The sequence below is a fragment of the Microbacterium sp. Ag1 genome, assembly GCF_001005635.1.
In the GTDB taxonomy this organism is placed as follows: Bacteria; Actinomycetota; Actinomycetes; order Actinomycetales; family Microbacteriaceae; genus Microbacterium; species Microbacterium oxydans.
This window is the reverse complement of sequence record NZ_LBCR01000029.1, coordinates 170234-226877: the sequence shown is the minus strand read 5'-3', so window position 1 is coordinate 226877 and position 56644 is coordinate 170234. Positions and strand designations below refer to the sequence as shown.

At 68.7% G+C, this 56644-nt stretch carries 52 protein-coding genes (2 of these 52 cut by a window edge); 26 read left to right on the top strand and 26 right to left on the bottom strand.

Annotated features, from left to right (window positions below; genetic code table 11):
* The 3 genes from AAY78_RS09925 to AAY78_RS09915 form a co-directional block, all read left to right on the top strand.
* On the top strand, positions 1-997 hold the 3' portion of the coding sequence (locus tag AAY78_RS09925) for an anaerobic C4-dicarboxylate transporter family protein (RefSeq protein WP_046748120.1). The gene continues 359 nt to the left of window position 1, outside the view; the window shows 997 of its 1356 coding nt (coding positions 360-1356); its start codon lies off the left edge, out of view; it ends in the stop codon at positions 995-997.
* Between the two features lie 20 nt (positions 998-1017).
* Entirely contained in the window at positions 1018-2346 is a 1329-nt protein-coding gene (locus AAY78_RS09920) for a threonine/serine ThrE exporter family protein (RefSeq protein WP_052748728.1), read from the top strand.
* Between the two features lie 127 nt (positions 2347-2473).
* The gene (locus AAY78_RS09915) at positions 2474-4987 is read left to right on the top strand and encodes a helix-turn-helix transcriptional regulator (protein WP_046748119.1); all 2514 of its coding nucleotides are present in this window, start codon (positions 2474-2476) and stop codon (positions 4985-4987) included.
* Between the two features lie 75 nt (positions 4988-5062).
* Here AAY78_RS09915 and AAY78_RS09910 read toward each other — a convergent pair whose 3' ends face one another.
* Positions 5063-10258 (bottom strand): beta strand repeat-containing protein, encoded by a 5196-nt coding sequence (locus AAY78_RS09910; protein ID WP_046748118.1) that lies wholly within the window; start codon positions 10256-10258, stop codon positions 5063-5065.
* Positions 10259-10683: 425 nt separating this feature from the next.
* Between AAY78_RS09910 and AAY78_RS09905 the strand changes: the two genes are divergently transcribed.
* The 4 genes from AAY78_RS09905 to AAY78_RS09890 are packed head-to-tail and all read left to right on the top strand — an operon-like array spanning position 10684 to position 12939.
* Positions 10684-11034, top strand: coding sequence for a PadR family transcriptional regulator (locus tag AAY78_RS09905; protein ID WP_046748117.1), 351 nt, complete (start codon positions 10684-10686; stop codon positions 11032-11034).
* A 2-nt stretch (positions 11035-11036) separates the two neighbouring features.
* The gene (locus AAY78_RS09900) at positions 11037-11405 is read left to right on the top strand and encodes a DUF1048 domain-containing protein (protein WP_046748116.1); all 369 of its coding nucleotides are present in this window, start codon (positions 11037-11039) and stop codon (positions 11403-11405) included.
* A complete protein-coding gene (locus AAY78_RS09895) occupies positions 11402-12175 on the top strand; it encodes an ABC transporter ATP-binding protein (RefSeq protein ID WP_046748115.1) in 774 nt (257 codons plus the stop codon). The genes AAY78_RS09900 and AAY78_RS09895 overlap by 4 nt, the downstream gene beginning before the upstream one ends.
* On the top strand, positions 12172-12939 hold the full coding sequence (locus AAY78_RS09890; protein WP_046748114.1) for an ABC transporter permease: 768 nt from the start codon (positions 12172-12174) through the stop codon (positions 12937-12939). Before AAY78_RS09895 ends, AAY78_RS09890 begins: the two co-directional genes overlap by 4 nt.
* Before the next feature lie 144 nt (positions 12940-13083).
* Here AAY78_RS09890 and AAY78_RS09885 read toward each other — a convergent pair whose 3' ends face one another.
* From AAY78_RS09885 to AAY78_RS09870, 4 genes are read right to left on the bottom strand one after another with little or no spacing between them, the layout of a single operon-like run.
* A complete protein-coding gene (locus AAY78_RS09885) occupies positions 13084-14271 on the bottom strand; it encodes an ABC transporter permease (RefSeq protein ID WP_046748113.1) in 1188 nt (395 codons plus the stop codon).
* Positions 14272-14288: 17 nt separating this feature from the next.
* Positions 14289-14999, bottom strand: a complete 711-nt coding sequence (locus tag AAY78_RS09880) for an ABC transporter ATP-binding protein (protein WP_046748112.1) — start codon at positions 14997-14999, stop codon at positions 14289-14291.
* The gene (locus AAY78_RS09875) at positions 14996-16051 is read right to left on the bottom strand and encodes a peptidoglycan-binding protein (RefSeq protein WP_046748111.1); all 1056 of its coding nucleotides are present in this window, start codon (positions 16049-16051) and stop codon (positions 14996-14998) included. Before AAY78_RS09875 ends, AAY78_RS09880 begins: the two co-directional genes overlap by 4 nt.
* The gene (locus AAY78_RS09870; RefSeq protein ID WP_046748110.1) at positions 16048-16806 is read right to left on the bottom strand and encodes a hypothetical protein; all 759 of its coding nucleotides are present in this window, start codon (positions 16804-16806) and stop codon (positions 16048-16050) included. The genes AAY78_RS09875 and AAY78_RS09870 overlap by 4 nt, the downstream gene beginning before the upstream one ends.
* 136 nt (positions 16807-16942) lie before the next feature.
* On the opposite strand from AAY78_RS09870, the gene AAY78_RS09865 reads away from it, so the two are divergent.
* Entirely contained in the window at positions 16943-17611 is a 669-nt protein-coding gene (locus AAY78_RS09865) for a response regulator transcription factor (protein WP_046748109.1), read from the top strand.
* Positions 17612-17616: 5 nt separating this feature from the next.
* Complete coding sequence (locus tag AAY78_RS09860) at positions 17617-18885, top strand: sensor histidine kinase (RefSeq protein WP_052748727.1); 1269 nt, start codon at positions 17617-17619, stop codon at positions 18883-18885.
* A 6-nt stretch (positions 18886-18891) separates the two neighbouring features.
* Here AAY78_RS09860 and AAY78_RS09855 read toward each other — a convergent pair whose 3' ends face one another.
* Genes AAY78_RS09855 through AAY78_RS09830 form a run of 6 tightly spaced genes read right to left on the bottom strand, consistent with a single transcriptional unit; the run spans position 18892 to position 25204 of the window.
* A complete protein-coding gene (locus AAY78_RS09855; RefSeq protein ID WP_046748107.1) occupies positions 18892-19746 on the bottom strand; it encodes an ABC transporter ATP-binding protein in 855 nt (284 codons plus the stop codon).
* Complete coding sequence (locus AAY78_RS09850) at positions 19743-20537, bottom strand: ABC transporter ATP-binding protein (protein ID WP_082108650.1); 795 nt, start codon at positions 20535-20537, stop codon at positions 19743-19745. Before AAY78_RS09850 ends, AAY78_RS09855 begins: the two co-directional genes overlap by 4 nt.
* A gap of 3 nt (positions 20538-20540) precedes the next feature.
* Positions 20541-21389 carry an ABC transporter permease gene (locus AAY78_RS09845; RefSeq protein WP_052748725.1) on the bottom strand — a complete coding sequence of 283 codons (849 nt, stop codon included), beginning with the start codon at positions 21387-21389 and terminating at the stop codon, positions 20541-20543.
* Entirely contained in the window at positions 21386-22336 is a 951-nt protein-coding gene (locus tag AAY78_RS09840; protein WP_046748106.1) for an ABC transporter permease, read from the bottom strand. Before AAY78_RS09840 ends, AAY78_RS09845 begins: the two co-directional genes overlap by 4 nt.
* 5 nt (positions 22337-22341) lie before the next feature.
* Entirely contained in the window at positions 22342-23985 is a 1644-nt protein-coding gene (locus AAY78_RS09835; RefSeq protein WP_046748105.1) for an ABC transporter substrate-binding protein, read from the bottom strand.
* Positions 23986-24019: 34 nt separating this feature from the next.
* Positions 24020-25204 carry an acyl-CoA--6-aminopenicillanic acid acyltransferase gene (locus AAY78_RS09830; RefSeq protein WP_046748104.1) on the bottom strand — a complete coding sequence of 395 codons (1185 nt, stop codon included), beginning with the start codon at positions 25202-25204 and terminating at the stop codon, positions 24020-24022.
* Positions 25205-25307: 103 nt separating this feature from the next.
* On the opposite strand from AAY78_RS09830, the gene AAY78_RS09825 reads away from it, so the two are divergent.
* On the top strand, positions 25308-26195 hold the full coding sequence (locus tag AAY78_RS09825) for a MurR/RpiR family transcriptional regulator (RefSeq protein WP_052748724.1): 888 nt from the start codon (positions 25308-25310) through the stop codon (positions 26193-26195).
* Between the two features lie 43 nt (positions 26196-26238).
* Here AAY78_RS09825 and bsh read toward each other — a convergent pair whose 3' ends face one another.
* From bsh to AAY78_RS09800, 5 genes are all read right to left on the bottom strand, one after another.
* Entirely contained in the window at positions 26239-27216 is a 978-nt protein-coding gene (gene bsh, locus AAY78_RS09820) for a choloylglycine hydrolase (RefSeq protein ID WP_046748103.1), read from the bottom strand.
* 143 nt (positions 27217-27359) lie between these two features.
* On the bottom strand, positions 27360-28268 hold the full coding sequence (locus AAY78_RS09815) for a glycine betaine ABC transporter substrate-binding protein (protein WP_046748102.1): 909 nt from the start codon (positions 28266-28268) through the stop codon (positions 27360-27362).
* 53 nt (positions 28269-28321) lie between these two features.
* Positions 28322-29281, bottom strand: a complete 960-nt coding sequence (locus tag AAY78_RS09810) for an ABC transporter permease (protein WP_046748101.1) — start codon at positions 29279-29281, stop codon at positions 28322-28324.
* Positions 29281-30600, bottom strand: coding sequence for a quaternary amine ABC transporter ATP-binding protein (locus AAY78_RS09805; protein WP_046748100.1), 1320 nt, complete (start codon positions 30598-30600; stop codon positions 29281-29283). Before AAY78_RS09805 ends, AAY78_RS09810 begins: the two co-directional genes overlap by 1 nt.
* Positions 30601-30938: 338 nt before the next feature.
* A complete protein-coding gene (locus AAY78_RS09800) occupies positions 30939-32249 on the bottom strand; it encodes a class I SAM-dependent methyltransferase (protein WP_052748723.1) in 1311 nt (436 codons plus the stop codon).
* Between the two features lie 90 nt (positions 32250-32339).
* Here AAY78_RS09800 and AAY78_RS09795 point away from each other — a divergent pair, with 90 nt between their 5' ends.
* From AAY78_RS09795 to AAY78_RS09765, 7 genes are all read left to right on the top strand, one after another.
* Positions 32340-33326 (top strand): ABC transporter ATP-binding protein, encoded by a 987-nt coding sequence (locus AAY78_RS09795; RefSeq protein WP_046748099.1) that lies wholly within the window; start codon positions 32340-32342, stop codon positions 33324-33326.
* Positions 33323-34945 carry an ABC transporter permease gene (locus AAY78_RS09790; RefSeq protein ID WP_046748098.1) on the top strand — a complete coding sequence of 541 codons (1623 nt, stop codon included), beginning with the start codon at positions 33323-33325 and terminating at the stop codon, positions 34943-34945. Before AAY78_RS09795 ends, AAY78_RS09790 begins: the two co-directional genes overlap by 4 nt.
* 10 nt (positions 34946-34955) lie before the next feature.
* Positions 34956-35444 carry a GbsR/MarR family transcriptional regulator gene (locus AAY78_RS09785; RefSeq protein ID WP_052748722.1) on the top strand — a complete coding sequence of 163 codons (489 nt, stop codon included), beginning with the start codon at positions 34956-34958 and terminating at the stop codon, positions 35442-35444.
* Positions 35445-35689: 245 nt separating this feature from the next.
* Complete coding sequence (locus AAY78_RS09780; protein WP_046748097.1) at positions 35690-36079, top strand: GntR family transcriptional regulator; 390 nt, start codon at positions 35690-35692, stop codon at positions 36077-36079.
* Positions 36076-36990: an ABC transporter ATP-binding protein gene (locus AAY78_RS09775; RefSeq protein ID WP_046748096.1), complete on the top strand. Its 915-nt coding sequence runs from the start codon at positions 36076-36078 to the stop codon at positions 36988-36990. Before AAY78_RS09780 ends, AAY78_RS09775 begins: the two co-directional genes overlap by 4 nt.
* Entirely contained in the window at positions 36990-37676 is a 687-nt protein-coding gene (locus tag AAY78_RS09770) for a hypothetical protein (protein ID WP_046748095.1), read from the top strand. Before AAY78_RS09775 ends, AAY78_RS09770 begins: the two co-directional genes overlap by 1 nt.
* A 147-nt stretch (positions 37677-37823) precedes the next feature.
* Positions 37824-38948: an FUSC family protein gene (locus AAY78_RS09765; protein ID WP_052748733.1), complete on the top strand. Its 1125-nt coding sequence runs from the start codon at positions 37824-37826 to the stop codon at positions 38946-38948.
* A gap of 5 nt (positions 38949-38953) precedes the next feature.
* Here the strand turns inward: AAY78_RS09765 and AAY78_RS09760 are convergent, their stop codons facing one another.
* Positions 38954-39544, bottom strand: coding sequence for a winged helix-turn-helix domain-containing protein (locus AAY78_RS09760; RefSeq protein ID WP_046748094.1), 591 nt, complete (start codon positions 39542-39544; stop codon positions 38954-38956).
* A gap of 74 nt (positions 39545-39618) precedes the next feature.
* Here AAY78_RS09760 and AAY78_RS09755 point away from each other — a divergent pair, with 74 nt between their 5' ends.
* Entirely contained in the window at positions 39619-40986 is a 1368-nt protein-coding gene (locus AAY78_RS09755) for an MFS transporter (protein ID WP_046748093.1), read from the top strand.
* Between the two features lie 24 nt (positions 40987-41010).
* Here AAY78_RS09755 and AAY78_RS09750 read toward each other — a convergent pair whose 3' ends face one another.
* Positions 41011-41229, bottom strand: coding sequence for an SCO4848 family membrane protein (locus AAY78_RS09750; protein ID WP_046748092.1), 219 nt, complete (start codon positions 41227-41229; stop codon positions 41011-41013).
* Between the two features lie 70 nt (positions 41230-41299).
* Between AAY78_RS09750 and AAY78_RS09745 the strand changes: the two genes are divergently transcribed.
* From AAY78_RS09745 to AAY78_RS09730, 4 genes are all read left to right on the top strand, one after another.
* A complete protein-coding gene (locus AAY78_RS09745; protein WP_231589697.1) occupies positions 41300-41980 on the top strand; it encodes an RNA polymerase sigma factor in 681 nt (226 codons plus the stop codon).
* Positions 41977-42432, top strand: coding sequence for a hypothetical protein (locus tag AAY78_RS09740; RefSeq protein WP_046748091.1), 456 nt, complete (start codon positions 41977-41979; stop codon positions 42430-42432). The genes AAY78_RS09745 and AAY78_RS09740 overlap by 4 nt, the downstream gene beginning before the upstream one ends.
* A 57-nt stretch (positions 42433-42489) precedes the next feature.
* Entirely contained in the window at positions 42490-44058 is a 1569-nt protein-coding gene (locus tag AAY78_RS09735) for a S8 family peptidase (protein ID WP_046748090.1), read from the top strand.
* Positions 44059-44271: 213 nt separating this feature from the next.
* Positions 44272-46722, top strand: coding sequence for a CHAT domain-containing protein (locus AAY78_RS09730; protein WP_046748089.1), 2451 nt, complete (start codon positions 44272-44274; stop codon positions 46720-46722).
* A gap of 257 nt (positions 46723-46979) precedes the next feature.
* Here the strand turns inward: AAY78_RS09730 and AAY78_RS09725 are convergent, their stop codons facing one another.
* Genes AAY78_RS09725 through AAY78_RS09695 form a run of 7 tightly spaced genes read right to left on the bottom strand, consistent with a single transcriptional unit; the run spans position 46980 to position 52074 of the window.
* Positions 46980-47327, bottom strand: coding sequence for a type II toxin-antitoxin system PemK/MazF family toxin (locus AAY78_RS09725; protein ID WP_231589696.1), 348 nt, complete (start codon positions 47325-47327; stop codon positions 46980-46982).
* Positions 47324-47560, bottom strand: a complete 237-nt coding sequence (locus AAY78_RS09720; RefSeq protein ID WP_046748087.1) for a hypothetical protein — start codon at positions 47558-47560, stop codon at positions 47324-47326. Before AAY78_RS09720 ends, AAY78_RS09725 begins: the two co-directional genes overlap by 4 nt.
* A 32-nt stretch (positions 47561-47592) precedes the next feature.
* Complete coding sequence (locus AAY78_RS09715; protein ID WP_046748086.1) at positions 47593-48369, bottom strand: DeoR/GlpR family DNA-binding transcription regulator; 777 nt, start codon at positions 48367-48369, stop codon at positions 47593-47595.
* On the bottom strand, positions 48369-49223 hold the full coding sequence (locus tag AAY78_RS09710) for a class II fructose-bisphosphate aldolase (RefSeq protein ID WP_046748085.1): 855 nt from the start codon (positions 49221-49223) through the stop codon (positions 48369-48371). The genes AAY78_RS09715 and AAY78_RS09710 overlap by 1 nt, the downstream gene beginning before the upstream one ends.
* Entirely contained in the window at positions 49220-50164 is a 945-nt protein-coding gene (locus tag AAY78_RS09705; RefSeq protein WP_046748084.1) for a 1-phosphofructokinase family hexose kinase, read from the bottom strand. Before AAY78_RS09705 ends, AAY78_RS09710 begins: the two co-directional genes overlap by 4 nt.
* Positions 50161-51153, bottom strand: a complete 993-nt coding sequence (locus AAY78_RS09700) for an ROK family protein (protein WP_197077687.1) — start codon at positions 51151-51153, stop codon at positions 50161-50163. The genes AAY78_RS09705 and AAY78_RS09700 overlap by 4 nt, the downstream gene beginning before the upstream one ends.
* Before the next feature lie 24 nt (positions 51154-51177).
* Complete coding sequence (locus tag AAY78_RS09695; RefSeq protein ID WP_046748083.1) at positions 51178-52074, bottom strand: SIS domain-containing protein; 897 nt, start codon at positions 52072-52074, stop codon at positions 51178-51180.
* A gap of 293 nt (positions 52075-52367) precedes the next feature.
* Here AAY78_RS09695 and AAY78_RS09690 point away from each other — a divergent pair, with 293 nt between their 5' ends.
* From AAY78_RS09690 to AAY78_RS20270, 4 genes are read left to right on the top strand one after another with little or no spacing between them, the layout of a single operon-like run.
* A complete protein-coding gene (locus AAY78_RS09690; RefSeq protein ID WP_046748082.1) occupies positions 52368-53612 on the top strand; it encodes an extracellular solute-binding protein in 1245 nt (414 codons plus the stop codon).
* A 31-nt stretch (positions 53613-53643) separates the two neighbouring features.
* Complete coding sequence (locus AAY78_RS09685) at positions 53644-54615, top strand: carbohydrate ABC transporter permease (protein ID WP_046748081.1); 972 nt, start codon at positions 53644-53646, stop codon at positions 54613-54615.
* A 2-nt stretch (positions 54616-54617) separates the two neighbouring features.
* Positions 54618-55547 carry a carbohydrate ABC transporter permease gene (locus AAY78_RS09680; RefSeq protein WP_171011063.1) on the top strand — a complete coding sequence of 310 codons (930 nt, stop codon included), beginning with the start codon at positions 54618-54620 and terminating at the stop codon, positions 55545-55547.
* A gap of 6 nt (positions 55548-55553) precedes the next feature.
* Positions 55554-55793 (top strand): DUF2283 domain-containing protein, encoded by a 240-nt coding sequence (locus tag AAY78_RS20270; RefSeq protein ID WP_082108642.1) that lies wholly within the window; start codon positions 55554-55556, stop codon positions 55791-55793.
* 95 nt (positions 55794-55888) lie between these two features.
* Here AAY78_RS20270 and AAY78_RS09670 read toward each other — a convergent pair whose 3' ends face one another.
* On the bottom strand, positions 55889-56644 hold the 3' portion of the coding sequence (locus AAY78_RS09670; protein WP_052748721.1) for an ROK family protein. 411 nt of this gene lie beyond the right edge of the window; only the last 756 of its 1167 coding nucleotides appear in the window; the start codon falls outside the window, past its right edge; it ends in the stop codon at positions 55889-55891.

Genomic DNA, 56644 nt, shown 5'->3' with positions numbered 1-56644 from the left:
GGTCATCTACGACGTCTCATACCAGCAGAAGATCCGCCCGGAGCGGGCGCTCTCGGTGTCGGCCGTGGCCTCGCAGGTCGGCATCCTGTGCTCTCCCGTGTCCGCCGCGACCGCCTCGATGGTGGTGCTGCTCGCCCCGCAGGGCGTCGACCTCGGCGGACTGCTGCTGATCATGTGGCCCGCCTCCATCGTCGGCCTCTTCGTGGCGGCACTCGTGATGATGCGCCACGGCAAAGACCTGGAAGACGACCCCGAGTTCCAGAAGCGCCTCGCCGATCACCAGATCAAGCCGCCGGAGACCGACGCGCACGAGAAAAAGCTGCCTCCCACCGCGGTGCTCTCGGCCTCGCTGTTCCTCGCCGGCGTCGCTGTGATCGTGCTCTTCGGCCTGTTCGAGAACCTGCGTCCGGTCATCGGGACCGATGACGCCGGCGATCCGGTGCGCCTCAGCGTCACGGTCATCATCGAGGTCGTGATGGGCATCATCGCCGCCCTGATCTTCGTCTTCTGCAAGGTCAAGGCAGCAGATGTGCCCAAGCAGCCGACGTTTCCCGCCGGTATCGTCGGAGCGATCGCCCTGTTCGGCATCGCCTGGCTGGCGAACACCTTCGTCGCCGCGAACCAGACCCTCATCGTCGACGGCCTCGGCTCCGTGGTCTCCGGCTCGTCGGCGTTCCTCGGTGCATTGCTGTTCGCACTCGCCCTCTTCGCGGTCGCCATGCTCACGACGAGCCAGTCGAGCGCGACGAACGCGATAGTGCCGATCGGCATCACGATCGGCCTCCCCGCCTCCCTCCTGGTGGGCCTGTGGCCGGCGGCGATGGGCATCTACACGCTGCCGGCCAACGGCAGCCAGGTGGCCACCGTCGCGTTCGACCAGACGGGCACGACCAAGATGGGTAAGTTCGTCTTCGACCACTCGTTCCAGTTGCCGAACCTCATCTATGTCGTTGTGGCGATCATCGTCGGTGTGCCGCTCTCGTTCCTGTTCACCTGAGTCGAGCGGCCGGCCACGACATGACCGACGGCCTCGACCGGGCGACACTGCGCCAGTTCCTGCTGGGGCTGGCGCAGGGCATGAACGCCTCCGCCGAGTCGGTCGATCGCATCCGCGACGTCATCGCAGAGGTGGCGAGGGCCTATGGCGGCGACGATGCCGACTTCGTTGTGCTGCCGACGATCATCCTGATCGAGAGCGGCGAGTCCGATGAGTCGCGCGTCGCGATCCGCTCGGCGACGAACGCCTCGTTCCGTTTCGATCAGATCGCCGCCCTGTACGAGCTGATCGCCCAGGCGAAGACCGGCTCGGTCACCCCGCTCGACGGCATCAGACGCCTGAACGAGATCGGCGCGATGCGCCCGCGGCTCGGCTGGATCACCCGCACGTTCGGACATGCGGTGCTGACGACGGGGCTCTCTCTCCTGCTCGCCCCCACGTGGCAGGGCGTGATCGTCGCGTTCGTGCTCGGAGCGGTGATCGGATTGCTGAAGCTGGTCCGCTCCCCGACGTTGCAGCTGATCATGCCCGTGGTCGCGGCGTTCGCGTGCGCCACCGCGGTCTTCCTCCTGGCCGAGGTGATCGAGATCGGGGACCCTATACATCTGCTCATCGCCCCGCTCGTCACCTTCCTGCCCGGCGGCGTGCTGACGAGCGCGACCGTGGAGCTGGCAGCGGGGCAAATGATCTCGGGCGCCTCACGACTGGTCTACGGCTTCGTGCAGCTGGCACTGCTGGCGTTCGGCATCCTCGCCGCCGGCACCGTCGTGGGAGTCGACTCGTCCTCGTACGAAGCTCTCGACGGGGGCTCGCCGCTCCCGTGGTGGGTGGCGCTCATCGGGATCCTCGTGTTCGCGCTCGGGAACTATCTGCATTTCTCCGCGCCGCCATCGACCTTCGGGTGGGTCCTTCTCGCGCTCGTCGTCGCCTACACGGGCCAGTGGGCCGGCACCGAGTTCGTGGGCGCGACGGTCGGCGGGTTCGTCGGCGCCGTCGCGATGACCCCCGTCGTGCTGTGGATCGCGACCCTCCGCCACGGAGCACCGTCGCAGCTCACCTTCCTCCCGGCCTTCTGGCTGCTGGTCCCCGGGGCTGCCGGGCTCGTCGGGCTCACGGAGGCGGTCGCGACCGACGGTGGACTCTCCGACTTCACCACGGCGCTGGTCTCGGTCATGTCGATCGCGCTCGGCGTGCTCATCGGCACCGCGCTGTACCGTGTCGTGCACCACGGCGCCGAGGAGATCGTGCAGTTCGCCGTCGCCCTTCCCTCCGCCTCGGACGAGAGCGCCCCTGCTCCGAACCTGTGGTCGCGGATCACGGCGCCCTGGCGCCGGAACGGTCACCGCTGACGGTCACGGACACGCTCCCCTCGCCCGGCATCGCTCGTCTCTGCGTTCGTCGCTGTCCCGGCGGGCGTCGCTTGTCCGTCCGGGATTTCGGCATATCGTAGAGGGGGGGGACCTGGGGAGGTACGGGGTGTCGGCATTTGTCGCGCAGGGGGACGGACATATACCGCGAGTATCGGCGCACGCCATCAGGCGTCCGCGACTGAGCGCCGCGTTCGAGACCGAGACGCCCCTCACACTCATCCGCTCGGCGTCCGGCTCCGGCAAGACCACGGCCCTGGTGGACTGGGCGGCCACCACATCCGCCCACGTCGTATGGCTGACCGTGACGCCGGCGATCACGAGGAGTCAGGCACTCGCCGGAGCGCTGCTGCGCGTCCTGCCCGGAGCCGACCGGCGGGACGACGGCGACGAGGGCTGGGCCGCCGTGACCGCGCGCCTGCACGAGGCGGAGGGCCACCTGGTCGTGGTGCTCGACGATGCTGCCGCCGTCGAGCGCGATGGCGCGTTCGCGCTGTGTCGCGCCGTGGGAGCCGCTCCCCGCACTCGCCTGATCGTCGCCACGAATCGGCCGAGCCCCTTCGACAACGAGGGCCTCGATCTCTTGATCGACACGAAGCTAGTCGCTCCCGAAGAGCTCATGTTCGACGACGAGGAGATCCGTCGCGCGCTCGACGTGGACGAGGACACCGCGGCTGCGACGCGAGAGGCGACGGGAGGATTCCCCGCGCTCATCCGCGCCCTGGCGCTGCGGGGGACCGGCATGGATGCCGCGTCCTTGCGAGCCGCCACCACGGTGATCGAGGACTACCTGCAGGACAGGCTCGCCGAGTGCGGCTTCGACCCGCAGGCGCTTCGAGGCATGCTCCGGATCAGCGTCACCGATTCCGTCGACGTTCCGCTCGCCACGGCGCTCACCGGCGATCCGGACATCGTGAGGGCGCTGGACCAGGCTGAGATGTTCGGTTTCGGCCGCTGGGCTGCCGACGGCCGCAGCTCGTTCGAGCTCACGCCCCTGACGCGCGGGATGCTGCGACGCGAGCTCCGCACAGCCCTCCGGGACGAAGTCCCCGGGCTGAGGCGCATCGCCGCAGAAGGCGCCGTGCGCCGCGACCTGCCCCTCGAAGGGCTGCGGCTCGCCGTGGAGGACGACGACCTGCGCCTCGCGACCCACGTCACGATGTCGGGGTGGAACCGACTGCTGCACCGAGATCGGAACGGTGTCGTCGAACTGCTGGGCGACGTACCGGTGGCACGGCTGAAGCAGGAGCCGCTGGTGGCCATGCTGCTCGGGATGTGCCTGAAGCCCAGCCGCCTGCGGCGCCAGCGCGGACTCCAGCTGCTGCGCATCGCGGTGGCGGCCGCGAACGCCCGACGGACCACGCTCTCGGCCACGGAGCGGATCTTCATCTGGGCGGCCGAGAGTGCGTCGCTGCGCGCCATCGGACGACCTGAGCGCGCCGCACAGGTGGCAGCCCGATCTCTGGCCCTGTTCAACGAGACCCCGGAATCGCAGTGGCAGCAGTACGCCCGCGACATGCCGCTGCTGTGCACGCACCTGGGCATCTCCCTCTACTACGGCGGGCAGCAGGAGGAGGCCATCCACCTCTGGGAGCAGGCCACCGCCCTCGCCGCCGCGCACGGGGGCAGCAACGGCTTCCACGGCATCTGCCTCCTCGCCGGCGTGCACGCCTTGAACGGAGACCTCCCCGAGGCCAGGCACTACGTCTCCCTGATCAGAGACGGCGGCTGGGACGCGGCGCTGCTCGACAGCTACCGCGGCACGTTCTACCGTGTGGCCGAGGCCATGCTGGCGGTGGAGGACGGCGATCTCGCTGCCGCGAAGCAGCACATCAGGTACTTCGAGCCGTACCGCGCGACCAGCGAGCACTGGACGACGATGGCCTCCGTCGAGGCATGGATCGCTCTGCACGAGGGCGATGCCGCCGCGGGATTGGAGCGCCTGGAGTCGTTCGCGCGTCTGCGGGGCAAGGAGGCCGGTGCACCGCACGTGCGCCAGGCACTGTCGCGCCCCCGGATCCTCCTCCATCTCGCCCTCGGCGACGTGAACGCGGCCAAGGCCGTGGTGCAACGGGATGCGATCCCCGACCGCTTCGCAACCGTCCTGAAGCGGGCACGCCTGGCCCTCATCGACGGCAAGGCGGCCGACGTGGTCCGGCTTCTGGGACAGACCCGCCTGCGCCCCACGAACGCCAGGGAACGCGCAGAGGCCTCGGCGGTGCAGAGCGCCGCCCTGCACCGGGTGTCGCCGGCGGCCGCGCAACCGTCGAGCGAGGCGCTGAACGCCCAACTCGCCGATCGGGGCCTCACCACTCCCCTCGTGCTGCTGAGCGCGGAGGACTTCGGCACGGTGCGAGCCGACCTCGACCCGACCGGCCGTGGGACGTTCCCACTGCGATCCGCGCTGCCGTCATTCGCGGCCCGACCCCGCCTGTCGTCACGCGAGCAGGTCGTGCTGCGCGCCCTCACCTCCGGCGCATCTCTTCCTGCGATCGCCCTGGAGCTGCGCGTCTCGCAGAACACCCTCAAGACACAGCTCCGCAGCATCTACCGCAAGCTCGGCGCGCACGACCGCACCGAAGCGGTGGAGCAGGCGGCGCGTCACGGTCTCCTGCCGGAGTAAGCGCAGACCCTTCCGGGGAAGACACGGAAGGCCCCGCCCGTCGAGTTCGACGGGCGGGGCCTTCTTTCATGACCGTCAGGCCTGGGAGCGGCGTCGACGCAGGATCAGCAGCACGGCACCGCCGAGCAGCAGAGCGATCGCAAGACCCAGCACCCAGGGCGCGAGGATTCCACCGGTGAGCGCGAGCGGCGTCAGCACCGGGTTCTCGGTCGTGCTGGGCGGCGGCGTGATCGTCCCACCGCCGGGAGGGGTGGCCGTGCCCACAGCCGCGTTACGGAGAGTCGCACCCGCCGCGTTCGCATGCACGGTCACGGAGTAGGTGATCGTCACGCTCTCACCCTCGGCGAGGCTGCCCGTCCAGCGCAGCTGCGTACCGTCGACCACGGGTGCTGCCACCGTCCGCTCGCCGACGACCGCGGTCGCACCGGGCTTCAGATCGGCGTGCGATAGCACTCCGGAGAGGTCGTCTGTGATGACGACGTCGTCCAGCCCCGTCTCGCCCGTGTTGGTGCCGACGAGCGTGTACGTGACGGTGCTTCCCGTGGCGACCGCCGTGCCCGATCCCGGGTTCGCGGTCTTGAGGAACGCGAAGCCGGGGGTGCCGACAGGGTTCTCGGTCGTCACGGGCGGAGGCGTGAGCTCGCCGCCGCCAGGCGGGGTGGCGGTACCTGCGACCTTGTTCGCGATCGTCGCACCGCCCGCGTCGCCGTTCACGGTCACCGAGTAGGTGATCGTGACGCGCTGCCCGATGGCGAGGGCACCCGTCCAGGTGAGCTCGTCGCCGTTCACGACAGGAGCGGGTGCGGATCCGTCGACCACGGTCGCCGTCGCGTCGCCGTTGTAGGCGGCGTGGTCGAGCACGCCGGACAGGTCGTCGCTGATGCGCACGGGATCCAGCGCCGTCTCACCGGTGTTCACGCCGGTCACCGTGTAGGTGATAACGCTGCCGGGGTCGACCCTGGTGCCCGAGCCGGGATCGGCCGACTTGCGCAGCTCGAAGCCGGGCTCGTTGACCGGGTGCTCCGTCGTCGCCGGGGGCGTCTCGATCGGCGGCACGCCGCCCGGCGGGGTCGCCGAGCCTGATGCCGAGTTCTCGATGATGGTGCCGCCGGCGTCCGCCTTCACTGTCACCGTGTAGGTGAGCGTGACGGTCTCGCCGATCTGGAGCGCGCCCGTCCAGGACAGACGCTCACCGGTGACGGCGGGTGCCGTCGCCTCCGTGTTCCCGATCCTGGCCGTCGCATCGCCGTTGTAGTCGGCGTGCGCGAGCACACCGGAGAGGTCGTCCGTGATGGCGACGGGGTCGAGCACGGTCTCGCCGGTGTTCACGCCCGTCACGGTGTACGTGATGACGCTGCCGGGGTCGACCGCCGTGCCCGCTGCCGGGTCGGCGCTCTTCGACACCGAGAATCCGGGCACGTTCACGGCGTTCGTCGTGGTGCCGGGCGGCGGGGTGATCTCCTCGCCTCCCGGCGGGGTCGCCGTCGCCGTCGCACTGTTCTCGATCACGGAGCCGACGCCTTCGGCCTTCACTGTCACGGAATAGGTGACGGTGACGGTCTGACCGACCGCGAGGGCGCCCGACCAGCTGAGCTTCGCGGCGTCGAACGCCACTGCTCCTGCCGGTGCTCCGGCGACGACCGCGGCGGCATCCTCGTTGTAGGACGCGTAGGGCAGCACCTTGGACAGGTCGTCCGCGATCGCGACCGGGTCGAGCACCGTCTGACCGGTGTTCACGCCGGTCAGCGTGTAGGTGATCACGTCGCCGGGGTCCACTGCCGTTCCCGCGACGGGGTCGGCCGTCTTGGCGAACGTGAATCCGGGCTGGTTGACCGGGTGCTCGGTGGTCGCCGGCGGGGGCGTGATCGGCGTGCCAGGGGTGGTCGGGCTCTCCGGCTCGCTCGGATCCGTGGGGATCAGCGGTGTCGCCGTGCCGGTCACGGTGTTGGCGATCGTCTCGCCACCCGCATTCGCGTCGACAGTCACCGAGTAGGTGATGACCACGTTCTGTCCGGGGCGCAGCGTGCCGCTCCAGGACAGCGCCCCGTCGGCCACGCGGGCGTCGCCACGGCTGGCCGAGACGTCGTCGTTGTAGGCCGCGTGAGCCAGCGCGGGGCGCAGGTCATCGGCGATCGAGACGGGATCGAGGACGGTGTCGCCCGTGTTCGTGCCCGTGACGGTGTAGGTGATCACGCTGCCAGGGTCGACACGCGTGCCCGTCGCCGGGTCGGCCGACTTCGACACCGTGAAACCGGGGGTGGCGACCGGGTGCTCCGTGGTGGAGGGCGGGGGCGTCACCGGGGTGCCCGGCGTGGTCGGGCTCTCGGGGTCGGTCGGGTCGGTCGGGATGAGAGGGGTGCCCTCACCCGTGACGGTGTTGCGCAGCAGCACGCCGGTCGCATCGGCGTCGACCGTCACCGTGTAGGTGATGTCGACGCGAGTGCCGGGTGCGAGCGCTCCGTTCCAGGTGAGCGTCGTGCCGACGACGGCGACCGCGCCGGCGGAGGCCGTCACATCGCCGTTGTACTGTGCGTGCGCCAGGACGGCGGACAGGTCGTCGACGATCGTCGCGGGGTCGAGTGCGGTGTTGCCCGTGTTGACACCGGAGATCGTGTAGGTGATGGTGTCACCCGCGCGCACGGCGGTGCCGGAGGCGGGATCGGCGGACTTCGTCACCTCGAAGCCGGTGTCCACCACCGGGTGGTTCGTCTCCACGGCGGGAGGGACGATCGGCGTGCCAGGAGTCGTGGGACCGTCGGGGTCGCTCGGGTCGACCGGGATGCGCGGCGTGGCCGTGCCGGTGGCGGTGTTGTGAAGCAGCGCCTTCTGGACATCGGCGTCGACCGTGACGGTGTAGCGGATGACGACGGACTCGCCGCGCGGAACGGCGCCGGTCCAGGTGAGCGTGGTGCCGGACACGGCGACGGAGCCGCGGTCGGCGGTGACGTCGTCGTTGTAGGCGGCGCTGTCGAGCACACCGGACAGGTCGTCGACGATCTTCGCCGGGTCGAGGTCGGTGTCACCCGTGTTGGTACCGGTGATGGTGTACGTGATGGTGTCGCCCGCGGACACGGCCGTGCCCGACGCGGGGTCGGCGGACTTGCTGATCGTGAAGCCCGAGCCGACGACCGGGTGCTCGGTGGTCGTCGTCGGCGGGACGATCGGCTCTCCCGGCACCTGCGGGCCCTCGGGGTCACCGGGCTTCGGGGTGGTCGGCGTCGCCGTGCCGCTGACGGTGTTCTTCAGGATCTTGCCGGAGGTCTCCGGTCCGACGGTCACGGAGTACGTGATGGTCACGGCCTGTCCCGGCTGCAGCGCGCCGGTCCAGGAGAGGGCGTTCCCGTTGATCGTCGCCGCCCCAGAGGTCACGGGGGCACCGCCGACGGTGGTCGCGATGTCGGAGTTGTAGGCGGCGTGAGCCAGCACACCCGACAGGTCGTCGGCGATCGATGCCGGGTTCAGGACGGTGGCGCCGGTGTTGGTTCCGGTAACCGTGTAGGTGATGACCTGACCGGGCTCAACGACGGTGCCCGATGCCGGGTCGGCCGTCTTGACCACCGTGTACCCCGCCACGGGGTGCTCGGTCGTGACGGTCGGCGGAGTGGGCGGGGGAAGCGTGCCCGGCGGGGTGCCGGAGGCGGTGACGCTGTTGGCGATCCGGTTGCCTTCGGCGCCCTCGTCGACGATCACCGAATAGGTGATGGTGACCACCTGTTCGGGCTCGAGCACGCCGGTCCAGGCGAGGTCGTCGCCGGTGACGGTCGCGGCGCCGGAGGTGACGGTCGTTCCGTCGATCTTCGTGGCGATGTCGCCCTGGTAGGTCGCAGACGTGAACACACCCGAGAGGTCGTCGGCCACCTGCACGGGGTCGAGACGCGTGTTGCCGGTGTTCTCCGCCTCGACCGTGTAGGTGATGCGCTGGCCGGCGTGCACGGCCGCCCCCGGGGCGGGGTCGGAGGTCTTGCGCAGTGCCAGATCCGGAGCGAGGCGCACGTTGGTGAACGTGCAGGTGACGTCGGTGCCGAGCGATCCGGCGGGCTGTGTCACCTGACCGTCGGCCGTCACGGCGACCGGCACCGTCGAGCCGTCGGGATTGACCTGCACGCAGTCGAGGGACTCGGCGTATCTCGTGCGATCCGTCGTGCCGGATGCCGCCTCGCTCAGTCGGAACACGTCGCCCTGGTTGGTGAACACGGGGCCCGCGTAGTCGGGCTGCAGTCCGGTGCGCTCACCGCGCGTGACGGCGTCGGTCTGGGGGACCTGGTACCCGGCGGGCGACTGCACGCGCAGGGCGAACTGATCCGTGGCGAGGTGGCGCCCCTCCGGGAGGTCCTTCTTCAGCGTGAGCGTGTTCGGGAACGTGCAGCTCGCCATGTCGGTGGGCTGGAACGTGCCGAGCGACGTCGTGTTGACCGTCTCGCCACGGGGCAGGTCGACCTCGATGATGCGGTTTCCGCCGCCCGAGACCGAGACGAAGATGTGGCCGAGGTTTCCGAACGCGATGCCGTTGCCCTGGACGCCGGCGCCCATGTCATGCACCTGCTTGGCGTCGATCGTGGCGGTGCTCGGGGTGAGCGAGGTGGGCAGGTCGGAGGAGTAGATGAAGTTGTCTGCCACGAGCACGAGCTGACCCGAGGCGCTGAACGCCATGTCCCCGTTCGCGCCGAAGGCACTGCTGCCCGCGGTCGGGCGGAGCGTTCCGACCTGGACGAAGGTCTGCGGGGTGACGTTCTCTTCCCACGCGTAGAGGTTGATGGCGCCGTTCACCGTGCCGCTGGCGAAGTAGTAGACACCCGTGACCGGGTGCACGGCGCCGCGGAGCACGGACGAGTTCAGCGAGAACGTGGTGCGGGTCGTGGTGTCGGTCACGCGATCGTGCTTGGCGAGGGTCTTGGTGCCGGCGGCGTTGGTGACGGTGTACGCGTAGCGGCCGTTCGAGGAGATGCCGAGGGCGTTGTTGGAGTGGTCGACGCCGAGCGTGCTGGCACCGAGCGTTCCACCGTTGCCGGGTGTGCCCTGCTCGTTCACGACGAACTCGCGCACCTCGGTGGCGCTCTGCACGTACACCGCTCCCGGCGTGCAGAGGAACGGGTCGGCCGCGGCCGCGGGAGCGGCGGTCAGCGTTCCACCGATGAAGACCATCGACGAGGCGACGAGCGCCGTGCTGACGGCGCCCCCGATCAGCTTCTTCGCGCGGCCCCGCCAGCGGCTGAGCCGCTCGGACGGAAGGCCATCGGATGTGTGGTCCTTGCGGGCAACACGGAATCCCATGACTGTCTCCCCATTCATCGCTTCGCCGCTGCGCGTTCGCGCACGGAAGCCCCCGCCCCCTCAGGCGACCGCCGAGCACCATTCGGGCATGGTGATCTCGGTCCGGGCCACCGCCAGCCTGGCGTGGGCGCGAGGTCCGTTCCGGGCGGGCGCAGGTTTTTCACCCCGCCTTTTCACCCCCCTCTCCCGTGCCCCCTCCCTCTCCCCTCCCCCCCTCTCCCCGCCCCGGCGCCGAGACCCACACTCGCCGTCGAGACCCACGGCTCTAGACGCATGCGGGCGTGGGTCTCGACGCAGGCGATGGGTCTCGGCGTCGAGCGTGGGAAGAAACTTGGTATTTAGTGTTGCTAAGTACCGGTACTCAGTGTTACTTTGTACTGGTACCCAGCAACACTGAGTACCAACCGAGAGGAAAGGAGAGACCGATGGGCAAGCAGATGACCGAGATGCTCAAGGGCACTCTGGAGGGCATCGTTCTGGCCCTCCTCGCCGAGCAGCCGGCATACGGGTACGAGATCACCACACGCATCCGCGACCACGGATTCACCGACATCGCCGAGGGCACGATCTACGCACTCCTCGTGCGCATCGAGCAGAAGAGCCTCGTCGACGTCGAGAAGGTGCCGAGCGAGAAGGGTCCGCCCCGCAAGGTGTACACCCTGAACGCGCAGGGCCGGCAGGAGCTCGAGGAGTTCTGGAAGACCTGGGATTTCCTCAAGACGCACATCGAACAGCTGAACAGCACGAACACCGACACCACGAACAAGGAGAACTGATCATGGCCGCAAAGTGGATCGAAGCACTCACCGGATCGCTCGAAGAGAAGAAGCTGTACAAGCAGGCACAGGCCCGCATCAACGCGCTGCCCGAGCCGTACCGGGAGATGGCGAAGGCGCAGCAGCGCTACAACATGTATTACGGCGGCGTCACCGACGGCGACACCATCGTGAAGATGTTCCTCGACATCGCCGACATGTGGGAGCGCGCCGCACTCGACGGCACCCCGGTCAGCGTCATCGTCGGAGACGACCCGGTCGAGTTCGCCGAGAACTACGCCGCGGCGTACGGCGGACGCCAGTGGATCGACAAGGAGCGCGCACGCCTCATCAAGGCGTTCGACGACGCGAAGAAGAAGGAGGAATCATGACGAACCCCGCCATCTCGGTGCGCGGCATCGAGAAGTCCTACAAAGATCTGCACGTGCTGCGCGGCGTCGACTTCGAGGTCGAGAAGGGCAGCATCTTCGCCCTCCTCGGCTCGAACGGTGCCGGCAAGACGACCATGGTGCGCATCCTCTCCACCCTGCTGAAGTCGGATGCCGGAACCGCGACGGTGCAGGGCGTGGATGTGGCCGCAGACCCGGTCGGAGTGCGCGAGCGCATCAGCCTCACCGGACAGTTCGCCGCGGTCGACGAGATCCTCACCGGACGCGAGAACCTCGTGCTCGTCGCGAAGCTGCGGCATCTGCCCGACGCCGGGAAGGTCGCCGACGACCTGCTCGCCACGTTCCGTCTGACGGATGCCGGCGGGCGCAAGGTCGGCACCTACTCGGGCGGCATGCGTCGCCGTCTCGACATCGCGATGAGTCTCGTCGGACACCCCGAGGTCATCTACCTCGACGAGCCGACCACCGGCCTCGACCCCGAAGCGCGCATCGAGGTGTGGGACGTGGTCAAGGAGCTCGCGAACACCGGCACGACCGTGCTGCTCACCACGCAGTATCTCGATGAGGCGGAGCAGCTGGCCGACCGCATCGCGATCCTCCATGAGGGCCGCATCATCGCGAACGACACCCTCGCCGGACTCAAGCGCCTGCTTCCGGCCGCGAAGGTCGAGTACGTCGAGAAGCAGCCCACCCTCGAGGAGATCTTCCTCACCCTCATCGGCCCCTCATCCGGAAAGGAGAAGGCAGCATGACCACGCACTTCGCCGCCGACACGGCGACACTCACCGGCCGCTCCATGCGGCACATCTTCCGCAGCCCCGACACGATCATCACCACGGCAGTCACCCCGATCGCCCTGATGCTCCTGTTCGTGTACGTCTTCGGCGGCGCCCTCCAGCAGAGCACCGGCGTCGACAACTACGTGAACTACCTGCTCCCCGGCATCCTGCTCATCGCGATCGCGTCGGGCATCGCCTACACGGCGTTCCGGCTGTTCACCGACATGCAGAGCGGCATCTTCGAGCGGTTCCACTCCATGCCGATCGCCCGATCGAGCGTGTTGTGGGCCCATGTGCTCACGTCCCTCACGGCGAACGCCATCACCCTGGCGATCATATTCGGCGTCGGATTCCTCATGGGCTTCCGCACCGGGGCGAGCTTCTGGGCCTGGCTCGGAGTCGTCGGCATCCTGATGCTGTTCACGCTGGCACTCACCTGGCTGGCGATCATCGCGGGCCTGAACGCCAAGACGGTCGACGGCGCGAGTGCCTTCTCGTACCCGCTGATCTTCCTGCCGTTCATCAGCTCGGCGTTCGTGCCCACCGACACCATGCCGGCACCGGTGCAGTGGTTCGCAGACAACCAGCCCGTCACCTCGATCGTCAACACCATCCAGGCGCTGTTCGCGCAGGAGCCGGTCGGGTCCGAGATCTGGGTCGCCCTCGCCTGGTGCGTCGGGATCCTCGTGGTCGCCTACGTGTTCGCGATCATCTCCTACCGGAAGAAGGTCAGCTGATCGACGCCAAGCGAGACGGAACGCTCCGACCGGGGAATTCTCCCCGGCCGGGGCGTTTCGCCGCGCTCGGCGGCCCGCAGGCCTTTCCTTCTGCTCCCGTCAGGAGCGGGTCCGAGGGGCCACTCGCGCGATCGAACCCAGGCCTCAGACCGTGCGGAGCGCGGCCGTGGGCGACAGGCGCGCGGCGCTGATCGCGGGATAGAGCCCGGCGATCACCCCGACCACCAGCGCCACGAGCGGGCCACCGAGGAGCACCAGGAAAGGTATCGTCGCCGCCTGCCCCTGGACCGAGGCGTAGACGAACACACCCGCTGCCCCGAGCAGCAGCCCGGCCAGGCCCCCCAGCCCGCCGAGCACGATCGCCTCCGCCACGAACTGGCCCGCGATCTGCCCCGAGCGCGCGCCGAGCGCACGTCGAAGACCGATCTCGCCGCGCCGCTCCAACACCGCCACCACCATGGTGTTCGCGATGCCGATCCCTCCGACCAGCAGAGCGATCGCCGCGAGTCCGACCGCGAGGCCGGACAGCGAGTCATCCGCGGTGTCCCGTGCCCCGGCGAGGTCGCCGAGTCCGGTCACCTGCACATACGGGGAGGACGGATTCGCCGCACGGGCGATCGCATCACGGACCTTCTCTCCCGTGCCCCCGTCGGTCATGCGCACGTAGATCGAGGCGATCGTGTCATCGCCCTTCGCCGACACGTGCTCGGCCGCCCAGTGATCGCCGAGGAATGCACTCGCATCGATCGATTCGGCGAGTCCCGCCGAGTCGAGGATGCCGATCACGGTGTACCACTGCTCGCCGATCCAGACCCGCACGCCCGGCTCGGTGATGCCCATCCGCGCAGCCGCCGCCGACCCGAGCACGGTCACCGGCAGCGAGCGGTCGGTCTCGTCGAACCACGACCCCTTCGCGACCGACCCCTCCACCGACGACAGGAAGTCAGGACTCGCCGCATACGCGGTCAGCCCGTTGCCCTGGCTCTTCGGCATGAGGTCGTTGCGGTACACGCCGGTGTCGTCCGGCACCTTCTCGAGCACCCCGACCTGCTCGACCCCGTTCACCCTCTCGATCATCCCGGCGGCCGTCTCGGGCAGCGCGACGGGCTTGTTGTCCGGCCCGTACCCGGGCTGCACCACGATCATGTTCGCCCCGAGGGCGTCGAGCTTGGCCAGCAACTCTGCCTGGTTCGATGCGGCGATGCCGGTGATGGCTGTGAGCGCCGCGATGCCGACCGCGACGCCGAGCGCCGACAGGGCCGTGCGCATCTTGCGACTGCGCGGTCCGATGAGTGCCGTGCGGATGCTGTCCACGACACTGAGTCGCGGCATCCGCTCCCCCCTGCGTCTCATGCGGCGACCTCTTGCTTCACGCGCGAGCCGGTGTCGCTCACGATCCGGCCATCGTGGATGCCGACCTGCCGCTGCGTGCGCTCGGCGATGTGCGGATCGTGCGTGATGATCACGACGGCCGTGCCGGAATCGGCGATCGAGGTGAGCAGTTCGAGGATGCGATCGCCCGTCGTCGAGTCGAGCGCACCTGTCGGCTCATCGGCGAACAGCACCGACGGAGCGCCGACGATCGCCCTGGCTATCGCCACGCGCTGCTGCTCACCGCCGGACAGCTGACCGGGTCTGTGCTTCATGCGCGCGCCGAGGCCCACCCGCTCCAGCGCTGCGGCCGCCCGGGTGGAACGCTCCGCCGACGGCACGCCGGAGTAGAGCAGACCGAGCGCGACGTTGTCGAGCGCGCTCAGTGCGGGCAGGAGGAAGAACTGCTGGAACACGAAGCCGATGCGGCGAGCGCGCAGCACGGCACGCTCGCGTTCGGGCAGAACCGCGGCGTCGGTCCCATCGATCAGCACGGTGCCGCTCGTGGGGTCGTCGAGGGTGCCCATGATCGAGAGCATCGTGCTCTTGCCCGATCCGGATGCTCCGACCACGGCCACCAGCTCACCGCTCTCGATCGCGAGGCTCATGCCATGCAGCACGCGCAGCGGCGGGTTGCCCGGGTACTCCTTGATCACGTCGACGAGCTCGACCACCGTGTCCGGGCTCATTGCGCCACCACCACGGCATCGCCGGCGGCGAGTTCTCCGCCCGTGACCTGCACCTTGGTGTCGGCGATCAGTCCGACCTCGACGGCGACGCGTTCGACCTTTCCGCCCTTGCGCAGCACGTCGACCGCGTATCCGCCGTCGGTCGTCGCCACCAGGGCTGTGACCGGCACGACCAGAGCATCCTTCACCTCCGACGTCGCGAACACGACCTTGACCGCGCGCAGCCCGATGCCCTCGGCGACGGCCGGGTCGTCGAATTCGACGTCTGCGGTGGGCGGAGTGGTCTCGCCCTCCTTCTCGGTCGGCTGCCCGCCGGGGTCGACGGCGGTCACGGTCGCCGGCGCCTCCGTCCCGTCCGGCAGGATCACGGTCACCTTCGTGGCGGGCAGGATCTCGCGCGCCTGTGCATCCGTCAGCTTGGCGACCACGCGCAGCGTCGTGCTCGTGTAACTGAGCGGACTCGACCCCGCCGGGTCTCCTAGCTTCGCCGTGACCGACTCCACCCGCACGGATGCGGCGCTGATCGCGACGACGTCACCCAGCTTCACGATGCCGTCCTGCGGCACCCCGAGCGACTTCTGCCACGCCTTCACGTTGGTCTCGGTGACCGCGGTGAACTCGTCGTCGATCGTCATGTTCTTGCCGAAGCCGAGATCGGCGAGAGCCTGTTCCAGCTGCCTGACATCCGGCCCCTTCTCCGCGCCGAGGCCCAGGTCGCGCCAGAACGGACGGTCCCCCCGCATCGCGATCACCGGCTTCCCGTCCACTTCGTAGATCGCCTGCCCGACACCGATCTGCTCCCCCGCCGCCGGCAGGCGGGTGATCGTGCCGGCACGGCCCGGCAGGGCGACCGACGCCCCGTAGCTCAGGGTTCCGTTGAGGCGCAGATCGGAGGTGAGCGTGGTGAGCTCCGCCTCGACCGTCACCGGCGCCTTCTCCTCGTCCGGTGACTCGGCCACCGAGCTCCAGGGCTGCAGCACAGCCACGGTCACGGCGGCCGCCACGAGCAGCACTCCGACCGGGACGAGCACCTTGGTCAGCCGGCGGCTCATTCGTCATCCTTCGACGGAAGGACGGTGGCGGCGGAGACCATGCCCTCGAAGTACTCGCTCATCACCGCGAACCAGTCGAAGTCGACGGCTTCGATGCTCTCCTGTGTGAACATCGGGGGCATGTCGCCCGTGGTGTCCGCGCAGGCTTCGAGAAGCGTGCGCGCCTCGTCTTCACTGATCCCCTTCGGCAGGGTGAGCATGCCGTCAGCATCGGGGTCGGCGAAGTCGGCGAAGCCGTTCTTTCTGGCGCAGGAGGCGAAGGCGAGACCGGACTCGATGATCTCCTCCGGCGAGATCATCTGCGTCTGCGCTCCGGCGTCCGAGATGTCGGGCTTCGGCTGCGTGAACTCGGGGACCTTCTCTTCACAGGTCTCCCACGCGACGCGCTGCCCGCCCTCCTCCGGGTAGCCCGATGCCGCAGTCGATGCGAGCCACGTACCGTCGTCGTCCGAGAAGACCATCGTCATGGCGAGGTCCTCGTCGTCGCCCGAGCCCGCTTCGACCGACATCATGCCGCCCGTCGAGGTGCCGCTCGCGGGACCGTCGGGCATCAGCATCCCCACCTGTCCCCCCTCGACGATCTTCGCGGTCTGCCCCTCCTCGGTGAGGCAGGTCACGAACCGAGCGGCCGCCGCATCGTTGGCCCCGTCCTTCGCCTTGTCGTCTCCCGATGGTGCGCTGCACGCGGCGAGCGTGAAGAGTGCGAAGACAGCGGGGATCGCCGCCCACGATCGGACTGCTCTCGAATCGAACATGAGGTTCCCTTTCTCGCGGTCGCAGCTCATCCGCGACGTGCAGTCAGTTCTACGGAGGCGGTGGTTTGCTGTCGGTATGACGGCGCCTAACCGGAAACTAACCGCGGCACACGCACCCTCGGATGAGGGAGGTGCCATGCGACTGCTGCTGGTGGAAGACGAGGCCGACCTGGCCGACACGCTCGCCGACGGCCTGCGACGCGAGGGCTACCTGGTGGAGGTCGCCCGTGACGGAGCCGCAGCCCTGACCTCCGCGGCCTCGAACGATATCGACGTGATCGTGCTCGACCGCGACCTGCCGGTGCTGAGCGGCGACGCGGTGTGCCGCACTCTGGTCGCGCAGGAGTATCCGGCGCGCATCCTGATGCTCACGGCCGCCGGGACCCTGAACGACCGTGTCGAAGGTCTCGACCTCGGCGCCGACGACTACCTCGCCAAGCCGTTCGCGTACGTGGAGCTGCTGGCCCGCATCCGAGCGCTCGGCCGTCGTGGCGGATCTGCGCGGACGAGTGCCGTGCAGGAGTTCGCCGGAGTGCGCCTCGACAGCGCTCGACGCATCGTGGAGCGCGACGGCAGCCCGATCCGGCTGACGCTCAAGGAATTCGGGGTGCTCGAGACGCTTCTCGCCGCGGAGGGCGGCTACGTCAGCGCGGACGATCTCCTCGACGAGGTGTGGGACGAACCGCAGGAGCGCACACGCGGTGTGGTCAAGATCGTGGTGCACACGCTCCGACGCAAACTCGGCTCGCCCGAGGTGATCCACTCCGCGGCAGGACACGGCTATCGAGTGGGGACGACCGCATGAGACGTATGAGCTTTCGCACCCGACTGGTGATCATCATCACCGCGGTCTTCATCGCGGCCGGTGCCGCCCTGCTCACCGTGCAGTACCTCGTGGTGCAACAACTGTTCTCCACGGCCATCACCACCACCGAGGCCAGTTGCCTCCCGATGGCGGCGGTCCTGCAGGTCGGCGAGGGGTCGAGCGCGACCGATGGACCCGACGTCAGCGAGGTGACTCCGCTCCCCGACAGCAGCAGCGTCCTCTGGGGCCAGGCCAGCACCGGCTGCGGGTACTACGCCGGATCCATCGACGCGCAGCTCGCGGTGCCGTCCCAGACCCTGACCTTCGACGCCGTGGAAGGCGCGGTGCTGCAGCAGTCGAGCTTCCTCGCCGACGAGGTGGGCAACGGGCTGCTGCTGTGGTCGGTGGTCGTGCTCGTGGCCTTCACCGGGGTGGCCGCCGCGATCGCGTTCTGGCTCGCGCGCCGTTCGCTGGACCGCATCGGAGAGGTCACGGCCGCCGCGCGCGACATCTCCGAACGCGACCTCGGCCGACGTCTCGCCCTGCCGGGGCCCGACGACGAGATCAAGGAGCTGGGCGACACGATAGACGGGATGCTCGACCGGCTGCAGTCGGCGTTCACCGCCCAGGACCGCTTCGTGGCGAACGCCTCGCACGAGCTGCGCACCCCGCTGACGACGACGCGCACCGCGCTGGAGATCCCCCTCGAACAGGGAGCGGTGCCGGCGGACCTGCAGGCCAACATGCAGCGGGCACTGCGGGCGACCGAGCAGAGTGAGCGGCTCATCACGGCGCTGCTCGCCCTCGCGCGTGCCCGCACCGGCCTGGAAGAGGTCGAACCGGTGGAGCTGCGCACGCTCATCGAAGACCAGGTCGACGACCTCGACGCCCAGGAGATCGAGGTGCACACGAACCTGCGCGACCTCACGGTCGAGGGCGATGCGGTGCTGCTGGCCAGGGCCGTGCGCAACCTGCTCGAGAACGGCATCCGCCACAACGTGCCCGGCGGTGAGCTGTGGGTGTGCTCCCGACGGGAACGCGGACGAGCCGTCATCGAGATCGAGAACACCGGGGCGCAGATCACGCCTGCCACCGTGCAGCTGCTCACCGAGCCGTTCTACCGCGGCGATGCGAGTCGCACCTCGGCCGGCCCGGACGGCACCGGGCTGGGACTCGCGATCGTGCAGAGCATCGCCAAGACCCATGGCGGCGAGGTGCGCCTGCGCGCCCGTAAAGGCGGCGGCCTGATCGCCGCGATCGTCCTCCCGCTCTGACCCGGCCTACTTCCGGTCGCCCCGACCGACGACCTCCATGCGCTGCGTAAACGTCATCCGGTCCTGCACGACCCGCTCCGGGTCCCACCCCGGACCGGGCGTCGAGGCGATGAGGAGCTGCGAGTACGGGTGTTGCGGGCTTCGCAGCACCTGGCCGGTCTCTCCGTGTTCGACGACCGTGCCGCGGAACAGCACGAGCACGCGGGAGCAGAGCTCGCCGATGACGGCGAGGTCGTGACTGACGAACAGATAGCTCACCCCCGACTCCCGCTGGATCTCGGCGAGGAGCTCGAGCACCTGCGCCTGCACGGAGACATCGAGTGCGGACACTGCCTCGTCGAGCACGACGAGACGGGGAGACACCGCCAGGGCGCGCGCGATCGCGACGCGCTGTCGCTGACCGCCCGACAGCTCATGGGGCTTCGCGTCAGCGTGCCGCTCGGTGAGCCGCACGCGATCCAGCAGTTCGCCGATCGTGCGGTCGGGGTGCGACCCCGTGCCCTGCTCCCGCAGCCTCAGGGTTCGCCGCAGCGCCTCGCGCACGGTCAGCCGTCGATCGAGCGACCCGTTCGGATCCTGGAACACCATCTGCACCGCACGAGCCCTCGCAAGACGCTCGGCTCTGCCGCGCGGTCGACTGAGGCGGTCGACGCCGTCGATCACCGCGGACCCCGCGTCGGCGCGTTCCAGACCGACGAGGATCCGAGCGATCGTCGACTTGCCCGAACCCGACTCACCGACGAGGCCGAGCGCCTCACCCGATTCGATGGCGAAGCTCACGTTGTTCACCGCGACGACGCGCTCGGATCCCGGACCCATCCGAAAGGCCCGATACAGCTCGGAGACCTCCACCAGACTCATGACGCCTCCTTCGTGTCGAGTACAGGGGCCGCGGCGATCAGCGAGAGCGTGTACGGATGAACCGCGTCCGCGAAGAGCCCCGGCTTCGTGAGCGTCTCGACGATCTCGCCCTGGCGCAGGACATGGATCCGATCGCAGATCGCCCCGGCCAGAGCCAGGTCGTGGGTGATGAAGAGCACGCCGAGACCACGTTCTCGGATCTGGCGTTGGAAGATGGCGATGATCTCGGCCTGCGTCGTCACGTCGAGCGCACTCGTCGCCTCATCGGCGAGCAGGAGCGCGGGATCGGTGCTCAATGCCGAAGCGATGACCACGCGCTGGAGCATGCCGCCCGAGAGCTCATGCGGGTACTGTCGCATTCGCCGCTCCGGGTGGGTGAGTCCCACCGCGGCGAGGAGCTGGACGATGTGCGCCTCGGCGCGGCCTCGTCGCCAGCCGTGCACACGGACGAGTCGTTCGGCGAGTGAATCCCCGATGCGACGCACGGGGTTGAGCGCGGAACGCGGATCCTGCTGCACCAGCGAGACGGATTCGGAGCGCACGCGCCGCCGGGTCTTCTCATCGGCCGCTACCATCTGGGTCCCGTCGACGCGGATGCTCCCCGCGATCGTCGCCTCATCGCCGTAGAGGGCGAGGGCCGCGCGCGCCGTCGTCGACTTGCCCGAGCCCGACTCTCCGACGAGCCCGACGAGCTCGCCGCGGTCCACCACGAGGCTGACGCCGGTGAGGATCCGAACCGCGTCGTCGCCTTCGCCGAACGCCAGATCAAGGTCCTGTATGTCGAGGAGCATCATTCATCCCTTCGCAAGCAGTCGGTCGGCCACGCGCACCCCGGCGACGTTCACCGCGATGACGACGATGGCGATGGCGGCACCGGGGACGAGCGTGGGAAGGAACTCCCCCTGGATGATTCCGGGTTGCCCCTCCTGGACCATCAGGCCCCACTCCGAGCTCGGAGGCTGCGCCCCGAACCCGAGAAAGCTGAGCGTCGCGAGACTCATGAGGGCTTCGCCGAAGAGGACGACGAGATACCCGACGAGCGGAGGGAGCAGATTCGGGATGACTCCGCGCACGCAGATCGTCAGGCCGCCGAGCCCCTGAACCCGGTACGCGTCGATGTAGGGCCGCGTCATCTCGCTCAGAGCCAGGCTGCGCGTGTACTTCGCGATGACCGGCGCGTATGCGAACGCGAGCGCCACGATCGCCGTGGCCGGTCCCTTGCCGAACACGGCGATGACGAGCACGACGAAGAGCAGTCCGGGGAAGGCGAACATGACGTCGGTCACGCGGGCCAGGACCGTATCGATCCATCCGCCTCGCCACGCCGCCAGGACACCGATCGCCACCCCGAGCACGGTGGCGAGCGCGAGCAGCACGACCGGTCCGACGAGTGTCTCACCCGCTCCGATGAGAAGCCGGGAGAAGAGGTCGCGCCCGAGCTGGTCCGTGCCGAGCAGGTGCTGTGCGCTCGGCCCTTCCCAGATCGCGGCGAAGTCGACGCTGTCGGGCTGGTAGGGGGCGAGGAGCGGGGCGAACGCGGCCGCCGCCGCGATGAGTGCGAGAAGGCCGCAGGAGATCCAGAAACGGAGATCGGATCCGGACCGCCGACGGCGGCGCAGCCGCGGGAGGATCACGGAGGTCATGCGGACACCGTCCTTCGTCGGATACGGGGGTCGAGCACGGGAAGGAGCAGATCGACGATCGTCGTGACGATCATGTAGGCGACGACCATGAACAGGAGCACTGCCTGAACCACCGGGAAGTCGTGCGTGTTGATCGCATCGACGAGGAGCGAACCCACGCCGGAGATGCCGAACACGGTCTCGACCGCAACGGTTCCGGCGATCATGCTTGCGATGACGAGAGCGACCATGGTGATGATCGGTCCCCAGGCTCCGCGCAGGACATGATCGCGCACGACGTACCTCTCCCGAAGCCCCGAGGCACGAGCGACCTCGACGTGATCGGAAGAGAACTGCTCGATCATGGATTGTCGCGTCACACGGCTCACGATGGCGAGGGCGGTGATGGCGAGGGTGAGCGCCGGAAGGGTGAGCGCCCACACGCGATCGAGCCCCGCGGATCCTGCCCCGGCGACGGGGAACCAGCGCAATTCGACGGCGAAGAGGGCGACGAAGGCGATCCCCAGCACGAACGAGGGGATGCTCGCGGCGAGCGTCGTGAAGCCTACGACGGCGGTGTCGGCTGCTTTCCCCCGCCGGACGGCCGCGACGATGCCGAGCCCGATCCCGACGGCCGTGAGCACGACGGCCGCGTAGGCGACGAGCGACAGGGTGATGGGCACCCTCGCCGCCAGGAGCGCGCTCACGGGCTGGTGGTACTGGAACGACTGTCCGAAGTCGCCGGTGAGGACTCCGGAGGCCCAGTGCCAGTACTGGACGAGCATCGGCTCGTCCAGGTGGTACTGGGCCCGGACGCTCGCGATCCGCTCCGGGGTCAGGTTCTCGGGGTTGCCGATGAGGAACGTGACCGGGTCACCCGGCGCTGCGTACATCGCAGCGAAGATGATGAAGGAGGCGATCACCAGCGTGAAGACCATGCCGGCGAGCTTGCGGAGCGCGAATGGCATCGTGACTACCCCTTCGCGCTGCCGAGATCGACGGCCCACGGGTAGTAGATGAACGCTGCAGAGGCGGGGACACCCGTGACCGCCTTCGACATGATGAGCGTCGACGGTGTCGCGACGACCGGGATCCACACCGCGTGCTCCACCCAGCGCTTCTGCAGCTCTGTCGTGATCTCGGCGCGCTCGACGTCATCCGTCGCGGCGTAGCCCTCGTCGACGAGCGCATCGTATTCCGGGTCGGAGAAGACGCCGAAGTTCACGCTCGCATCGGACGCGCCGTTCTTGTAGAAGCCGAGGGGGTCGTTCTTCGAGATGTAGTACTCGTCGGGCCACAGATCGGCCTGGCCTCGGAGGTCGGGGTCGGAGTAGAAGTCGCCGTACTGCACCTGCGGGATCACGGTGATCTCCGCCTCGAGCCCGATCGATTGCGCCGCGGCGACCAGCGCATTCGCGATCACGTTGTGCGTCGAGGAGCCGTTCGAGGCGACGACGATCGGGGCGGAAGGGGCGCCGGCCTCGGCGATCAGGTCCTCGGCCGCCGCGAGATCGGCCTCGCTCGGCTTCGCGGGCGCGCCCTCGAGAGCGTCGTAGGCCTGCTCGAAGGTGTCGGCCTCGTATCCCCAGGCTCCCGAACCGACGGGTGTCTTCCACGGCTGGGCGAGACCGCCGAAGGCAGCCGTGGCGACGCCGGTCCGGTCGAGGGCGAGCGAGAGGGCCTGCCGGATGCGCTCATCCGTCAGTGCGCCGCGATCGGTCGTCTCGAGCACCCACGCGTTCGTCGACGGGCCTTGATAGACGGACACGTCCGCGCTCCCGATGAAACTCCGCGCGGCGCCGGCGTTCTCGAGGAACGACCCCTGGGCCTCGCCCGTCGTGACCGAGTTGGCTATCGCGGTCTCGTCGGCCCATCGGAAGACGACCTCGTCCGTGAGGGCATCGACGTCGGAGTTCCAGTACTCGGGGAACCTGGTGATGGTGAGCTGCGACCCCGCGTCCCACGACGTCACCTGGTACGGACCGCTGCACGCGGAGGCGGAGCCGGGGCTGCCGAAGTCCTCCCCTTCGGCTTCGATGACGCGCGGGTTCCAGACGATACCGCCGTCGCCCGCCATCGCCTGGAGCAGAATCGCATCCGGCTGCGATGTCGTGACAGTGATCTGGTCGGTGCCGGTCTGCTCGATCGAGACCACGTTCCGGTACTCGTCGGATTCGGCGGCACCGTCCTCGGAGTGGCGCTGCATGCTCCACACGACGTCCGCCGTGCTCACGGGGCTGCCGTCGTGGAACAGCGCCCCCTGCCTGATGGTGAAGACGAGATGGGTGTCGTCGGTCCACTCGGCGTCCGATGCCAGCCCGGGACCGAGGGTCAGGTCGGGCTGCACCTGCATGAGCCGGTCGCAGACGTTCGCGAGAACCGTGTCGTCGGCGGTGGTGGCATCGATGTCGGCATCGAGTGTCGTCGGCTCGCCGCCGAGCATCCACGTCACGCTCTCGAGCGGACCGGAGGCGGCGGGTGTCGTCGCACCGAAAGGCACGTCGAGGGCGGCGTCGCCGTCTTCGCCCTTCGACCCCGAACTGCAGCCGGCGAGCACGAATGCCGAGGCGGCGAGCACGCCGATCGTCACGGTGATGGGGTGATGCTGCTTCTTCATTGAACGCTATCTCCTCGGGTTCTCAAGCTGTCGGTCAGGGGGAGGGGAGTTCGTCGTGCGGGCCGTCGTAGAGATTCCAGGGCAGCACCTCGTACTCGGTTTCGCAGGGGAATCCGTTCGCGACGCGGTATTCGCCGGTGGTGAGGTCGACACAGCTCGAGAGGAGCGTCGACCACTGCTTCACCGAGGGGGAGTCGGGATGCGGATGTGTGCAGACGCCCTCGGGGAAGCCGAGGTGATCCGACATCGCCTCACGCACGAGCGCGTAGCTGTGTTCGGGGTTCTCCGCACGAGCGACCGCCGCCAGCCCGGCCTGGACACGCGGCAGACGAAGCAGCGAATCCGCTGCCACCGGAAGGTAGGACCCGGCGAGCTGCGGCGGCACGGAAGCCTGGAAGTGGTTGGTGTGCGCGATCACGCCGCGTTCGGGATAGATCCAGTCCACGCCGCTCGGCGTGGTCTCGAGGTCGATGCCGAACCCGCTGCGGTCGGCGAGGAGCGCATTGCTCGCGATATGGGGACGGGTCTTGACCAGCATCCTGAGCGCGCTCGCGATATCGCCCTGATCGAGCACGAGCCGGCGGATCAGGGTCTGCGGCACGCCGACCGCCGCCCCGAAGCTCCCCCCGAGGCCGTTGGCGTTCAGCGAGATACCGGCGGAGTTGGCACCGTGGCGTCCCACCTGCCCGGCTTCCACCTGCATGATCACCGTGGGAAGCGGATCCTGCACGACGCGGACGATGAGGGTCGTTCCCGCGGTGCGCGTGCGCCAGTCCCAGTTCTGCCCGACGAGCGTGTGCCCGGTGCCGCTGCCCTCACCTGTCAGGAAGAACGACGTGCAGCCGTCGACGGCGTCGTCGCGCTCGTCGTCGGCGGCACGGGCCGCGGTCCTCGTGACTCGCGACGGTCCCTGGTGGTCGTAGACGAATTCGCCGCGCACGTTCAGCGTGACGATCTCGGCGAAGGCGACACCCGCCCCCTCCGCGATCCCCCGCATCTCCTCGACGAGGTGCGGCGCGATCTGCTCGCTGATCGGAACCCATCGCGAGACGGAATCCGTGATCCCGGCCCAGCTCATGCCGGTCTGTTGGGTCAGCGCTTCCGTGTAGTACTCGATCGAGCCGGCGATGAGGTCGGCGGCGGCCTCGCCGTATCGGCGCCCGCGCTCGCGGGGCGCCCCACTGATCTCGATCGTGCGGATCGGTGTCATGGCCGCCATATGACCTCCCTGTCAGGTGCGCCTGTTGCGCAATGAGGTTGCACCCGGGATGATTGAACCATCCGTTACGGATGATGCGCCTCTCGAACAGAATGATACAGCAATGGAACCGTTTGTAACAAGCGATACAGAGAACCCTGCGCTCTCCGGCCTCCGCGCGCGCATCGCCAGGACGTGGAACGACCTCTCGAAATCCGAACGTGCCGTCTGTCGCGTGCTCTCATCGACGTCAACTGAGCACATCCTCTATGCGAGCGCCGCCGAACTGGGCACCCAGAGCGGCACCTCGAACGCCTCCGTCGTGCGCACCCTGCAGAAGCTCGGATACTCGGGGCTCTCACATCTGAAGCAGGAGGTGGCCGCTCCGTTCTCGAGCAGCGTCTCGCCCGAGGTGCGCCTCAAGACCCGCATCGAGCACATCGGCCAGGACCTCGCCCGCATCCAGCAGGAGACCTGGGATGAGGCGGCGTCGCTCATCGAACTCGCACGCAGCTCGAACGACGACGCTGCGTATTCCGCCGCCATCACGCTGCTCATGCGCGCCGAGAGCATCTACTGCTACGGCCTCGGTGCCTCCGGGATCGCCGCTGACAACCTCGCACTGCGCCTACGACGGACGGGACTCTCCACTCGGCGGCTCAGCACCGACGGATTCCGTCTCGCAGACGAGGTCCTGAACCTCGAGGCGAAGGACGTCCTCGTGATCTTCGCGCCTGGACGGGTCACCCGCGACATCGACGTACTCCTGGACCACGCACAGTTGATGGGCGCCGGCGTCATCCTCGTGACCGACGAGCTCCACGAGAGGCTCTCCTCCCGTGTCGACGCGATCCTGACCGCACCCCACACCCCCACAGGACTGACTTCCGAGAGCCTCTCGGCGATCCTCATCTCAGACGTACTGGTCCAGGGCATCTCCGCTGTCGCGCCCGATGCGGCATTGCGCTCTTCGCAGCTGCTCAACGACGTTCGGGCACGACTGGGTTACTGAGCCCCCGGCCGCTGCCCCCCTCTCACACGGCTCCGGTCATACGTCAGTTCTGCATGGAGATCTGCTGCCCTTCGACGAGCGGGTAGGCGACCAACTCGGAGCCATCGAGGTCCTCACGGTGCATGTCGACCCCGGTGATCTGGCTGTTCTCATAGGTCGTGTAGTAGTAGATCCCCTTGTCGGCGTTGCAGCATGACGAGTAGATGGTGATCTCGTACTTCTCCTCGTCGCCCACTTGCACGCATCCGCGCTGCTGGGCGACGGAGCCGAGGATCTGGAAGAACTGGCTGATCGACTCCGACTCGGAGCTCCCCGAAACGGAGTTCATCCGCGTGAACACCGCCTTCACGAATCGTGATGACGACGACAGGTCCCCGGGGAGACCCATCCCGCCCATCCCCCGGCTGTAGGTATCCAGAGGCACGTCAGGGGCGAACGTGTTCTGCGGCTGCCGGGTCGACAGATGCATGAAGTCGTTCAGCCGGAAGCTCTGGATGTCGAACGTGGGATTGTTGGTGAGAACGCCCCAGGGATTGTCGTACACCTTCAGGCCGTCATGGACGCTCTCCACCGTGATCGAGGCCGCACCGTCCGAGATGATCCAGTGCAGCGGCGACAGCGGGAACTGCGCGCTGAACGAGATGTCGGCGAGGTTCACGGTCTCCAGCGCTTCCTTCACCTGCGCCACGGAGTCGAACTGCCCCAAGACCCACGGGATGAACTCGAAGGGGGTGACGTTGGTCGCCTCGGAATCCTCCGCCGGGTAGTACGCGTTGTCGGGGAAGTTGAGCCCGGCCATACCGAGCCCCTTCTCATTGACCGCGTCGTAGTACAGCGGGTACCCGTCCGAGATCGTCGCGATGCCGATGATCGCGTGATGCGTAGGCATGGACGCAAGTCGGCGGAACGGGAACGAGAAGTTCCTCGGCGTGATGGTGACCGTCTCGTTGTACGAGAACTCGAGATCGAGATTTCTCCCGAAGTAGTGGTCGACGGTGGTGAAGCTCAGTCCTGTGCACATCGTTCCCTCTCCGTTCCGGGGCCCGGTCGGGTCCTCGAACGGCCATCGTCGCACTCGTGGTCGCCCAGTGTAAGGGGGGTGACGCAAGCGCGAAGGAGGGCCTCCCGGCGCGGGAGGCCCTCCTTCGTGAAGCGGGAGCGGTGTCAGCTGGTGACGGTCCAGTCGAACTGGTCGCCGTACTGCTTCAGCCACTCGTCGACCGCGTCGGCTTCCTTGCCCTCGCCGTACTCGTTGACCACGAGGTCTTCGAGCGCACCGTACTGCTCGTCGTCGAGCTTGATCTTCTCGATCAGCTCGGCGGCCTCGGGGAACTCCTCGGCGAAGCCGTCGGTGCCCAGGAAGTGCAGGCCCTCGGCCTTGCCCATCGCACCCTTCGGGTCCTCGAGGTCCTTCACGGGGAAGGCGTCGTTGGCCCAGAACGGACGCCACAGCGTCACGACGATGTCCTCCTGCTTGTCGGTCGCGGTCTTCAGCTCGGTGAGCATCGCCGCGGTCGACGAGGTGACGAGCTCGTACTCGCCATCGAGACCGTACTCGGGCATCATCTTCTGCGTCTGGGCGGTGAGGCCCGCGCCCGGCTCGATGCCGTAGATCTTGCCGTCGAACTCGCCGCCCTTGCCCACGAGGTCTTCGATCGAGTTCAGCTCGGAGTACTCCGGAACCGCGAGCGTGAGCTTGGCGTTCTCGTAGTACTTGCCGAGGTCTTCGATGTCGTCACCGTACTTCTCCATGTAGGAGGCGTGGGTGAGTTCCGGCCACGCCGAAGGATAGATGTCGACGTCGCCCTGGGCGAGCCCGGTGTAGAGCGGGCCTGCCTCGGTGAGCGTCTTCATCTCGACCGTGTAGCCGATCTTCTCGAGCTGGTCCTGCAGCAGGTAGGCGGTGCTCAGCCCATCGGTCCACGAGGGCAGGAAGCCCAGCGTGATGGTGCCCTTGTCGTCGCCGCTGCCGTCACCGCCGCCCGTGCCACCGGCGCCGTCGCTGCTGCAGCCCGCGAGGGTGAGCGCCGCTGCGGCGCCGAGTGCGGTGATTGCGAGGATCTTCTTCTTCATGTGATTTCTCTCTCTTGCGTTCCGTATGGGTGTTCTTCCGTAGGGGATGGGACTCAGTGCACGAGTTCCGGGTTCGCGGCGTCCTGCTGCGCGGACGTCTCGGGAGCGGGAGCGGATGCTGTTCCGCCACCGTTTCCGCGCGGGGTGCGACGCCGTGCGAGCATGCCGAGCAGCGACGAGCGGTTCTCGCCCGGAGCTCCCAGCGCCGCGGTGACCCGGTCGAGGAAGACCGCGATCAACACGACACCGAGGCCGGCCTCGACGCCCTTGGGGATGTTGATGGTCGAGATCGCCTCGACCACCATCTTCCCGAGGCCGTCCGCTCCCGCCATTCCGGCGATGACCGCCATCGACAGGGCGAGCATGATGACCTGGTTGACGCCGGCCATGATGGTCGGCATCGCGAGCGGAAGCTGGATGCCGCGGAGGATCTGGCCCGGCTTCGCGCCGAACGCCTGACCGGCCTCGACGGTCTCGGAGTCGACACCGCGGATGCCCAGCTCGGTCAGACGCACACCTGGGGGCAGGGCGAAGATCACTGTCGCCACGAGGCCGGGCACCACGCCGATGCCGAAGAACACGATCGCCGGGATCAGGTACACGAAGGCCGGCATGGTCTGCATGAAGTCGAGCACGGGCTTGAGCACGGCGCGGACGGTGGCGTTGCGCGCCGACCAGATGCCCAGCGGCACGGCGATCAGCACCGCGATGATGGCGGCGACGAGCACGAGCGCCAGGGTCTGCATCGCGGGAACCCACAGGTCCATCCCGACGATCAGTCCGAACGACACGACCGTGCCGATCGCGAGCTGCCACGAGCGCACGACCCAGGCGATGAGCGCGGCGATCACGATGATGACCACGAAGTTCGGGGCGAGCAGGATGCTCGTGAGGCCGTCGACGAGGAAGCTCATCACGAACGAGATCACGTCGAGCAGACCGTCGAGGTTGTCCTTGACCCAGTCGACGACGGACTCGATCCAGGTTCCCACGGGGATGCGGAAGCCATCCATCAGCGCACCTCCTCCGTCTCGACCTGGGTTCCTGAGCTTGTCGAGGGGCCCGGGTCGGCGGTCCACCCGTCATCGAGCACCGCATCGATCTCGGCCTGCGGCATCGGCATCAGCGGAAGCGTGATCTCCTCGGTCGCGCCGGGTCCGGGACCGAGGGCGGCGAGCAGCGTCACGCGCGGGATCACCCCGACCAGACGGCCTTCGGCATCCGTGACCGCGAGCGGCAGGGGAGACTCGACGGCCGGCACGAACAGGTTCATGAGCACGTCGTCCTCGCGCACGCTCTGCAGCACGGGCTTGATGATCGAGTCGAGCGTGGTCGCACCGTTGCGCACGAGCTTCACCGCGTCACGGTCGGTGACGACGCCGACGAGCTGCCGGTCCTTGCCGACCACGTACGTGGCCGACATGTAGGCGTCGCGCATCTGGCGCAGGGCGGTGCGGGGTCCCGCGGTGTGCGGCACGACGGGGCGCGGGCGCTCCATCACGTTGGCCGCGGTGAGCACGCGGGCACGGTCGACGTCCTGCACGAACTGCTCGACGTAGTCGTTGGCCGGGTCCATCAGGATGTCTTCCGGTGTGCCGATCTGCACGATGCGGCCGTCGCGCATCACGGCGATGCGGTCACCGAGGAACATGGCCTCGTTCAGGTCGTGCGTGATGAACACGATGGTCTTCTGGAGCTTCTGCTGCAGTTCGAGCAGCTGTTCCTGCATCTCGCGCCGGATCAGGGGGTCGAGCGCGCTGAACGCCTCGTCCATCAGCAGGATGTCGCTGTCGGCGGCGAGCGCACGGGCGATGCCGACGCGCTGCTGCATACCGCCGGAGAGCTCGGACGGGAGCTTCTCGCCCTGTCCCTCGAGTCCGACCAGCGAGAGGATCTCCTCCGCCTTCGCCAGGCGATCGGCCTTCGGGGTGCCCTTGAGCTCGAGCGGGTAGGCGACGTTCGCGGCGACCGTACGGTGCGGCAGCAGGGCGAAGTGCTGGAACACCATCGAGATGCGGTCGCGACGGATCTCACGGAGTCGCGACGACGGGATACCGGTGATGGGGTCGCCGTTCACGGTGACGGTGCCGTCGGTGACGTCATGCAGCCCGTTGAGCATGCGGATGATGGTGGACTTGCCGGATCCCGACAGGCCCATGATGACGAAGATCTCCCCGCGGTTCACGGAGAAGCTGGCGTCGATGACCGCGGCAGTGCCGGCATCCGCGACGGCGGTTCGGCTCTCACCGGCCTTCAGTCGACGGACGGCGGCGTTCGGATTCTTACCGAAAACCTTGTACAGATTGCGCGCTTCGAGAGCGATTTCGGACACGTTTCCCCTGCGGCTCGCCTTCGGGTGGCTGAGCCTGCTTCGGTTACGCCCGGGTGATCCCCTCAAGGCCGTTCGACATGTCTGCTGTGGCGGCACGGACGGCGGATTTCGGATCCACCGCGATAGAGCATCGACCGTACGTCCACGCCTCTTCGCAGCACAGCTCATCGAAAGAAGGACGTGGTCGCGGACTGGTCTTCGGGCCGTCAGGCCCACAGACCAACGTAACGAAATGGCCGATCAGGGGCAAATCCCGGTCGCGCGGGGCGGCCTCGTTTCGGTGGCTGACCGGGGGATTGCACGGGTATTCAACAATCCCTCCCGCGGTGGTTTCGCGGTCAGGAATCCGAGGTCTGCGTGCTCCGGATGCTGCGTGTGACGGTGAATTTCGGGGTGCGTTCGACCTGCTCGGTCGACCCCACCAGCCGGGTGAGTTCAGGGCGATAGGCGAGGGAGGAGTTGTACACCGTGAAGAGTTCTCCGTCGGGCCGGAGCACACGCGCCGCGGCTTCGAACAGCCGCGTCGCCGCTCCCGTGTGCACGCTCGCGCCGAGATGGAACGGCGGGTTCAGGAGCACCACGTCGAAGGAGGCATCGGGAAGCGCGGAGCCGGCGTCGTCGTGGGTGACCGTGACCCTGTCGGCGACTCCGTTCGCAGCCGCCGTCGCGCGGGCGGATGCCACTGCAGCGGCAGACCGGTCGGTGGCCGTCACCTGCGCTTCGGGGTGCGCGAGGGCATAGGAGACGGCGAGCGCACCGGTGCCGCAGCCGAGGTCGAGCACACGTCGGGCCGCAGTGTCGTGAACGACTCCGGAAGGACGTCCATCTTCCGGCCCGCTCCGGTGCGAATCGCGCCGATCCGGGGCATTCTTGCCGAGTTGCGCACCGGTCAGGCCGAGCACCTCGAGCAGCACTCGGGTTCCGATGTCGAGGCGCGGCCCCGCGAACGCGCCTCCGTGGGCGACCAGCGTCAGCCCCTCGTGCTGCGCCGCCACCGGGAACGGCCGGTCCGCGGCGGCGGGGCGCGGCTCCGCGGCCACGATCAGTCGCGACTTCCGCTCGGCGCGTTGGGCCTGCACGTGCGCGAAGCTCCGCCCCAGCACCTCGTTCTGGCCGAGGGACATGTGCTTCACGCGGCCTCCGGCGACGAGCACCACGTCGGGAGCAGCCCAGCGGGCCACGGCGTCGGCGATCTCCTCGAGTTCCGCGAGCGACTTCGGCAGCTGCAGCAGCACCAGTTTCGCGCCGGTGAGCAGGTCGGCATCGAGCTCGTGCGGGTGGAACAGTCGGCCGAAACCCAGACCATCCGTCTCACGCTCGGCGGGTTGCCCCGCGACGCGCCCTGCCGCATTGAGGTCGTCTCCGTTTCGGCCGGAAGCACCCGCAAGCCCGAGCTCTTCCGCATTGCGCTGCAGTGCCAGGCGGCCGGTCGCGAGGTCCTGATGCACGCGGATGCCGTGGCGCCCTGCCGCGGCAAGAGCGAGCGTGATCGCGCCGTACTCGTCGCCGATGACGACCGTCTCGGAGCCGTCCACGTCGAGCGCGAGCGCCCGTTCCACGAGCAGCAGGTCGGTCGCGTCATATGCCTGCAGGTTGTCCGCCTCGACGTCGGGCCAGCGGCGCAGGCGACTGTAGGGGAACTCCGGCACCAGCCCACTGTACGCGGGCGTCGTAAGGATTTCGCATGTGTTGTTTTCGCCCGATTCACAACTTTGTGAATCGGGCGTACGCTCCCGCGCATGACCACCGTCATCGCCACCCGCAATCTCACGAAGCACTACGGCCACACGCACGCACTCGACGGCCTCGATCTCACCGTCGAGCAGGGCCAGGTGCACGGGTTCCTCGGCCCGAACGGCGCGGGCAAGTCGACCACCATCCGCATCCTCCTCGGCCTCGCGCGGCGCACCGGGGGTGAGGTCGAGGTCTTCGGCGAAGACCCCTGGGATCGCGCCGTCGACCTGCATCGACGCATCGCCTACGTGCCAGGAGACGTCAGCGTCTGGCCGAACCTGTCCGGGGGCGAGGCCGTCGACCTGCTCGCACGACTGCGCGGCGCCCGTGCGAAGGACGCCGCCTACCAGCACGAGAAGAAGCGCCTGATGGACGCGTTCCAGTTCGACCCGCGCAAGAAGGGCCGCGCCTACTCGAAGGGCAATCGGCAGAAGGTCGCTCTGATCGCGGCGTTCGCCGTGCCTGCCGACCTCTACATCCTCGATGAGCCGACCAGCGGACTCGATCCCCTGATGGCGGTCATCTTCCAGCGTGAAGTGGCCCGCGCCCACGCGAACGGCGCGACCGTGCTGCTGTCGAGCCACATCATGAGCGAGGTCGAGCAGCTGTGCGACCGGGTGTCGATCATCCGCGCGGGCCGCGTCGTGGAGGCGGGAACCCTGGCGGAGCTGCGTCACCTCACCCGCAGCGACGTGTCGTTCGCCTCCGCCGGCGCCACCCTCGAACAGGTCGGCCGCATCCCGGACGTGCACGACCCCGTGCAGCAGGGCGACCGCATCCGCCTCTCCGTCGACAGCGATCGCACGGCGACGGTTCTCCCCGCACTCGCCACCCTCGGCATCAGCGACCTCCGCGTCGCTCCGCCCTCGCTCGAGGAGCTGTTCCTGCGCCACTACGGCGATGACCTCGCCGGCCTCGAAGCGGCCGAAGACGGCGAGGCGGAGCACGAAGTGCCTTCCACCCGCCGCGCACTGAAGGACCGTGCGCGATGACCACGTTCGGCGTGCTGCTGAGACAGCGACTGCGCCGCGATCGGCTGCAGCTCGCGCTGTGGATCGTCGGTTCGGCACTGATGGCCTTCGCCGGATACGCCGGTGTCAGCCAGTCGTACTCGACTCTTGCCGACCGGCAGAACATCCTCGCCGCCGCGCTCGCGAATCCGGTGATCCTGATGTTCCGCGGGCTGCCGTCCGGCACCTCCGAAGGGGCGTTCCTGGCTTTCGAGGTGCTGCCGTGGCTGGCGTTCCTCGCCGCCCTCATGAGCACATTCCTCGCCGTGCGGCACACCCGGGGCGACGAGGAGGCAGGACGGGCTGAGCTCGTCTGGGCCACCCCCGCCGGGCGCCGCCTTCCGACGGTCGCGACGATCGCGCACGGGGTCCTCGCGAACGTCGCCCTGGCCCTGCTCACGGCGCTCGCGCTGGTCGCCACCGACCTTCCGCTCGCAGGATCGGTCCTGGCGGGGGCCGCAGCGGCGTCCTGCGGCATCGCGTTCCTCGGCGTCGGCCTCCTCGCGGCGCAGCTTCTGCGCACCTCTCGAGGCGCGAACTCCCTGACGGTCTGGGCGCTCGTGGCGATGTTCCTGATCCGCGGCATCGGCAACGCGGCGGGCACCCCGAGCGACGATCTCACCCGCATGACGAGCGCGTGGCCGGCGTGGCTGTCCCCCTTCGGGTGGGTGGAGCAGTCCCGCCCCTACGACTCCGACCTGGTCTGGCCGGTGCTGCTCGGCCTGGCCTTCGGACTCGTGCTCGCCGGCGCATCCGTCGCCCTGCAGTCGATGCGAGACATCGATGCGAGTTTCGTCGCGGAGCGCCCCGGCAGGGTCTCGGCACGGCCCGCGCTCGCCTCGCCGCATGCCCTGGTGTGGCGGCTCACGTCCGGGGCGATCGTGGGGTGGGCGGTCGGCGGAGCGATCACCGGCATCCTCGCCACCACCCTGAGCGGACTGGTCGACCGGATCTCGGGCGAGAACCCGGCCGTGGCCGACATCCTGACCAAGATCGGCGGAGCGACAGGCGGGCTCGACGAGGTCGTGGTCACCGTGTTCTTCACCCTTCTCGGCATCCTCGCCGCGTGCTGCGCCGTGCAGATCGTGGTGCGCGCACGGCAGGAGGAGGCGCACGGCACAGCCGAGGCCGTGCTGGCGACCCCGGTCGGTCGTGTGCGCTGGCTCGCCGACTACGTGATCGTCGGCGTGGTCGCGGTGCTGATCGTGGTCGCCGCCGCGGTGCTCGCCGGGTGGGTCGGCATCCGGGTGAACGGCGGCGCTGAATCGCTGTACCGCATCGTGGCGGTGGCGGGGCTCGGCCAGGCGTTCGCCGCATCGGTCTTCGCCGTCCTCACCGCGCTCGTCTTCGTGCTGCTCCCCCGCGCGACGACGGCCGTCGCGTGGAGCCTCGTCCTGCTGGCGACCCTGTTCGGGATGTTCGGTCCGTTGTTCGGACTTCCGGAATGGACGATGAACCTCTCGCCCTTCGGGGTGACCCCGGTGGTGGACGGCAGCGGCGTGGATGTGCGCGGCCTGTGGTGGCTCGTGCTCGCCCTGGTCGCGGGAGGCGCAGGAGCCCTGACCCTGATGCGACGCCGTGAGCTCGCCCCCGGAGCCTAGGAGGAGCACGATGTCTGACGACCGCGACGCACCCTCGCCCGACTCCCACCGCGGGATGGAACCCGCCGAGCAGGCCGCCGCCATGATGACCGCGGCCGGGATGCCGCGGATGCCTGCGCGCGTGATGATGGCGCTGATCGCCGCTCCCGAGGGCGGGTACACGGCCGCGCAGCTCGGCGAGCGTCTGGGCGTCTCGGCCGCTGCCGTCTCCGGCGCGGTGCGCTACCTGCAGCAGCTGCACTTCATCCAGCGTCGATCGCGCCCCGGCGACCGGCGCGACCGCTACGAGTTCGTGCACGATCCGTTCTACAGCTCGATCGTCGGGAACATGCCGGTGTACTCGCGCCTTTCCGAGTACATCGACGAGATCGCCGCGGAGCACGACGACGATCAGGGCGCCCACGACCGCGCGATCGAGCTCGCCGAGTTCTTCCGCTTCCTCTCCACCCGCATGCTGCAGATCGTCGAGGACTGGCGCGCCCTCCGCCGCGACTCCTGACCCTCGCCCCCACTCCCACACCCACACCCACACCCACACCCACGCCCGCGCCCGCGCCCGCGCACTCCTGCCAAAACGGAGACCATTCGTCCGCGCCCGGCGTGTCTCCCCGGAGGCGGATACCAACGCGCCGAGCGGGCACCGGATGGTCTGGGTTTCGGCACCAGTGGCGAGCCCCTTGACACTCATCCAAGTCATATGGTTACTTAGTCAAGTAACTAACCCACGAACCACGCGGAGGACACGTGATCGAAGAAGGCAAGCCGCTCTTCCTCCAGATCGCCGAGCAGATCGAGGACTCGATCGTCGACGGCACACTCAGCGAGGAAGCGCAGGCCCCTTCCACGAACGAGCTCGCCGCGTTCTACCGGATCAATCCCGCCACCGCAGCGAAGGGAGTCGCCATGCTCACCGACAAGGGAGTGCTCTACAAGCGTCGAGGCATCGGCATGTTCGTCGCCGACGGTGCCAGGGAGCTGCTCCTCGGCGAGCGCCGCGCCGCGTTCGCCGATCGCTACATCGACCCGCTCCTCGCCGAAGCCCGCACGCTCGGGCTGGGCGCGGAAGATCTCGCGGCACTGCTCAGGCAGCGCGCCGCACTGACCATCGACGCAGAAGGGAAGACCCCCGCATGACCGCCGTCATCGAGGTGCAGAACCTCACCAAGCGCTACAAGGAGAAGCGAGCACTCGACAACGTGTCGCTCGCCATCGAGGGAGACGCGATCTACGGCCTCCTCGGCCGGAACGGTGCAGGCAAGACCACGCTCATGTCCATCCTCACCGCGCAGAACTTCGAATCATCCGGAACCATCAAGGTCTTCGGCGAGCACCCGTACGAGAACGCGCACGTGCTCAGTCGGATCTGCTTCGTCCGCGAGAGCCAGAAGTATCCGGACGACGCGTACCCCAAGCACGCTTTCAAGGCTGCGAGCCTGTTCTTCCCGAACTGGGACCAGGCGCTCGCCGACGAGCTCATCGCCGAGTTCCAGCTGCCGATGAAGCAGACGATCAAGAAGCTCTCGCGCGGCCAGCTGTCCGCGGTCGGGGTCATCATCGGTCTCGCCTCGCGCGCCGAGATCACCTTTTTCGACGAGCCGTACCTCGGTCTCGACGCGGTCGCCAGACAGATCTTCTACGACCGACTGGTGGAGGACTACGCGGAGCATCCGCGCACGATCATCCTGTCCTCGCACCTGATCGACGAGGTGTCGAACCTCATCGAGAAGGTCATCGTGATCGACGATGGGCGCATCCTGCTCAACGAAGACACGGATGCGGTCCGCGAACGCGCCGTGACCGTGGTGGGCGACGCCGCCAAGGTCGATGCCTGGGTGGGTGCGCGGGAAGTGCTGCACCGGGAGTCGCTCGGCCGGGTCGCGTCGGTCACCGTCCTCGGTGCCGTGTCGTCGGAGGATCGCGCCGAGATCACCGCGTCAGGACTCGACCTCGCACCCGTCTCGCTGCAGCAGCTGGTCGTGCGGCTCACGCAGAAGGTCGCGACCGATTCCACGAGAGAAAGCGCAGCGAAAGAGGAGGTGCGCTGATGCGACGCACATTCAACGTCGTCCGCCTGCAGCTGATCAACAAGGGCACCTTCGTCTGGTACCCGCTGATCATCCTCGCGGCTGCCGTCGTGATCTCGATCATCATCTACGCGATGATCCCGGTCGACACCCCCAAGTACGGCGGCGGAGGCCAAGCGCCCCTCTGGTACTTCTTCGCGATCGGCATGTCGGCGATGACCCTGACCTTCCCGTTCTCGCAGGCCATGAGCATCACCCGCAGGGAGTTCTTCTTCGGCACGCTGCTGACGGCGATCCTCGGCAGTGCCCTCATGGGAATCCTGTTCCTGATCGGCGGCGGCATCGAGGTCGCCACGAACGGCTACGGCGTGAACGGCTACGTCTTCTACCTGCCGTGGTTGTGGGACGCCGGGCCCCTCGGCCCCTTCGTCGTCTACTTCACACTCGCCCTGTTCTTCTTCGTGCTCGGGTTCACGGGCGCGACGATCTACAAGAGCTGGGGGCAGCTGGTCCTGCTCATCGTGGGCATCGGGCTGGCGCTGGTGCTCATCGGCCTCGTCTTCCTGGCGACCCGGCTCGACCTGTGGAACCACGTCGGCGCCACGATCATGGACCTCGGGGCGGTGGGACTGGCGCTGTGGGGTCTCGTGCTCACCGCGGTCTTCACGGGAGTGTCGTTCCTCGCGTTCCGCAGGACCATCCCCTGATCTTCCGCGAGAGAACACGAATGCCGCGACCGCACACCCCGTGCGGTCGCGGCATCGTGGCTTTCGTCAGCGGATCCCCCTAGCTTCGGAGCACGGCGGAAGCAACCGGGTGCCGAAGAGCCGCGACGGTCACTACGCTCGGTGCGCGTGAAGATCCCTCCCCGTCTGCGGGCCCGCCGTTCGGGTATCGCCCGCTCGCTGCATGAAGCCGTGCTCCCCGCGCGGCTCCTGCTCGTCGCGAAGACGATGCTCGCGGTCGGGCTGGCGTGGGCGATCGCACCGCACATGCCCGGCGTCACCGACGAGTACCCCTACTACGCTCCGCTCGGCGCGCTGGTGAGCATGTATCCGACTTTGATGGGCTCGGCGAGATCGAGTCTGCAGACCTTGCTCGGGCTGGCCACCGGAATCGGCCTCGCGACACTCATCGTGATCACGGTGGGTCCGACCTGGTGGTCGATCCCTCTCGTCGTCGGCCTCGGCGTACTCGTGTCGGGCACGGGCTGGTTCGGCGTCGGTCGCGAGTATGTGCCGATGGCCGCCCTGTTCGTGTTGATCATCGGCGGACAGAACGCCGACGACTACTCGCTCGGGTATCTGACGCAGATGGCGGTCGGGGTGGTCGTCGGCCTGGTGGTGAACCTGGTCATCGCGCCGGCGCCGCTCACCATGGCAGCAGCAGGACGGGTGGCCGACTTCCGCGAGCAGCTGGCCGCGCATCTGCACGACATCGGCTCGGCGGTCTCGGAGTCGTGGCCTCCCGAGCACGAGCAGTGGGCTGATGACGCGGCTTCGCTGGCCGATACCTCCTCGGAGTTGAGGGCGGCCCTGACCGAAGCGGAGGACAGTCGTCGCGGCAATCCTCGCGCCAAGGGGCACCGCTCGCGGATCCAGCAGAGCCACGATGAGCTCGCCGCCCTCGATCGCATCGGCCACCTCATCCGCGACATCGCCGACGAGATCGCCGACACCATCTGGGAGCGGCCAGCCGGGCTCGCGCTCGACCCAGCCCTCCCGGGTCCGCTGTCGGCCGCGTGCCATGCGGTGGCCGAGGTGATCGCGCACGGCGATGCCTCCTCGAGCGAGGATCACCGCGTGCGCGCCGAGGCGGCGCGCACGATCCGGCTGCTCCTCGAGACCGTCGACGACCGCACGGTCGACGTCCGACGATCGATGGGTCCGGGAGTGCTCACCGCGATGCACCTGCGACGCATCCTGATCCTGAGCGGTACAGGCTCCCCCTCCGAGAAGAGGGAAGAGGAGGTCGAGTAGCCGCGTCAGATGGTGTCGTCGGCGGCGATCACATCCACCTGCCAATAGCGGCCATCGGGGTCGGTGTCATCGTGCGCATCGTCGGCAGCGCTCATCACGTCGTTGATCTTCACCATCAGGTCGTCGAACTCGGCCTCGGTCAGCCGCATCGTGCGCTGGGTGAAGGCGGCGTGCACCTCTGCCGTGCGACCGGCGACGTATTCGGGAGTCCAGGCGGTCACGCGGCGCATCAGGTCGTGGTGATCCTCGACCAGCGCGGCGATCACGGCACTGCCGAGCTCCTCGTCGGCGACCGGACTCTCCGGGCCGCCCACGTTGAGGGGACCCTTGTGCCCCGTCCAGACGCGGTCGCGCCGATCGCGGGCCTTCTCCGGTGCCTCTTCGATCAGCCCGGCATCGGCGAGGGCGCGCAGGTGGAAGCTGGCACTGTTCGCCGGCACACCCAGTTCCGCGGCGATGTCGGCGGCGCGGAGGAAGTCCCGCCGGGCGAAGAGGCGGATCATCCGGCGCCGAAGCGGGTGCGAGTAGGCCTTCAGCATGGCCGATGTCATCCAGGCGGGGTCATCGCGCGCGCTTTTCGTGCGATCCTCCGTCATCCCCCGATCCTACCCGCACTTCCAATTGCGCAATAAGACTTGCGCAATACTTCTTGCGCATCTAATCTCGACGCATGACCACCCTCACCGAGCCTCATCGCCTGTGGCGGAACACGCGCTACCTCACCTGGTTGGTGAGCGATACGAGCAAGGGGCTCGCCGGCGCTCTCTTCGCCTTCGCGATCCCCCTGCTCGCTCTGATCGTGACGAACGACCCCGCTCAGGCGGGCATCATCGGCGGGGTCGGGATGGCGGCCCGACTCCTCACGACTCTTGCGGGCGGCGTGCTGGCCGACCGCCATCGCCGTATCGCGCTGATGCTCCTCGGCTCGCTCATCGGCATCGTGCTGGCCGGCGGCTTCACGCTTCTCGCCCTGGGGGACGCCCTGACCTTCGGGTCGCTGCTCGTGGTCGACGTGCTGCTCGCCGCGCGCAGCGGACTCTTCGACGTTGCGGGCGAGAGCGCCATCAAGGAGATCGTTCCCGACGATGCGATGGGGCGCGCACAGGCCGCGAATCAGGGGCGCGATGCCGCTCTCCAGCTCGCGGGTGGTCCGCTCGGCGGTCTGCTGCTCGGCGTCGGCGGCTGGCTCGTCGGCGTGGTCATGACCCTGTGCCACGTGATCGCGGCCCTGACCGCGTGGATGCTGGGGCGTCAGGCGCGTCGCGCCGGAGTGGTCGATGCGGGCGAAAACCCAGACCACCTGCGTGCTGCGCGGCGCGTCGAGCCCGAACACGCCGCGGGCACGGCGGATGGTCTGGGTTTCGGCACCTCGACGACCCCGCCCGCGGCGAAGCCCGACGCGTGGAAGGAGCTCCGCGAGGGGTTCGGCTGGCTGCTCTCCCGTCCCGACCTCGGCGGGGTGCTGCTCATCACGACGGTCATCAACCTCGGCTTCAACGCCACGATCACCACCATCATCTACGCCCTCCAGCAGGACGGACATTCCGAGCTCCTCATCGGCGCCCTGAGCGCGTCGATCGGCGCCGTGATGCTCGCGGGAGCCGTGGTGGCCCCGCTGCTCATCCCGCGCATCAAGGCCGGAATCCTGGCGATCGCGGGGCTCTCCGTGATCTCGGCAGGTGCCATCGTGCTGTCGATGGTCACCGACCCGCTGATCATCGCCGTGGTGCTCGGCGTCTCGGTACTGCTGGTCCCGGCACTCAATGCCGGCATGATGGGCTACTTCATGGTCGCGACCCCGAGCCACCTGCTGGGGCGTGCCAACAGCGCTGCCGGTGTTCTCGGCATGGGCGCGATGCCGCTGGCACCACTCATCGCCGGCTTCGGCCTCGCCTGGATCGGCCGGGAGTGGACCATCCTGGTGTGCGCAGCGCTCTGCCTCGTCGCCGTGGCGATGGCCCTCGGCAACCGGGCGCTGCGCGCTCTGCCCGTCGAGTCCCGCTGGGCCGAGCACGCGAAGCAGTACGAGAGCGCCTGAGCTCCCGGGAGAAGGCGGTCGGCGCTAGAGCGCTCCGGTCAGCGCGGCGATCCCCGCCAACAGGGACACAAGAGCCAGCACGAGCGCGACCGCGATGAGGACGGCATGCACCTTGAGGAACGCCGTGGCCTTGCCGTTCTCGTCCCGCGCGCGGGGGTCTTTGGACACGCGCTTGTAGAACTGCGGCCAGACCAGGGCGTTGAAGGCGGCGTTGAGGAACAGCACGATGGCGAGGGGGATCACCCCTCAACGGTATCGACTTCTTCTATGGGCCTCCCCGCACGATCATCCGCGCGGATTCTTGGATGCAGACATGTATCAGAAAGCCCTTGCCGCGCTCCTGGTAGATGTGATCACAATGGGCTTCATGATCGACGGTGCACCCGGCACCGCTCACGATCCTGCCTCGGACGACGGGCGCGCACGCTGGGAGCGCGCCGCGGATCTGTTCGACGCATGGCGCGAGAGCGACAGCCGCGCGATGGACGAGCTCGTACGGCTGATGACGCCCGTGCTCTGGCACGTCGTGCGCGCCTATGGGCTGGAGCGCACCCTCGCCGAAGACGTCGTGCAGACCACCTGGCTGCGACTCGTCCGCGGCCACGACTCGATCAGCGACTCACGGGCCGTATCGGCCTGGCTCACGACCACCGCCCGCCGGGAGGCCTGGAAAGTCGCGAAAGCGCACGGCAAGGTCGACACGACCGAAGCGGATGACCTCGACACGCTGCTGCCCGAACAGGCGTCGGCCGAAGAGCACGCCACCCTCGGCGACGAGAACCGGCGGCTGTGGGCGGCCGTGCGGCGTCTGAACGAGCGCTGCCAGAAGCTGCTGCGCGTGATCGCCTTCGAGGATCGTCCGGACTACGCCCGCATCGCCAGCGACCTCGCCATGCCCGTCGGCAGCATCGGCCCCACTCGGAACCGGTGCCTCGCCAAACTACGCGCCCTGCTGGACGCGCCACCGACAGCGCAGGCAGGGGGATTCGCATGACCGAAAACGAGGACGCCCAGATGTTCGCCCGGCTCCGCTCCCTGTGGAGCGAGGTGGATCCGATGCCCGCCGGCCTCATCGACCGCATGGTCGCCGTAGTCGCCGCCGACGGCCTGAACCGTGAATACGCGCTGCTCACGCTGGTCGAAGGACAGTTAGGCGCGGTGCGGGGCGAGGCCGACGCGCTCACCCTGCAGTTCAGCGACGGATCGACGAGCATCCTGCTGCACGTGACGACGACGGCTTCCGGACGCCGCCGCGTCGACGGCTGGGTCGACACCGCAGCCGCCGAGATCGTCCTGACCCAGGGCGAGAAGACCAGGTCGATCACGCCGGAGGAGACCGGACGCTTCGTGTTCGACGACGTCCCGCCCGGCCTCACGCGCGTTCAGCTGACCACCGTGATCGGGGACGAGACGCGCACACTGGCGACCCCGCAGTTCGAGCTGTGACCACGGGCGCCGCCCGTCGATGAAGACGCGGGTCCACCCGCAGGAAGAGGATGACGCATGGATCAGCCCAAGGGATGGACCTGGCAGGACCGCGCGGAGGGATCGATCCGACGGGGCACGGCGCTCGACCCGAGCACGGAGCCGGTGGACGGTATCCGTGCATTTCCGACGGCGTACCTGCCGGAACGCCTGCTGATCACCCGCGCTCTCGGCGATGAGGAGGCCTACGACCGGGAGGTGCGCACGCTCCGCGACGCGGCGGACACGTTCGGCTGGCAGCTCGAGATCGAGGACGACACCCGCTCAGCGGTCGACGGCGAACTCGTGCCGGGAGTTCCCGGTTTCCTGCGCGCACGACTGCGCACGCCGGACGAGCCGGTGCGCGGTGAATCGCCCGTCGCACCGGATGCCTGGCGCGTGCTCCAGCGCGCACGCCGCATGTCCCGTTCGACGATGCCGCGCACGAGCCTCGACCACGTGCTCTCCATCGATCCGGTCGGGCTCAATCCGTTCACCAGGACGAACCCGTTCACCCGCACCAATCCGTTCACCCGCACCAACCCGGTGCGCGGTGCGGGGGGCGCCGGCGGCAGCGACGACTACCTCGAGCCCGGACGCGGAGCCCGACAACCGGTGACCTGGTTGGGGCCTGCGCCCGTGCGCGGTCCCAGCCCCAAGCGCGGACGACGACCCGTCGTCGCTGTACTCGACACCGGCTGCGGCGAGCACGCCTGGCTTCCCGCTGACATCGTCACCCGCACCGTCGACCTCGACGGCGTGCCGGTCGGGCTGACCGATGACGCCGATCCGGAGCGCTACCCCGACCTGTACGGGCAGCTCGACGGGGAGATCGACGCGGTCGCGGGACACGGCACCTTCATCGCGGGCATCGTCCGACAGGCGGCTCCGGACGCCGACATCCTCTCGATCCGGGTCGCGGGGGCGCTCGGCGTCGTGGACGAGAGCACGCTCCTCGAGACGGTCGCCCAGGTCGTGACGCTGCTGGCGCGCCACCGCGAGAACCCGAAGACGGGCTTCCCGATCGATGTGCTGAACCTGTCGCTCAGCTACTACCACGAGACGCCGACCGACGGACTGTTCAGCCTCACGCTCTACCGGCTGCTCGCCAAGGCACGCGAACTCGGCTGCGTCGTGGTGTGCTCTGCGGGGAACGACGCGATCGATCGCCCCTCCTTCCCGGCATCCCTGTGGCCATGGCCGGGCGCGGACAACGGCATCCGCCGGGACAAGGACGCACCGCTCGTCTCCGTCGGAGCGCTGAATCCGTCCGGCCAGTCGGTCGCCCTGTTCTCGAACATCGGTCCGTGGGTGCAGGCCTACGCACCCGGAGCCGCGGTGGTGAGCACCTCGCCCGCGTTCGTGGGAGGCACGCAGGCAGCGACGAGGGCCGACGTCGAGGGTCTGCGCCGCGAAACGATCGACCCCGACGATTACCGCGGGGGCTTCGCGGTGTGGAGTGGCACGTCGTTCTCGGCACCGTATGTCGCGGCGCGGGTCGCCGCGCAGCTCGGTACGGTGCCGGTCGGTGGGGCGACTCCCAGCGCTGCGGCGAAGGCGGTGGCCGCCGTCCTGAAGTCGCTGCCGAGCCCGGTCGATCCCGTCTGACGCACCCCCGGGACGAGCCGTCCGTACCGATGCGGGCGGCTCGTCCTGGTGCCGGGCGGCTGCCCGGGGCGCCCGGCGGTGCACCTGCAGGACGAATGCACGAATGCCGGATCAGGACGCGGCGCGTCATCCGACGAATGAACTTTCTCCCGGCGAGTGTCGCGCTCGATCCGCGCTCTTCCCCGCAGCCCTGGAGCACGGCATCCTGGAGGGATGCCCCTGTCCGCGATCGAGCTGCACCGGCGCGGAGTCGAGGCGGCGAACGCCCGGCGGTTCGCGCAGGCGCGGCGCGCCCTCGGCGCGGCGTCCGTCCGCGCCGACGATCCCGATCTCCGCGCACGCATCGACGGCACGGTCGCCTACGTCCTCGCGCAGACGGGGGAGCCGGCAGCCGCCGAACAGCTGTGCCGCGAAGCGCTCGGCCGGCCCGGTCTGCGGAGCGAGACCATCGCGGTGCTCAGCGGACAGCTCGGCACCCTGCTCATGCACGGTGGTCGGCTGGCCGAGGCGGAGATCGAACTCAGCCGTGCGATCGACACGATCAGCGCGATCGGAGACGAGACGACCGAGCTCGCCAACTGCCTGATGAACCGCTCGGTGGTGCGGATGCAGCAGCGCGAACTCGAGACCTGCATCGAGGATCTGCAGCGTGCGGTGGCCGTGTACGAGGCGAACGACGACGAGGAGCCACTCGCCGAGGCCAGGCACAACCTCGGGTACGCGGCCCTGCTCGGAGGAGACCTCGTCACCGCGCTCACGCTCATGACACGTTCCCGCCCGACGCTCGCCGCGATCAGCGATCTCGCTGCAGCCATCAGCGACCTCGATCGCGCGGAGGTGCTGCGCGACGCGGGACTCACGACCGAGGCCGAAGCACTCCTCGAGCAGGTCGCCGCCCAGTTCGGTACCCAACGGATGCGACAGGCCAGAGGCGAGTCGGAGTTCCATCTGGCTCGCTCTCTCCTGCGTCATGATTTTGCCGCAGCCGAACGCGCAGCACGCACCGCGGCGCGACGCTTCACCGCGCTCGCGAACGACGGGTGGGCGGCCCGGGCAGAGGCGGTGCGGCTGGAGGCGCAGCAGCGAGCGAAGCCGCATCTCCGCATCGACGACGCGGCGTTCGCGCGGACGGCGAAAGCCCTCGAACGGAGCGGCTTCCACACGGAGGCGACGGGACTGCGACTGAGTGCACGCCGTGATGGCTCCGGCCGCCTGCCGCGAATCGCCGACACCGCCCCGACACCGCTGCGCATCCGTGCCCAGGAGGTGCGTGCCGCGCGCGCCGCGGCTGCCGGCCGTGACCGCGACGCCCTGCGCGCCGCCGCCGACGGCCTCGAGCTGCTCACCGCCTGGCAGCAGGCGTTCGGCGCCCTCGACCTCCAGGCCTCCGTCGCGATGCACGGCAGCGATCTGATGTTCGCGGGGCTCTCCGCTGCGGCGCGATTGCGCGACCCCGCCACGCTGTTCGAGTGGTCCGAGCGTGCGCGCCACCTCAGCCAGCAGGTCGCCCCGGTGCGACCCCCACACGATGAGTCGCTCGCGGTGGACCTGGCCGAGCTGCGGATGCTGCGCGCCGAGCTGGCCGGGGGCGACTGGACGACGGATGCCAGAGTGCGGGAACTGCGCGACAGGGTACGCGAGCGGCAGTGGGCGGCGACCGGCTCCGGCGGCACCAGAGAGCGGCTCGGGCTCGCGGAGGCGACGGCGCTGCTCGCCCCCGACCTGGCGGTCCTGTCATACATCTTCACCGGATCCGACCTGCAGGCCGTGGTCGCGACACCGGCCGGCGCGACCATCGTCGACTTGTCGTGGCGACGGGTGCAGACGGCGCTCGACGGCCTCCGCGCCGATCTCGATATGGCCGCGCTGACGCGTGGGGGACTGATGGGCGCGGTCACCGCGCGGGCGCTCACCTCACGGCTGGCGGTCCTCGACGCGGAGCTGCTCGACCCGGTGAGGTCCGCCGCGCCGTCCGCAGCGCGCTTCGCGATCACGGTGCCCGGTGTGCTCGGCGGCGTTCCCTGGGCGATGCTCCCCGGAATCTCCGGCGTCCCCTTCACCCTCGCGACGTCGGCCTCCCGCCTGCTGGGCGTCCCCTCTCGCACGACGACGGCACCGTCGATGATCGGCTTCGCCGCCGGGCCCCGGGTAGCGCGCGCCGCCGACGAGATCGAGCGCGCGGCGGCGACCTGGCGGGGAACCGGCCGCACTCCGCGAATCCTGGTGCCTTCGGACGCGACGGTCGCCGCCGTCACCGAGCTCGCAGCGGCCACCGACGTGCTCCACATCGCGGCTCACGGCAGGCACGCGGTGGACAATCCGCTGTTCTCCGGTTTCGAGCTCGCGGACGGCGTGCTGTTCGGCTACGACGTCGACCTGATCCCGAAAGTCCCGTCGACCGTGATCCTGTCGGCGTGCGAGCTCGGGCGCTCCTCGGTGCGGTGGGGCGAAGAGGCGTTGGGCATGACGCGGGTGTGGTTGCACGCGGGCGCCGACTGCGTGATCGCCGCCCCCGTCGCCGTTCCGGATGACGTCGCGGCCGAGCTCCTCAGCGCCGTGCACACCGGCCTGTCCGAAGGTGCCGCACCGGCCGTCGCGCTCGCGCGGGCATCGGCCGAGACCGGCCTGAGCGCCCCGTTCCAGTGCCACGGCCGCGGATTCTGAAACTTTTCCTCCATTCGATGTATCAGAAGGGAGGCCGCTCGCTCCTGTTCTTCGGAAGGTGCCATGCGAAGGGCCTCGAAGGGAGAGGCGCGAGGGAGGCGCAGTCGGATCTGGGGATCAGGCGCACTGGGGAGCGCGAACACGACACGGACACCATCTGCTCGAGGATGATGCGGCAGGCCGCCGCGGCACCCTCAGAGGGCCTCGACGATCTGGGGACGTCGGGGCCCTTGGGTGTGCCGGGGGAGCGACGCTCTTCAGAGCTCGAGGAAGTCCCCGAGCCAGGCGCGTACCGAGGCCAGGCATTCCTCCGTGACCTCACCTGCCGTCCCCGTGAGGCGGTCGCGGGAAAGCGTGCGAGGTTGCTCGGTCATGATCCACGACGGTCGGTCCAGTCCGCTCGGCCCGTCCACGACGACGTGATTCGGCCAGCCCCGGTCGGTCGTCGTGATCGGCAGCACGATGGCCAGCGTGGTCACGGCATCCAAGTATCCAGCCGAGGCCACGACGAGAACGGGACGATGTCCCCCCTGCTCCCTGCCGCGCACCGGCTCGAGTGCGGCCCAGACGACTCGTCCTGGTGCGAGCTCTGAGGAGGAGGTCACGCGGTCGCGTCGGTCAGGTCGGTCCGCTCCCATTCGGCGGCTTCTGCAGCATGCGATTGCTTGTCGGCCGCAGCCGTCCGTTCGATCGCATGCTTCAGCGACTGCAGTCTCCGACGGCGGTCCTCCGCGTCGGCAAGATGAGCGAGATGCGCGCCGAGAGTGAGACCGTCACGCGTGGCCTGCTCCTTCAGCCGGTCGCGCAGGTCGTCACTCACCTTGATCGTCGTAGTCATACTTTGAGTATACCGCGCTCCATGCGGCGGCGTCAGGCGACCAGCACCGCGTATCCGGCCGCGCGGAGGGCTGCGAGCACCTCGGTGTCAGCCCCGGCGTCGGTGATCACGGTCGGGAAGAGCTCGACGCCGCCGACGGTCGAGAACGCCTCGACGCCGAGCTTGCTGCCGTCGGTGACCACGACCGCTCGGCGCGCGCGTTCGGCCATCATCCGGTTCACCGCGGCCTCGCGCTCGTCCTGTGTGGTCGCACCGGCGACGGCGTCCATCCCGTTCACACCGATGAAGGCGATGTCGAGCCGCACTCCGCGCAGCAGCTGCTCCACGAACGGACCGACCAGTTCGTAGGTGCGCGAGTGGATGACGCCACCGGTGACGACCACCTTGATGTCGGGGCGCGTGGCGAGCTGGGCAGCGATGTTCACGGCATTCGTGACCACGGTGATGCCCCCGCTCCCCGCGAGGTCGTCCCGTGCGGCCAGGGCAGCGGCGATCGCGGTCGTGGTCGTGCCGCCGGAGAGCCCGACCACCATTCCGGGTGCGACCAGGCCGGCGGCGGTCTGCGCGATGCTGGCCTTCTCATGCGTGCGCAGGTGGCTCTTGTAGCGGATGGGCAACTCATACGCGACCGTCTGCGCCACCGCACCGCCATGCGTCCGGGTGAGCAGGCGCTGCTCGGCGAGCGTGTCGAGGTCGCGACGCGTGGTCGCCGACGAGGCCTCGAATCGCTCGACGAGCTCTTCGACCGTCACCTCGCCCTTCGCGGCCAGCAGGTCGAGGATCGCGTTCAGCCGGGCGGCCCGCTTCATCAGGTCGCGGCTTCCGTCGTCTGCAACGCGAACAGCCGGAGCATGCGCGCGGCTTCGTCCGCGAGGGCATCACGGGCCGGCGCGAGGTACTTGCGGGAGTCGACCAGGCGCTCGTCCGCGTCGAGCTTCTCGCGGACGGCGCGCGTGAAGAAGCCGTTCAGGTGCGTCGAGACGTTGATCTTGGTCATGCCGGCGCGCACGGCATCGGCGATCACGGCATCCGCCACACCGGATGATCCGTGCAGCACCAGCGGCACGGGAAGAGCCTCGTGAAGGCGCCCGATCAGGTCGAGGTCGAGCGAGGCGGTGCGGTCGGTCATCGCGTGCGAAGAGCCCACCGCGACCGCGAGAGCATCCACTCCCGTCGCTGCCACGAATGCCCGCGCCTCGTCGGGGTCGGTGCGCACACCGGGCGCATGGGCTCCGTCCTTGCCCCCCACCTCGCCGAGCTCACCCTCGACATACACGCCGGCCTCGTGCGCACGCGCCGCGACCGCCGCCGTGAGCGCCACGTTGTCGTCGTAGGGCAGCGCGCCGCCGTCGAACATGACCGAGCCGAAGCCCAGCGCGATGGCCTCGTCGACGAGCTCCGGCCGCTCGGCGTGGTCGAGGTGCACAGCCACGGGGGTCTGCGCGCGCCGTGCCACCGCGAGAGTCGCCAGGGCGATGGGTTCGAGCCCACCGTGATAGTCGGCGCAGTTCTGGGAGATCTGCAGGATGACGGGGAGCTGCGCGAGCGCGGCTGCCCGAACCAAGCCCTCCGCAGTCTCGAGATGGATCACGTTGAAAGCGCCGATGCCCGTGCCGGCAGCAGATGCCGCGGAGACGAGGTCGCGAGCGGAGACGAGGGTCACGAGGGGTCCTTCCGGAAGGATTCAGGGTCGGGGCGCGAGATGCGCAAGTGCTGTGCGAGCTCGGTCCAGCGTGAGGAGATGTCGCCCGCGAGTGGCGTGAGCACCGCGGCGGCGGACCATGCCGTGGCACGGCGGAGGATCTGCTCGGGGTCGCGCACCCCGGCGGCGTACAGCACGGCGCACCCTGCGACACCGGCATCGCCCGCACCCGTCGGGTTGCCGGAGAGCGGCTCGTCCAGGCGCGCGTGCACGAGCTCGGTCGCGGTGACGGCGAGCATGCCCTCGGCGCCGAGCGAGAGCAGCACGAGCTCCGCGCCCCTGGCGATGAGGGATCGGGCTCCGTCGACCGGGTCGGCGATGCCTGTGGCCTCGACGAGCTCGGCCGCATTCGGCTTGAGCACGCTTGCTCCGGCGTCGGCCGCGAGCAGCAGAGCAGGGCCGGAGGTATCGACGATCACCGGCACGCCGGCATCCCTTCCCACCGCGATGAGCATGGGGATCAACGACTCGGGCGCACCGGGCGGCAGACTGCCGGACACGACGAGCACCCGGGTGCCCGCGAGCCGTTCGACCACCTCGGCAAGCAGTGCCGCCCACTCCACGTCGGTCGGATTCACGCCGCGTTCGTTGATGATCGTGGTGTCGCCGAGTGCCGCATCGACCACCGCGATGCTGCGACGGGTCTCGGCGGCGACCGGCACCAGGGCGTGCGGGACGCCGCTCGCCCGCAGCTCCTCCGCGAACTCCTCGCCGACCCGACCGCCCACGGTGGTGACCGCGAGCACGTCGGCCCCTTGGGCGTGGGCCACGCGGGCGACGTTGAGCCCCTTGCCACCCGCGCGCGCCGCTCCGGCGTCCGTGCGGTGCGTTCCCCCTTCGACGAGTCGCTCGACGCGCCAGGTGAGATCGAGTGCGGGGTTGGGGGTGACGGTGAGGATCACGTGAGCTCCCGAGCTCGAAGCGCGGCGCCCAGCAGACCCGCGTTGCCGGAGAGCTCGGCCGGGACCAGAGCGGGGATGCGGTGGAAACTGAGCCGCGCGGCCAAGCGCGTGCGCAGCTCGTCGAAGAGCGCACCACCGGCACGCGACAGCCCGCCTCCGATCACCACGGCCTCCGGCGCCACGACGGCGGTGAGCTGAGCCAGCGACATCGTCAGAGCGTCGAGTGCCGAGTTCCAGATCTCCACAGCGGTCTCATCGCCCGCCGCCGCGCGCGCGATCACGTCCTTCGCCCCCTCGGGGGAGATTCCCGTCGCCTCCTGATAGCGACGGGCGATGGCTCCGGCTGAGGCGACGGCTTCCAGACAGCCGCGAGCGCCGCACGCGCAGATCGGTCCGTCCGCGATCGGGGAGTGCCCGATCTCACCCGCATATCCTCCCGCGGTGTACGGGACGCCCCCGACGAGCAGGGCGCCCGCGATCCCGGTTCCGATCACGAGCACCACCGCATCGGCGTAGTCACGCGCACCGCCGAGTCGTCGCTCCGCCCAGCTCGCCGCACGCACATCGTGATCGAACGCCACGGGGAGCCCGAGACGCTCTGCGGCCAGATCGCGCAACGGGGAGTCGTGCCATCCGAGATTGCTCGCGAACACCCCCAGCCCGGCATCCGCGTCGACGATCCCCGGGACGACGAGCCCCACGGCCTGCGGCACGACGTCGGGGTGCGCGGCGCGGAGCTCTCCCGCCAGCACCTCGAGGCGGTCGAGGAGCACCTGCGTGCGATCGCCCTCGGCGATCGGCGTGGGCGTGCGGCGCAGCCCGAGAGCCGTGCCGTCGGCATCGAACAGGGCCGACTTGATGTCGGTGCCGCCCACGTCGAACGCCAGCACGGGCGCGCCGCCGCCGAGAGTCCGCACGGCGGCGAGCTTCTCCCCTGCGGCATCCCGCTCGACGTCGGGGACGTCGGTCGTCCCGTCAGCTCGGGTCATGGTCGGCTCCGGCGGCGGGTTGCGTCATGCATCCAGGATGACGGATCGCGTGAGGTTGCGGGGCTGATCGGGGTCGAGGCCTCGGGCGACGGCCCGGTCGAGTGCGGTGCGGTGCAGGCGCACGAGGTCGGCGAGCGGGTCGATCGCCCGCTGCTCGAACCGGGCGCCGGTGGCCTCGACCTGCGCCGAGAGGCCCTCGGGTGCCTCGCCGAACTGCCAGGTGACGCGGCCCGGGGCCGCGATCGCGATCGGACCGTGGCGGTAGTCCATCGACGGGTATGCCTCCGTCCATGACTGCGACGACTCGCGCAGCTTCAGCGCAGCCTCGTGGGCGAGGCCGATGGTCCAGCCGCGACCGAGGAACGTGTACTGCTCCGCGTCGCGCAGCTCGTCGTCGCCGTCCTCGGCGAGCACGGCCTCGGCGTCGGCGATGGCGCCGGAGAGGTCCTCACCGAGCGAGGCGCGGAAGAGGGCGAGCGCCGTGGTGGCGAAACGCGTCTGCACCACCGACTTCTCGTCGGCGAACGGCAGCAGCACGGCGTCGTCGACCAGGGAGACCAGCGGCGAGTCCGGGTCTCCGATGACGCCGACCGTGGGGATGCGCCCCTTGATGCGCTCGACGAGCTCGAGCACCTCGCTGGTGGTCCCTGAACGGGTCAAGGCGACGACGGCGTCATACCCGCGGTCGAGGAACGCCTCGGATGCCGCGTACGCGTCGGTCTCACCGTGGCCGGCGGACTCGCGCAGCGCCGCGTACGACTGCGCCATGAACCACGAGGTACCGCAGCCGACGACGGCGATCCGGGCACCGGAAGCGGGGAGCAGCGCCTGCTCGGCCTTCAGGTCTGCAGCCCGAGTCCACATCTCGGGCTGGGAGTTGAGCTCTTCGCGCATGTGTGCGCCGGGCAGCGATTCAGTCATCGAGGTGCCTTTCTGGCGATATGTTGCATACTTGTGATCGTTTCAAGCTTGATTCGATCATAGTATGGCGTCGAATCGAGTCGTCAACAGCTTTACCTTGATTTGTTTGTTCTCCTGACAAATAATCGGACAAGTTCCACCCGAGCCCCGGCTTGAACGATCGCGGTTGCCACCAGGCGAAGCGGTCACCCACGCACTGTCGCGTGATGTGCTTGCGACTGTGCACCACACCCCCCTCCCGACGCGGCCCCGCCGCCGAGGGTTCGGACATCACAGTGAGGAATGCAATACACATGAAGAAGTCACTGCGGTTCGGCGCCGCCGCCATTGCGGCCGTCGCCACGCTCTCGCTCGCTTCGTGCGGGTTCGGCGGTTCTTCCGGCGACAGCGGCGACGCGGAAGGATCCACCACGCTCGACCTCCTCGTCCCGAGCTACTCCGACGGCACCAAGGCCAACTGGGAGACCGTGATCGACGGGTTCGAGAAGGCCAACCCCGACATCAAGGTCAAGCTCGAGGTGCAGTCGTGGGACAACCTCGAGAAGGTCGTCTCCACCAAGATCCAGGCCGGCGAGGCACCGGACATCTACAACGGCGGGCCTTTCGCGGGTTTCGTCGGCGATGAGCTGCTCTACCCGACGAAGGACGTCGTCTCGGACGACACCTACTCGGACTTCCAGGAGTCATTCCTCAAGAACGCCGAGGTCGACGGCACCGCGTACGCCCTGCCGCTGATCGCCTCGGCTCGCGCCCTGTTCGTCAACAACGCGCTCCTCTCCCAGGCCGGTGTCGAGGCGCCGACCGACTGGGACTCGCTGCTCGACGCCGCGACCAAGGTCTCCGCGCTCGGGGGCGGAGTCGCCGGATACGGCATGCCGCTCGGATCGGAAGAGGCTCAGGCCGAGGCCGCCGTGTGGCTGTGGGGCGGCGGCGGATCGTTCGGCGACGCATCGGAGATCACGATCGACACCCCGGAGAACCTGGTCGGAGCCGAGCAGATCAAGAAGATGATCGACGCCGGCGCGACCCAGGCCGACCCCGGCTCCACCCAGCGCTCCCCGCTGATGGACATCTTCATCCAGGGCAAGATCGGCATGCAGGTCGGCCTCCCGCCGACGGTCGGCCAGATCGAGGAGAACAACCCCGAGCTGGACTACTCCATCGTCCCGATCCCGACGAAGGACGGCTCGCCGTTCACGCTCGGCGTCATGGACCAGCTGATGGCGTTCCAGAACGACGACGACAAGAAGGAAGCGATCACCAAGTTCTTCGACTACTACTACTCGGCAGACGTGTACGTGCCGTGGGTGCAGGCCGAGGGCTTCCTCCCCGTCACCAAGTCCGGCGCCGAGCAGCTCTCCGGCGAGGAGGCCCTCAAGCCGTTCCTCGACGTGCTGCCCGACGCGCAGTTCTACCCGTCGACGAACCCGAAGTGGTCCGCCGCCGACGGTGCGTTCAAGTCGCTGTTCGGCCAGCTGCAGTCGAAGCCGGCGCAGGACGTGCTGACCGAGATCCAGGCACAGGTCGACGCGGGCTGAGCCCGCTGATCGGAGAGGTTCGGGTACCCGAATGAGCCAGAAGACAGAGTCCTCGAACCTCGCGGGGGCGGCGAGCAGCCGCCCCCGCACTCCGAAGACCCCGGATGCCACGCGCGGCAGGCCGGGCGGAAAGGACCTCCTCCAGGCGCTGCCCTGGATCGCACCGGCGCTGCTTCTCATCTTCGGCGTGGTGCTGTTCCCCGCCGGGGTGATGTTCTTCAACTCCACGCGCGACATCTCCCTGTCCGGCCTCGACAAGGGCTCGGTGGGCTTCGACAACTTCGTGACGGTCTTCACCTTCACCGAGTTCTGGCCGATCTTCTTCCGCACGATCGTGTGGGTGGTCGCGGTGGTGACCCTCACGGTGGTGATCTCGCTCGGTCTGGCGCAGATCCTGAACAAGGCCTTCCCCGGGCGTCAGCTCGTGCGCATGGCCGTGATCGTGCCGTGGGCCGCCTCCGTCGTGATGACGACCATGGTGTTCTACTACAGCCTCGAACCGTACTTCGGCATCTTCAACAAGTTCCTCTACGACATCGGGCTCTCCGACGACGCGGTGGGCTACGGCTGGACGAAGAACCCTGCGACGGCCTTCACCTGGTCGATCGTGATCGCGATCTTCGTGTCGCTTCCCTTCACCACGTACACGATCCTCGCCGGGCTCCAGTCGGTCCCGGCCGATGCGATCGAAGCCGCGAAGATGGACGGCGCCGGCCCCGCGCGCACCTACTGGTCGATCGTGCTGCCCCAACTGCGCAGCGCCCTGGCCGTGGCGATCCTCATCAACATCATCAACGTGTTCAACTCGCTGCCGATCCTGAAGGTGATGACCGGCTCGATCCCGGGTTACGGCGCCGACACGATCATGACCCTGATCTTCAAGTACATCGAGCTGCAGAAGAAGGTCGACGTCGCGAGCGCCCTCTCCGTGGTGGCGTTCCTCATCGTCATCGTGATCGTCGCGGCGTACGTGAAGATCGTCAAGCCCATGAAGGAGGTCTGATCATGACCGTGACCGAGACCGAGCTCGTGACCACCGCGGGAGGCCGCGGCCGCCGCACCACCCCTCCGACCCCCGGACGCAAGCGCCGCTACACCGAAGATCAGGTGACGCTGCCCCGCGTGATCCTGCGCACCGTCGCCGGATTCCTGGTGCTCGCGATCTTCGTGCTGCCGTACCTGATCATGTTCTTCGGCTCGGTGAAGACCAAAGCGCAGATCCGGTCCGTCGATCCCACCTACCTCCCGACCGAGTGGCACTGGGAGAACTACATCTCGATGTGGTCCACCCCCGAGACGCCCCTGCCGTACAACCTGATCTCGACCATCGTCATCGCCGTGTTCGCGACGCTGCTCGTGCTGCTGGTGTCACTTCCGGCGGCGTACTACACGGCACGCTTCAAGTTCCCCGGCCGCATGGTGTTCCTGTTCCTCGTGATCGTCACACAGATGCTGCAGCCGGCCGTGCTGACCTCCGGCCTGTTCCGCCAGTTCACCGTTCTCGGACTCGGCGACACCTGGATGGCGATGATCTTCATCAACGCGGCGTTCAACCTGTCGTTCGCGGTGTGGATCATGCACTCCTTCTTCGCGGGCATCCCCAAGGAGGTCGACGAGGCCGCGCAGATCGACGGAGCCGGACGCTTCACCGTGCTGTTCAAGATCAACCTGCCGCTGGTGTGGCCGGGCATCGTCACCGCGATCGTCTTCACGTTCGTCGCGTGCTGGAACGAGTTCGCCGCCTCGCTGGTGATCCTGTCGACCGACAAGAACCAGCCGTTGTCGGTCGCCCTGACCAAGTTCGTCGGTCAGTACGAGACCAGCTGGCAGTACGTGTTCGGCGTCTCGATCGTCGCGATCCTGCCGGTGGTCATCCTGTTCATGCTCATCGAGAAGCGCCTCGTCGGCGGACTGACCGCCGGCAGCGTGAAGTGACCACTGATGCACATCAGATATGACCCCGAAGTGGATGCCGCTTACCTCACGGTCGGGCACGAAGTGCAAGCGGGGGAATCTGTTGCACAAGTACCGGAGATTCGAAACCCTCACGGAGTGGGGGAGATCATCCTTGATTTCGATGCAGATGGGCATCTTCTCGGTGTCGAGATCCTTCAGGCATCGAAACTTCTTCGATCAGATGACCTTGATCGGGCCGAACGCATCTTGAGCGAACCTTCCTGATCACGTCTAGGTAAACCGCACGCGGGTCCACAGCAGGGTCGTCGCCGCCTCATCCCGGAGGTCGCGACGGCCTTGCCCTTTTCGGAACGGGTGCCCTAGCTGCGCGACGTGGATGCGGCGCGCAGCTGCTCCGGGTTCCACCGCACACCCAAGGCCGAGGTCAGGGCGGCCTGCGCCGCCCCGGCCGCGAGCGACACGCGAGGATCGGCGTAGCGCACCGGCACCTGGGCGGTCCCGCGAGCGGGGTACTCGGTCTCTTCCCGCACCCTGTCGAGGAAGCGCGGTCCGAGCTCGGTCGCGGGTCCCCCGATGACCACCTCGATCGGATCGAGCAGAGCGCTGATGAGCTTGACCGCCCTGGCCAGTGCCCGCGCGCCCTCGTCGAGATGCTCCTCGTCGGCCTGCGCGGCGAGCGCACGGATCTCGGAAGCGTCCATGGCGTCGGAGAACTCCTCGCCCAGCATCGCACCCAGGGCGGCGGCCGATTCGAGGCATCCGCGCTGACCGCATCGGCACGCACGGGCCGCCTCGCCGAACACGACCTGCACGTGCCCGATCTCCCCCGCACGGTCGCGCGGCCCCGGCGCCAGCTCGCCGTCGAGGGTGACGGCCGCACCGACGCCGCCGCCGAGGTGGATGAAGAGCCGGTAGCCGGACGGCGACTCCTCCATGCCGGCTTCGGCGATGGCCTCAGCATCGACGTCGTTGATCAGTAGCACCGGCGCACCGAGCGCCCGCTCGAACCGCTCCGCGAGGGGCACGTTCTGCCACTTCAGCTGCACACTCTCGAGCACCACACGTCCGTCGGTGGTGCCCGGCAGCTGCACACCGGCGGCGAGGAGTCGACCGCC

What these genes read in the sequence shown, in the direction of transcription:
- AAY78_RS09885 (WP_046748113.1), bottom strand. Translation starts at nt 14,271, where the DNA reads ATGCCGCGACTCAGTGTCGTGGACAGCATCCGCACGGCACTCATCGGA.
- AAY78_RS09855 (WP_046748107.1), bottom strand. Translation starts at nt 19,746, where the DNA reads ATGAGTCTGGTGGAGGTCTCCGAGCTGTATCGGGCCTTTCGGATGGGT.
- AAY78_RS09860 (WP_052748727.1), top strand. Translation starts at nt 17,617, where the DNA reads ATGAGCTTTCGCACCCGACTGGTGATCATCATCACCGCGGTCTTCATC.
- AAY78_RS09795 (WP_046748099.1), top strand. Translation starts at nt 32,340, where the DNA reads ATGACCACCGTCATCGCCACCCGCAATCTCACGAAGCACTACGGCCAC.
- AAY78_RS09685 (WP_046748081.1), top strand. Translation starts at nt 53,644, where the DNA reads ATGAGCCAGAAGACAGAGTCCTCGAACCTCGCGGGGGCGGCGAGCAGC.
- AAY78_RS09790 (WP_046748098.1), top strand. Translation starts at nt 33,323, where the DNA reads ATGACCACGTTCGGCGTGCTGCTGAGACAGCGACTGCGCCGCGATCGG.
- AAY78_RS09755 (WP_046748093.1), top strand. Translation starts at nt 39,619, where the DNA reads ATGACCACCCTCACCGAGCCTCATCGCCTGTGGCGGAACACGCGCTAC.
- AAY78_RS09770 (WP_046748095.1), top strand. Translation starts at nt 36,990, where the DNA reads ATGCGACGCACATTCAACGTCGTCCGCCTGCAGCTGATCAACAAGGGC.
- AAY78_RS09910 (WP_046748118.1), bottom strand. Translation starts at nt 10,258, where the DNA reads ATGGGATTCCGTGTTGCCCGCAAGGACCACACATCCGATGGCCTTCCG.
- AAY78_RS09920 (WP_052748728.1), top strand. Translation starts at nt 1,018, where the DNA reads ATGACCGACGGCCTCGACCGGGCGACACTGCGCCAGTTCCTGCTGGGG.
- AAY78_RS09700 (WP_197077687.1), bottom strand. Translation starts at nt 51,153, where the DNA reads ATGACCCGAGCTGACGGGACGACCGACGTCCCCGACGTCGAGCGGGAT.
- AAY78_RS09735 (WP_046748090.1), top strand. Translation starts at nt 42,490, where the DNA reads ATGGATCAGCCCAAGGGATGGACCTGGCAGGACCGCGCGGAGGGATCG.
- AAY78_RS09720 (WP_046748087.1), bottom strand. Translation starts at nt 47,560, where the DNA reads ATGACTACGACGATCAAGGTGAGTGACGACCTGCGCGACCGGCTGAAG.
- AAY78_RS09715 (WP_046748086.1), bottom strand. Translation starts at nt 48,369, where the DNA reads ATGAAGCGGGCCGCCCGGCTGAACGCGATCCTCGACCTGCTGGCCGCG.
- AAY78_RS09810 (WP_046748101.1), bottom strand. Translation starts at nt 29,281, where the DNA reads ATGGATGGCTTCCGCATCCCCGTGGGAACCTGGATCGAGTCCGTCGTC.
- AAY78_RS09730 (WP_046748089.1), top strand. Translation starts at nt 44,272, where the DNA reads ATGCCCCTGTCCGCGATCGAGCTGCACCGGCGCGGAGTCGAGGCGGCG.
- AAY78_RS09690 (WP_046748082.1), top strand. Translation starts at nt 52,368, where the DNA reads ATGAAGAAGTCACTGCGGTTCGGCGCCGCCGCCATTGCGGCCGTCGCC.
- AAY78_RS20270 (WP_082108642.1), top strand. Translation starts at nt 55,554, where the DNA reads ATGCACATCAGATATGACCCCGAAGTGGATGCCGCTTACCTCACGGTC.
- AAY78_RS09815 (WP_046748102.1), bottom strand. Translation starts at nt 28,268, where the DNA reads ATGAAGAAGAAGATCCTCGCAATCACCGCACTCGGCGCCGCAGCGGCG.
- AAY78_RS09825 (WP_052748724.1), top strand. Translation starts at nt 25,308, where the DNA reads ATGGAACCGTTTGTAACAAGCGATACAGAGAACCCTGCGCTCTCCGGC.
- AAY78_RS09865 (WP_046748109.1), top strand. Translation starts at nt 16,943, where the DNA reads ATGCGACTGCTGCTGGTGGAAGACGAGGCCGACCTGGCCGACACGCTC.
- AAY78_RS09760 (WP_046748094.1), bottom strand. Translation starts at nt 39,544, where the DNA reads ATGACGGAGGATCGCACGAAAAGCGCGCGCGATGACCCCGCCTGGATG.
- AAY78_RS09905 (WP_046748117.1), top strand. Translation starts at nt 10,684, where the DNA reads ATGGGCAAGCAGATGACCGAGATGCTCAAGGGCACTCTGGAGGGCATC.
- AAY78_RS09845 (WP_052748725.1), bottom strand. Translation starts at nt 21,389, where the DNA reads ATGACCTCCGTGATCCTCCCGCGGCTGCGCCGCCGTCGGCGGTCCGGA.
- AAY78_RS09880 (WP_046748112.1), bottom strand. Translation starts at nt 14,999, where the DNA reads ATGAGCCCGGACACGGTGGTCGAGCTCGTCGACGTGATCAAGGAGTAC.
- AAY78_RS09740 (WP_046748091.1), top strand. Translation starts at nt 41,977, where the DNA reads ATGACCGAAAACGAGGACGCCCAGATGTTCGCCCGGCTCCGCTCCCTG.
- AAY78_RS09745 (WP_231589697.1), top strand. Translation starts at nt 41,300, where the DNA reads ATGTATCAGAAAGCCCTTGCCGCGCTCCTGGTAGATGTGATCACAATG.
- AAY78_RS09875 (WP_046748111.1), bottom strand. Translation starts at nt 16,051, where the DNA reads ATGAGCCGCCGGCTGACCAAGGTGCTCGTCCCGGTCGGAGTGCTGCTC.
- AAY78_RS09775 (WP_046748096.1), top strand. Translation starts at nt 36,076, where the DNA reads ATGACCGCCGTCATCGAGGTGCAGAACCTCACCAAGCGCTACAAGGAG.
- AAY78_RS09830 (WP_046748104.1), bottom strand. Translation starts at nt 25,204, where the DNA reads ATGGCGGCCATGACACCGATCCGCACGATCGAGATCAGTGGGGCGCCC.
- AAY78_RS09840 (WP_046748106.1), bottom strand. Translation starts at nt 22,336, where the DNA reads ATGCCATTCGCGCTCCGCAAGCTCGCCGGCATGGTCTTCACGCTGGTG.
- AAY78_RS09895 (WP_046748115.1), top strand. Translation starts at nt 11,402, where the DNA reads ATGACGAACCCCGCCATCTCGGTGCGCGGCATCGAGAAGTCCTACAAA.
- AAY78_RS09890 (WP_046748114.1), top strand. Translation starts at nt 12,172, where the DNA reads ATGACCACGCACTTCGCCGCCGACACGGCGACACTCACCGGCCGCTCC.
- bsh (WP_046748103.1), bottom strand. Translation starts at nt 27,216, where the DNA reads ATGTGCACAGGACTGAGCTTCACCACCGTCGACCACTACTTCGGGAGA.
- AAY78_RS09785 (WP_052748722.1), top strand. Translation starts at nt 34,956, where the DNA reads ATGTCTGACGACCGCGACGCACCCTCGCCCGACTCCCACCGCGGGATG.
- AAY78_RS09900 (WP_046748116.1), top strand. Translation starts at nt 11,037, where the DNA reads ATGGCCGCAAAGTGGATCGAAGCACTCACCGGATCGCTCGAAGAGAAG.
- AAY78_RS09850 (WP_082108650.1), bottom strand. Translation starts at nt 20,537, where the DNA reads ATGCTCCTCGACATACAGGACCTTGATCTGGCGTTCGGCGAAGGCGAC.
- AAY78_RS09695 (WP_046748083.1), bottom strand. Translation starts at nt 52,074, where the DNA reads ATGACTGAATCGCTGCCCGGCGCACACATGCGCGAAGAGCTCAACTCC.
- AAY78_RS09870 (WP_046748110.1), bottom strand. Translation starts at nt 16,806, where the DNA reads ATGTTCGATTCGAGAGCAGTCCGATCGTGGGCGGCGATCCCCGCTGTC.
- AAY78_RS09835 (WP_046748105.1), bottom strand. Translation starts at nt 23,985, where the DNA reads ATGAAGAAGCAGCATCACCCCATCACCGTGACGATCGGCGTGCTCGCC.
- AAY78_RS09680 (WP_171011063.1), top strand. Translation starts at nt 54,618, where the DNA reads ATGACCGTGACCGAGACCGAGCTCGTGACCACCGCGGGAGGCCGCGGC.